Raw genomic sequence first — 56,167 nt, forward strand, 5'->3', positions numbered from 1 at the left:
AGTCGCTCGGCCAGTTGGTAGCGTTTACGCAAATCGGTGTCATGGGTCAGGAAGCGCTGGAGGGGTTCGAAATGCGGCTGGTCGATCAACTGTGCCGAACCGTTGAGGCCGAGCACGCCGATCTTGGCGCCGGGGAAGAACGACAGCGAAATGTTTTTCAGGATTTCCCGCTTCGGCGGAACAACTTTGCCCAGCCGATGCATGGTGAAGACGTATTGAGCCATGGAGAACCTTGGGTCAGTGACAGATGAATGATTGGAGCGCAGGCGAAGCCCGGCCAGACTGTGCGCGTCGTCCGCTTGATGGCGATCAATACGTGCGCGCTGAAAAAGTCTGATTCTAGGAGCTGGAACGCTCCCGCGTAACCGGCAAAGCTACCTGAATGACAGATGGCAGTCCAGCCGACAGGGGCTGGCACTTCGCCACAACTCAAGGCATGCTAGCCGCCCTCCGGGCGTCCGGCTTATAGTGCACGTCGCGCCAGTCCAGCCAAACCGCAGGATTACAGTGTGTCTAATGTCTCTCCGCCATCTTCTGTGAGCGCACCCCTCCCTGCGGCCGGGACGCCCCTGCGCGGAACCTTGAAAGGCGCACTGGCGACCCTGGTGCTGTTGCTGCTCGCATTGCTGTTCTGGCAGTTGCTCGATCAGTTGAGCGAAACCCAGAAAAACCAGCGCCAGCACACCATCGACTACACCGCCGACCTGGCGGCCCAAGTCAGCCTGAACATGGCGCTCAATGCGCAGATCGCGCTCAACCTGCTACCGATCGTCGAACAACCGCAAACCGCCGACGAACAACAGGCGTTGCTGCGCAAGCTGCAACAGTCGTTGCCGGAGCTGCGCAGCCTGGCGTTACTCAGCCCGTCCGGCAAAATCCTCAGCGACAGCGCCGATGACAGCACCGACGCCGATTACCTGAGCGAACTGGTGCGCCGCAGCCGCGCCCAGGCTCACTATTTCAGCAATGCCGATGACGGCTCGGTGGTGCATTTGCTGTTGCACCAAGCCAGCGGCAGCTCGCGTGGTTACTGGGCCTTGCGCCTGGCGCCAACGTTTTTCTCGGTGCTGACCAAACAAAATGAAACCGGTATCCGCCCGCTGTGGCTGGTGGAAAATCGCCTCAATCACCAGATCATCAGCCGCGATGACTCTCTGCCCTCCGCCTCGCTTTCGGTGCTGACGCCGGACGACATGGCCAACAGCGTGCTGACGGTGCCGCTCAGCAGCAGCGACTGGCAAATGCGCGGCCTGTTTGACCGCCAGCGCGTGATCGAACAATTGCTACCGGCATTCATCGGCAAATGCCTGTTGGGCCTGGCCTTCTCCATGTTGCCGTTCATCGCGCTGCTGAACATGCGCCGCCGTCAGCGCCAGTTGCATGAGGGGCGCCGCCGTTATCAGGATATTTTCGACGGCACTGGCGTCGCGCTGTGCGTGCTCGACATGTCTGGCCTGAAAAGCGCGTTCGACAAGGCGCAGTTGCATGACAGCGAACAACTGAAGATTTGGCTCGACACGCCGCAACAACGCCTGCATCTGTTGCAGGAATTGCGCATCACCGAAGTCAACCAGGTCGCGCTGCAATTGCTCAACGTCAATTCCTGCGACCAGGCCTGGCAGTTGCTGATCAATGGCTGCCCATTGGACGGCAGCGCCATCGGCACCCAGGTGCTCGCCGCCGTGCTCAATCAACAGAAACAGCTTGAGCTGGAAATCAAACTGCCGGACGCCAATGGCCGCGACCAGCATTTGTGGCTGGTGCTGCGCCTGCCGGAGGATCAGAACGACTATAAAGCGGTGATCCTGAGCATCAGCGACATCACCAGCCGCAAACTGATCGAGCTGTCGCTGCTGGAACGTGAAGGGTTCTGGTCCGACGTGGTGCGCACCGTGCCCGATCACCTGTACGTGCAGGACGTGATCAGCCAGCGGATGATTTTCAGCAACCACCATCTCGGCCAGACGCTCGGCTACAACCGCACCGAGCTGCACCAGATGGGTGAATATTTCTGGGAAATCCTGCTGCACCCCGAAGACGCCGATTTTTATCACCGTTCGCGCCAGGGCCAGCGCCAGGCCGGTTATCGGCAATTGCTGCAATGCCAATTGCGTTTCCGTCATCGTGATGGCAAATGGCGGCGTTTCGAGATTCGCGAACAGGCGCTGGCGCGGGACAAGGACGATCAGGTCACGCGGATCATCGGGGTGGCCAAGGACATCACCGATCAGATCGAAGCGAGCGAGTCGTTGCGCGACAGCGAGCAGCGTTACCGCATGCTCGCCGAAAGCATCAGCGACGTGATTTTCTCCACCGACAGCAAGATGTCGCTCAATTACGTGAGCCCTTCGGTGCAGGCCGTGCTGGGGTATGACTCGGACTGGATCTTCGAGAACGGCTGGCAATCGATCATTGCCAACCCGCAACAACTGACCGGCATCTACAGCCTGATGGATCGGGTCAGCAAAGCGCTGGATAAACCCGAACAACTGGAATTGTTGCGCAATCAGGTGCAAACACAGCTGTTCCTGTTCGATTGCCTGCGGGCCGACGGGCGCAAGATCCCGATCGAGCTGCGGCTGGTGCTGGTCTGGGACGAACACGACGCTTTCGAAGGCGTGCTGGGCGTGGGTCGCGACATCAGCCAGCAACGCCGTGCGGAGAAAGACCTGCGCATGGCCGCCACGGTATTCGAACACTCGACCTCGGCCATCCTTATTACCGACCCGGCCGGCTACATCGTCCAGGCCAACGAAGCCTTCAGCCGCGTCAGCGGTTATGCCGTCGAGCAAGTGCTCGACCAGTTGCCGAACATGCTGACCGTCGATGAGCAACAGGAAGCGCACCTGCGTTATGTGCTCAAGCAACTGCACCAGAACAACACCTGGGAAGGGGAAGTCTGGCTCAGGCGGCGTAATGGCGAGCATTACCCGGCGTGGGTCGGCATCACGGCGGTGCTCGACGACGAAGGCGACCTGGCCAGTTACGTGTGTTTCTTCAGCGACATCAGTGAGCGCAAGGCCAGCGAACAGCGGATTCACCGCCTCGCCTATTACGACGCCCTGACGCACCTGCCGAACCGCACGCTGTTCCAGGACCGTCTGCACACCGCGCTGCAATCGGCGGAACGGCAGAAGTCGTGGGTGGTGCTGATGTTCCTCGACCTCGACCGTTTCAAACCGATCAACGACTCCCTGGGCCACGCCGCCGGCGACCGCATGCTCAAGGAAATGGCCACGCGCCTGCTTGGCTGCGTCGATGACGACGACACCGTGGCGCGCATGGGCGGCGATGAGTTCACCTTGCTGCTGCAACCGAAGGTCAGCCGGGAAATCGCGCTGAACCGGGCGATTCATGTCGCGGAACAGATCCTCGCCAGCCTGGTCAAGCCGTTTGTGCTGGAGGGTCGCGAGTTCTTTGTCACGGCCAGTATCGGCATCGCGCTGAGCCCGCAGGACGGCAACGAACTCAGCCAGTTGATGAAGAACGCCGACACCGCCATGTACCACGCCAAGGAGCGCGGCAAAAACAACTTCCAGTTCTATCAGGCCGACATGAACGCCAGCGCGCTGGAGCGCCTGGAGCTGGAAAGCGACTTGCGCCATGCCCTGGAGCAAGACGAATTTGTGCTGTATTACCAGCCGCAGTTCAGCGGCGACGGCAAGCGCCTGACCGGCGCCGAAGCCTTACTGCGCTGGCGTCACCCGCGTCGCGGGCTGGTGCCGCCGGGGGATTTCATACCGGTGCTCGAAGAGCTCGGCCTGGTGGTGGATGTCGGCGACTGGGTGATCAGCGAAGCCTGTCGTCAGCTTAAGACCTGGCATCAGGCCAAGGTCCGGGTGCCAAAGGTTTCGGTGAACATCTCGGCGCGGCAGTTCTCCGATGGCCAGCTCGGCACGCGGATCGCGAACATTCTCAAGGAGACCGGTCTGCCACCGGCGTGCCTGGAGCTGGAACTGACCGAAAGTATCCTGATGCGCGAAGTCAGCGAGGCGATGCAGATTCTCGCCGGGCTGAAAAACCTCGGCCTGAGCATTGCGGTCGACGACTTCGGCACCGGTTATTCATCGCTCAACTACCTCAAGCAGTTCCCGATCGACGTGCTGAAAATCGACCGCACCTTCGTCGATGGCCTGCCGTCGGGCGAACAGGATGCGCAGATTGCCCGGGCAATCATCGCCATGGCCCACAGCCTGAACCTGGCGGTGATCGCCGAGGGCGTGGAAACCCATGAGCAACTCGACTTCCTGCGCGAGCACGGGTGTGACGAGGTTCAGGGGTATCTGTTCGGGCGGCCGATGCCGGCGAGCCGATTCGAGGCGCAGTTCAGCAATGATGCGTTGTTCGTGTTCGACTGAGTGCAATCACTGTGGCGAGGGGGGCTCGCCACAGGAGCAAGATCACCGCTAATCCCGACATGAAGCCCACTTGTCTGCGACATGATGTCCTTTCATATGCCATCTAAAACCCGTTGGGTTAGAATGCCCCCCTTTTCTGCCCCGATCCTTGAGGACCGCCATGTTCAGCCGTGATCTGACTATTGCCAAGTACGACGCCGATCTCTTTGCCGCCATGGAGCAAGAAGCTCAGCGCCAGGAAGAACACATCGAGCTGATCGCTTCGGAAAACTACACCAGCCCAGCGGTGATGGAAGCTCAAGGCTCGGTCCTGACCAACAAGTACGCCGAAGGCTACCCGGGCAAGCGCTACTACGGCGGTTGCGAGTTCGTCGACGTGGTCGAGCAGCTTGCAATCGACCGTGCCAAAGAACTGTTCGGCGCCGATTACGCCAACGTTCAGCCACACGCCGGTTCCCAAGCCAACAGCGCCGTTTACCTGGCCCTGCTGCAAGCGGGCGACACCATTCTGGGCATGAGCCTGGCCCACGGCGGTCACCTGACCCACGGTGCCAGCGTTTCGTCCTCCGGCAAGCTGTACAACGCCGTTCAGTACGGCATCGACGCCAACGGTCTGATCGACTACGACGAAGTCGAGCGTCTGGCGGTTGAGCACAAGCCGAAAATGATCGTCGCCGGTTTTTCTGCCTACTCGCAGATTCTGGACTTCCCGCGCTTTCGCGAAATCGCTGACAAGGTTGGCGCGTACCTGTTCGTCGATATGGCTCACGTGGCCGGTCTGGTCGCCGCTGGCGTCTACCCGAACCCGGTGCCATTCGCTGACGTCGTGACCACCACCACGCACAAGACCCTGCGCGGTCCACGTGGCGGCCTGATCCTGGCGCGCGCCAACGCCGACATCGAGAAGAAGCTGAACTCCGCCGTTTTCCCGGGCGCCCAGGGTGGCCCGCTGGAACACGTGATCGCCGCCAAGGCGATCTGCTTCAAGGAAGCGCGGCAGCCTGAGTTCAAGACTTACCAGCAACAAGTGGTGAAAAACGCGAAGGCAATGGCCGGCGTGTTCATCGAGCGCGGTTTCGACGTGGTCTCGGGCGGTACTGAAAACCACCTGTTCCTGCTGTCGCTGATCAAGCAGGAAATCTCCGGTAAAGATGCCGACGCCGCGTTGGGCAAGGCGTTCATCACCGTAAACAAGAACTCCGTGCCAAACGACCCACGCTCCCCGTTCGTCACCTCCGGCCTGCGCTTCGGCACCCCGGCGGTAACCACTCGCGGCTTCAAAGAGGCTGAGTGCAAAGAGCTGGCCGGCTGGATCTGCGACATCCTGGCGGACCTGAACAACGAAGCGGTGATCGACGCCGTTCGTGAGAAGGTCAAGGCCATTTGCAAAAAGCTGCCGGTATACGGCGCTTAATTGCACCGCTAAATCGCAGTGATAAAAAAACCGGTCAGTGATGGCCGGTTTTTTTTCGACTGCACATTACGGGGGGGGTTGATCGGTTTTGCGAGCGCTGGCAAGCCAATGTTCCTGGCGCTCTGGTTGGCCAAAATCGTATTGCCGGTTAAATCGCTATCGCGAGCAAGCTCGCTCCCACAGGGTTTGGGTTGTACACAACATTTGTGACCACCGAAGACCCACTGTGGGAGCGAGCTTGCTCGCGATGAGGACCGCCAGACCGATGAAGATACTTGCGTCTACTCCGCCGCCACCCGCGCAAACCCCGCGCGAATTTTCTCCTCCGGCAAATCATCGGCAATAAACACGATTACGCTTTCCCGCGCCTCGCCCTCTGCCCATTCCGTGTCCCAGTCAAAACCGTAGAGCTTCAACACGCCTTGAAACACCATCCGCCGCGGCTCGCCAGCAATGCTCAACACACCTTTGTAGCGCAGCAATTGCTTGCCGTGCTCTTCCAGCAGCTCATTCATGAACTCGCTGAGCTTGTCGATATCCAGCGGTTTGTCGGTGCGCAATACCAGGCTGGAGATGCGGTCGATGGACGGCGCCTTGCTCACGGGGCGCAAGCTGACGCCACCCCCCAGGTCGGCGTTGAGGTTGAAACCGCGCACATCCAGCAATTCGGCCAGGTCGATCTTGCCGTGGTCGACCAAGCGTATCGGGGCGCGGCGGTTGATGCGGGTCAGGCGGTCGCTCAAGGCGCTGAACGTCGCTTCATCCACCAGATCACGCTTGCTCACCAGCAAGCGGTCGGCAAAGCCGATTTGCGCCTGGGCGATGGTTTGGGTCAGGTGCGTGTCGGCGTGGGCCGCGTCCACCAAGGTGATGATGCCGTCGAGGATGTAGCGCTCGCGCAGTTCTTCGTCGATGAAGAAGGTTTGCGCGACGGGCGCCGGGTCGGCCAGGCCGGTGCATTCGATCACCAGGCGGTCGAAGGCGATTTCACCGCTGTCCAGGCGTTCGAGCAGCAGGTAGAGCGCTTTGGTCAGGTCGGTGTGGATCGTGCAGCAAACGCAGCCGTTGGACAGCGTCATCACTTGCACCGGCTCGTCGCCCAACAGTTGAGTGTCGATGCCGGCGTCACTGAATTCGTTCTCGATCACGGCGATTTTCAGGCCGTGTTCGGCTTTAAGCAGGTGGCGCAACAGCGTGGTTTTGCCCGCGCCGAGAAAGCCGCTGAGGATGGTGACCGGGATTGGAGAGGACAACTGGAGTCTCCTTGTGCTCGAAATTAAAAAACACCACATAACAAATGTGGGAGCGGGCTTGCTCGCGAAAGCGGTGAGTCAGTCAACAAACGAGTCGACTGACAGATCGCCAACGCGAGCAAGCTCGCTCCCACAGGGTAATGCGCTACCTCAGTGCCGACAGATCAACAGCACTTCGGCCCACCCTTGCCACCGTAACGAGCCTCCTGGCGTTCCCGGAAGAACATTTCGTAGGTCATCACCGGTTTGTCCGGGTGTTTGGTTTGCATATGCTCGACGTAGTTGTCGTAGTCGGGCATGCCGACCATCAGGCGCGCGGCCTGACCGAGGTATTTACCGAGGCGACTCAGGTCATTGAACATGCTTGCAATCCTCGATTACGCGTCTGGAACTGCCTGGAATGGCGCTTCTTTATCCGTACGGTCCTTGGTGCCCCAGGCGGCGATGCCGACCTTGAGCGCGTAGAACAGAATACTGAAGACCACGAACAGGAACAGCGCCGTCAGCGTTGCGTTGGTATAGGCGTTGAAGATCACGTGCTGCATTTGCGTGATGTCCTTGGCCGGGGCGAGGATCTGACCATTGGCCAGCGCATCGCTGTATTTTTTCGCCAGCGACAGGAAGCCGATCGCCGGGTTGGCGTCGAACAGCTTGATGAAGCCTGCGGTCACGGTGCAGATCAACAGCCAGACAGCGGGCAGCATGGTGACCCAGATGTAGCGCTGGCGCTTCATTTTGATCAGCACAACGGTCGCCAACATCAGCGCGATACCGGCCAGCATCTGGTTGGAGATACCGAACAACGGCCACAAGGTGTTGATGCCGCCCAGTGGATCGATCACGCCCTGATACAGCAAATACCCCCACATCGCCACGCAGCCGGCCGTTGCAATCAGGTTGGCGGTCCAGGACTCCGTGCGTTTCAGCGCCGGAACGAAGGAGCCGAGCAAGTCTTGCAGCATGAAGCGCCCGGCCCGCGTGCCTGCGTCGACCGCCGTCAGAATGAACAGCGCTTCGAACAGAATCGCGAAGTGATACCAGAACGCCATGGTGTTTTCACCCGGCAACACGCTGTGCAGGATCTGCGCGATACCGACCGCGAGGGTCGGCGCACCGCCGGCACGGGCCAGGATGGTGGTTTCACCAATGTCCTTGGCCACGGCAGTCAGCGCGTCCGGCGTAATCGCAAAACCCCAACTGCTGACGGTTTGGGCCACGGTGACCACGTCACCGCCGACGATTGCCGCCGGGCTGTTCATGGCGAAGTACACACCCGGCTCGATCACCGAAGCGGCAACCATGGCCATGATCGCCACGAAGGATTCCATCAGCATGCCGCCGTAGCCGATGTAACGGGCATGGCTTTCGTTAGCCAACAGTTTCGGCGTGGTGCCGGAGGAGATCAGCGCGTGGAAACCCGAGACCGCGCCACAGGCGATGGTGATGAACAGGAACGGGAACAGACCGCCCTTCCACACCGGGCCAGTACCGTCAATGAACTGGGTCAGTGCCGGCATTTTCAGCTCGGGCATGGTCACCAGAATGCCGATGGCCAGGGCGATGATGGTGCCGATTTTAAGGAAGGTCGACAGGTAGTCACGCGGCGCCAGAATCAGCCACACCGGCAACACCGCTGCGACAAATCCGTAACCGATCAGCATCCAGGTGATCTGAATGCCGGTGAAGGTAAAGGCTTTGGCCCAGACCGGATCAGCGGCAATCTGCCCGCCCAGCCAGATCGAACCGAGCAGCAACAGCACGCCGATGATAGAAATTTCACCGATACGGCCCGGGCGGATGTAGCGCATGTAAATGCCCATGAACATCGCAATCGGGATGGTCGCCATCACCGTGAAAATGCCCCACGGGCTCTCGGCCAACGCCTTCACGACGATCAACGCCAGTACGGCGAGGATGATGATCATGATCAGGAAGCAGCCAAACAGCGCGATGGTGCCAGGGATGCGGCCCATTTCTTCGCGGACCATGTCGCCCAGAGAGCGGCCATTACGGCGAGTCGACAGGAACAGGATCATGAAATCCTGAACCGCGCCGGCCAATACCACACCGGCAATCAGCCACAGCGTGCCGGGCAGGTAACCCATCTGCGCCGCCAATACCGGACCGACCAGCGGTCCCGCGCCAGCAATGGCCGCGAAGTGGTGACCGAACAGGATGTGTTTGTTGGTGGGGACGTAGTCCAGACCATCATTGTTGAGTACGGCGGGGGTGGCCCGTCGCGGGTCGAGTTGCATCACATTGTTGGCGATGAACAGACTGTAATAGCGGTAGGCAACCAGATAAATGGCCACCGCTGCGACCACAATCCACAAGGCGTTGATCGCCTCGCCTCGACGCAATGCCACTACGCCAAGGGCGCACGCTCCTACGATTGCCAGCAGCAGCCAGGGTAGATGGCGTAGCAGGCTATTATTATTTTTCATTTTTTTATTCCAGCCAGGGTGGACAAGAAAGACAGCCACCCCGAGTTTAGCTCGCTTGACGGCAAAGACCATACCCCGACATTGGTCTAGACACCTGCCTCGCTGGCAGGCTTTATTGATGCGGGTCTATAGTCAGCCAACATTGATGAGGATTGGGCCATGAGCGAGCACCCTGCCGATCGCCGCCGCTTCAAACGTATTGCATTCGATGCCAAAACCGAACTGAGCCAGGGGGAATACATCTGGCCGGTGAAACTGATCGACCTGTCGCTCAAGGGCTTGCTGATCGAGAAGCCCGAGCCGTGGCTAGGCAATCGCGAGCATCACTTTTGCGTCGATATTCATTTGACGGCTGACGTCGCGATCAAGATGGATGTGATGCTGACCCACGATGACCGTGGTCAGCTCGGGTTTGTCTGCAAACACATCAGCCTGGAGTCCATCGAGCGCTTGCGGCGGTTGATCGAGCTTAACCTGGGCGATCCAGAGGGACTGGAGCGCGAATTGGGCGCCCTGATCGAAATCTGAAGACCAGCACTAATCCAATGTGGGAGCGGGCTTGCTCGCGAAGGCGGTATGTCAGCCAACATCCACGCCAGCTGACATGCCGCCTTCGCGAGCAAGCCCGCTCCCACAGGGTTGGTGTTTATTCGAATAGTGCGTCGAGCGCCTGTTCCAGGCGGGTCACGGCGATGATCTGCAACCCCGGCGGCGCTTCCTTCGGCGCGTTGCCCTTGGGTACGATGGCGCGTTTGAAGCCGTGCTTGGCGGCCTCTTTCAAGCGTTCCTGCCCGCTCGGCACCGGACGCACTTCACCCGACAGCCCGACCTCGCCAAACACCAACAGGTCATGCGGCAACGGCCGGTTACGCAAACTGGACATCACGGCGGCCATCAACGCCAGGTCGGACGCGGTTTCCAACACCTTCACCCCGCCCACCACGTTCAGAAAAACGTCCTGGTCATGGGTCGGAATGCCGCCGTGACGGTGCAGCACCGCCAGCAGCATCGCCAGCCGATTCTGATCCAGCCCCAACGTGACTCGACGCGGGTTGGCCAAATGGCTGTCATCGACCAACGCCTGGACTTCCACCAGCATCGGCCGCGTGCCTTCCCACGTCGCCATCACCACACTGCCCGGGACTTCTTCCTGAGCACGGGTCAGAAAAATCGCTGACGGGTTGGAGACTTCTTTCAGGCCTCTGTCGGTCATGCCGAACACGCCGAGTTCGTTGACCGCGCCGAAACGGTTTTTCACCGCGCGCAGCAAACGCAACCGGCCATCGGACTCGCCCTCGAAATACAAAACCGTATCGACCATGTGCTCCAGCACTCGCGGACCGGCGAGCGCGCCTTCCTTGGTGACATGACCCACGAGAAAAATCGCCGTGCCGCTCTGCTTGGCGTAGCGCACCAGCAGTGCCGCACTCTCGCGAACCTGAGACACGCCGCCCGGTGCTGATTGCAGTTGCTCGGTGAAGATCGTCTGGATCGAGTCGATCACCATGACTTTGGGCTTTTCGACCCGAGCGGTCGCGATGATGGTTTCGATGCAGGTTTCGGTCATCACCCGCAGCTGATCCTGCGGCAAGCCGAGACGACGGGCGCGCATGGCCACTTGCTGCTGGGATTCTTCGCCTGTGACATACAACGCCGGCATGGTCTTGGCCAGGTTGCACAAGGTTTGCAACAGGATGGTCGATTTGCCGATGCCGGGATCGCCCCCGATCAGCACCACCGAGCCGTCGACCAGGCCGCCACCCAACACGCGATCCAGTTCGCTGGAAGAGGTGGAGAAGCGCGGGACTTCTTCGACACTGACTTCGGCCAGGGTTTTGATTTGCGCCGGCTGGCCGGTCCAGCCGGTGCGACCGCTGGGAGGTGCGGCACCGCCGCTCTCGACCATGGTTTCGGTCAGGGTGTTCCAGGCCCCGCACTCACCGCACTGGCCGGCCCACTTCGGGAAGGTTGAACCGCACTCGGTGCAGCCGTACATGCGCTTGGCCTTGGCCATCTGAACTCCCGGCAAAAACCGCGATGATAGCTCAGCTGGAGCGAATCAGCGCGACGCACGAGTGCGCAGGATATAACCGGCCTCGATAAAAGTGTCGGGGGAACAAGGTTTTGGAAGATGCCATTACAACTTTTCCGCTTTCCTGGAAAACGTTCGCCGAACATCGGTTCAACCATTTGTCCAACTTTGCGACGCACAATACCTGGCAAATCCGGATAACAGCCAATGGATCAACATCAAACTTGTACAGTTCCTGATTATTAAATTGCTGACCGTACAACTCCCACGGCGCAATGTCACCCTTATTGATATGAGCGATGAAGTCATTCGTCATATAGCTGCAGTCTTGATCGTAGACTTTGGCATCGACCTGCGGCTGAAGGATATTACTTCCCTGCGAACTTTCCCGGTGCAACTTCTGTTCGTGACATCACCGCCAGCATAAGTCACGGGAGTGAACGACGCGCTCCGCAGTCGCTGTCGGTCAACGCGCTGGAGTGTCTGGAGCAGTTGCACGTGTTGCCACGGCATCAAGCCATTCGTGCCGGCGGTTTATGAGTTTTGGTGATCGCCTGCCGCCGCGCCGTTGTCACGGATCAGCGTCGCGGCATTGACCGGTTTTTCTTCGAATATTCAGTCAGTTAGCGAGCCCGCCGTGCGAGCTGGAGGGCATTTTGTAAACTAATCGAGGCCAGATGTGTCGATAACAAAGGGCATTGTAAGTAGACGTTTCAAGCAAGAGCCATTTTGCTGATTTACACTGCGTTCACCAACCTCATCTGTAACAAGGAAATAACCTATGGGCGTGATAAGTGAGTTCAAGGCCTTCGCGGTCAAAGGGAATGTGGTCGACATGGCGGTCGGTATCATCATCGGCGCCGCGTTCGGCAAGATCGTGTCGTCGTTCGTCGGCGATGTGGTGATGCCGCCCATCGGCCTGCTGATCGGAGGCGTGGACTTCAGTGACCTGGCCATTACGCTCAAAGCCGCCGACGGTAACGTCCCTGCCGTGGTGCTTGCCTACGGTAAGTTCATCCAGAGCATGATCGACTTTGTGATCGTCGCTTTTGCGATCTTCATGGGCGTCAAAGCCATCAACCGCCTGAAGCGCGAAGAGGCCGTTGCGCCAACGCTACCACCGGTTCCGACGAAAGAAGAAGAGTTGCTGGGCGAGATCCGCGACTTGCTCAGGGCTCGGAACGACCGGCCCTGAGGGCTGGCCTGAACACAGATCGGCGCCTGTTGGCGCCGTTTTGTTTACCAGAACGTCTCCACTGCCACCTGGCCGGGCCGTCGGCTGAGGCTCAGGTTCATGTCGCGTTGTTTAAGCACCGCGCGCGTGTCATCAATCATCTGCGGGTTACCGCACAGCATCACCCGCGAGTGCTCAGCCGTCAGTGCCACGCCGGCCGCCCGCTCCAGTTCGCCGTTCTCTATAAGTGTGGTGATGCGGCCGTTTAGCGCACCGGGATGAATTTCGCGCGTTACGGTGGCGATGAACTGCAATTTGTGCGCGTATTCGGCCAGATAATCGCGTTCCACCAATCCGGCGATCAATGCCTGATACGCCAGCTCCCGCGCTTCGCGCACGCTGTAGACGAGGATGATGCGCTCAAATTTCTCCCACACCTCAAAGTCTTGCAGGATCGACAGAAACGGCGCTATCCCCGTGCCGGTGGCCAACAGCCAGAGATCACGGCCATCGATGAAGCGGTCCGGAGTCAGGTAGCCAAAGGCCTGGCGATCAACCAGCAGCGTATCGCCGACCGCAAGTTTACTCAGCTCGCTGGTGAACTCCCCGCCGGGCACGACAATGGAAAAGAATTCGAGAAACTCGTCGTGGGGCGAAGACACCATGGAATACGCGCGCCACACGGTGCTGCCGTCGTCACGAGTCACGCCCAGCCGGGCGAATTGCCCCGCGCGAAAACGAAACCCGGGATCCCGGGTGGCCCGCAGGGTAAACAGGTTGGGGGTCAACGACTGGACATCGAGCAAGGTTTGACGGGTGAATTTCTCGGCACTGACGGTCATGGGGCGCTCCCTTCAACAGATACCCCCAGTGTCCCGCAAACCCGCCGATAGAAACACCGGCGATTTGTAGTGCCTTTACTTCAATCTTCTGTTTAATTTTAAATGGTATGACTACTTATATTCGTCAGTCCGTTACTGCCAACAAGCAGCTCATATACGCTACTTAAACATGTCTTTGAATTACACCCAGCATATGAACCCTCTTATTTAACTGTTAAAAATTCAAGAATCTTTTATTCACTTTTCACTTATTTTCAAGAGCGAAAAATTCACGACGCATTCGTAGGAATAGTCCTACACTCGAACAGTGTCGAATCTCGGATCCAATGCCTGACATCATTTCTCCGCAGGGAGCTGCAACGATGGAAGTATGGAAAGAATCGCAGTTAAGCCAAATATCCAACGCGACCGATATACGTACAGCGTTTGAGACTTCGCTTAACCTTGTTCAAAAACTCGGCTTTAGCTTCTTTTGTTTTTCAATCACATCACCGCCAAGAGGGCCGCACTTTGGCAGAGTAAATCTCAACAACTACCCTATGGACTGGAACACGAACTATGAACAAAACCATTTCAGTGAAATAGATCCGCTACTGGCGCATTGCAATCAGTCAAGGTTTCCGATTCTTTGGGAGGACGCCGTCTTCACGAAGACACCTACGCTGCGGCAAGCGCAAAAAAAACTGGGGCTGATCCATGGCTGGTCGCAATCGTTTCACGACGACAGCGGGCTGTGCAGCATGTTGAGCCTGGTCAGGAGCAACCACCCGATCACGCCTTATGAACTGTATGAAAAGCTGGGCTACGCGACGTTCATCAGCCAGCGACTGCATGGGCTTGCCGCTCAAAAATCGCCCTCAAGACTGCCAAGTTCGTGCAAACCGCAGTTATCGACACGGGAAATCGAGGTGCTGAGGCTGTCAGCTGACGGCAAGACAGCGTACGAAATCTCCAGAATTCTGAGCCTCTCCGAACGCACCATCAACTTCCACGTCCACGGCGCGATCCAGAAACTGGGGGTGAACAACAAAATTGCAGCCGTGATCGCGGCGGCGAGAGCCTACATGATCTGAGCAACAGGTCCGACTATCTGTGCCGGTAAAAACCCGCGAGTAAAGCACACGAAAAAAACGTACCATTTGCGGCGCCTCCAGAGTGATGACGTGTAAAGCACACGACGCAGTACACTCGGACGGTACAGCCCGCAACAACGCTTCAGGCAGCGGGACACTCACCCGTTTGTCTACCCAGAGCTCCCCGTCTCATGCCGCTCCTTGAAACGCCTTTCGCCCAACTCGATTTGATCCGTCAGCCAGAACAGCAGAACGAACCGTTGCAAGCATTCGATGCAGCAGACGAGTACCTGCTCAATCATCTGGCCGAACAACAACCGGCGGCGGCGACCCGAGTGCTGGTGCTGAACGACAGCTTCGGCGCCTTGGCCGCCAGCCTGTCGGGCAAGGTTCAAGTGACCAGCAGCGGCGATTCGTTCCTGGGGTTTCAAGGCCTGGAAAAAAACCTGATCCGCAACGGCCAAGCCTTTGACGCCGTGCCGTTCGTGCCGGCTAACGAGCTGTTCACCGGCCCTTTCGACCGCGTATTGATTCGGGTGCCCAAAACCCTGGCCTTGCTGGAAGAGCAGCTGATTCGCCTGCAAGGCCAACTGGCACCCGGCGCACAAGTGATTGCGGCAGCGATGATCAAACACCTGCCCCGTGCGGCGGGCGAGCTACTGGAGCGCTACGTCGGTGCGGTGCAAGCCTCGTTGGCGGTGAAGAAGGCCCGGTTGCTGATCGCCACGCCTCAAGCCAGAACCCCGGCCGCATCGCCCTACCCGACCCGCTATCAACTCGACGAACCGGCAATCGAATTGCTGAACCACGCCAACGTGTTCTGCCGCGAAGGGCTCGACATCGGCACGCGCGCGTTTCTGCCGCACTTGCCGAAGAACCTTGGTACGGCCAGGGTCGCCGACCTCGGTTGCGGCAACGGTGTGCTGGCCATCGCCAGCGCGCTGCAAAACCCCGAGGCGCAGTACACGCTGGTGGACGAGTCGTTCATGGCCGTGCAATCGGCCATCGACAACTGGCATGCGGCGCTGGGTGAGCGGGAGGTGACGGTGCGGGCCGGCGACGGTCTGGCCGGCCAGGAAGCGCAATCACTCGACGTCGTGCTGTGCAATCCGCCGTTTCACCAGCAGCAGGTCGTCGGCGACTTTCTGGCCTGGCGCATGTTCCAGCAGGCGCGTGAAGCGCTGGTGGTCGGCGGCGCGTTGTACATCGTCGGCAACCGTCACCTGGGTTATCACAGCAAGCTCGCGCGCTTGTTCCGTGGCGTCGAGCAAGTGGCGGCCACGCCCAAGTTCGTGATTCTCAAAGCGCGCAAATAAGCCCAGGCAAAAAAAACCCTCCGTGACGGGAGGGTTGTCAATCCGTGCCGCGAGGCAACGGGATGGGGATCTCGGTGATTCAGTGCGTGCTCAGGCCAGCGGCATTCATGAACATGCGCATCAGGCTCGCGACGATAAACAACGCGCCGACGCTGCCGACCCAGATCAATGCCAGCCAGCCAAGTCGCTGCCACAGCGGTTTTTTCTCGGCCTGCTCAATGTCGTGCAGGGAAGGTTTGCCGGACATGCTTTCTTTCCTCTCTATCAGGTCGATGGCGTCTGTCTGACGCCATCGCGAGCAAGCTCGCGCCCACAGGTTGGTGTCGATGTGACTAGTGGTAACCATCTTCGTGGGTCACCTTGCCGCGGAACACGTAATAGCTCCAGAAGGTGTAGCCCAGGATGAACGGGATGATGAACAGCGTGCCGACCAGCATGAAGCCCTGGCTTTGCGGCGGTGCGGCCGCGTCCCAGATCGAGATCGACGGCGGCACGATGTTCGGCCACAGGCTGATGCCCAAGCCGCTGTAGCCAAGGAATATCAGCACCAGCGTCAACAGGAACGGCGTGTAGTGCGCATTGCGGGCCACGGCGCGGATCAGACCGTACATGGTCACCAGCACCAGGATCGGCACGGGCAGGAACCAGAACAGGTTCGGCAAGGTAAACCAGCGCGCCGCGATTTCGGCGTGGGCCAGCGGGGTCCAGATGCTGACGATCCCGATCACCGCCAATACCACGAAGGCCAATGGCCGTGCGAGGTCATGCATCTGTTCCTGCAACTTGCCTTCGGTCTTCATGATCAGCCAGGTGCAGCCGAGCAACGCATAAGCCACCACCAGCGCAAGACCGCAGAACAGGGTGAACGGGGTCAGCCAGTCCAGTGAGCCACCGGCAAACTGACGGTTGACCACCGGCAAGCCGTCGATGAACGCCCCGAGCGCCACCCCCTGAAAGAAGGTTGCGGCCACCGAGCCGCCGATGAACGCCTTGTCCCACAAGTGACGCTTGTCGTCCTTGGCCTTGAAGCGGAACTCGAACGCCACGCCGCGAAAGATCAGCCCGATCAGCATGAAGATCAGCGGCAGATACAACGCCGACAGCACCACCGAATACGCCAGCGGGAACGCGCCGAACAACGCCGCGCCGCCCAGTACCAGCCAGGTCTCGTTGCCGTCCCAGACCGGCGCGACAGTGTTCATCATCACGTCACGGTCAGATTTGCCGGGGATGAACGGGAAGAGAATCCCGATCCCCAGGTCGAACCCGTCCATGACCACGTACATCATGATGCCGAAGATGATGATCACGGCCCAGATCAGCGGAAGATCAATACCCATGACTCAAATCTCCTTGGTCAGGCTGGGGCGATGTTCAGTGTCGTCGTCGCCAGCCGCAGACAGCGGACGCGCCGGTGTGCGTTTCTGGCCTGGACCACCGTCGTTGGTTTCCTTGCCTTCGTCGATCTTCGGCCCTTTGCGCACCAGCCGCATCATGTAGCCGAGACCGGCACCGAACAGCGCGAAATAGACCACGACGAACATGATCAACGTGATGCTCATCTGCATGAAGCTGTGATTGGACGACGCATCCGCCGTGCGCATCAGCCCGTAGACCACCCACGGCTGACGGCCGATTTCGGTGGTAAACCAGCCGGCCAGAATCGCGATCAGCCCGGACGGCCCCATCCACAACGCCATGTACAGGAAAGGTCGCGAGGTGTAGAGCTTGTCGCTTTTACGCAGCCACAGGCTCCACAGCCCGGTGAAGATCATCAGGAAGCCCAGGCCGACCATGACCCGGAACGACCAGAACACGATGGTCGAATTCGGTCGGTCTTCGGGCGGGAAGTCCTTGAGCGCCGGCACTTGCTTGTCCAGCGAGTGCGTGAGGATCAGGCTGCCGAGGTAGGGAATCTCGACTGCGTACTTGGTTTTCTCGGCTTTCATGTCCGGCCAGCCGAACAGGATCAGCGGTGTCGGCTCGTCCCCGACGTTTTCCCAGTGACCTTCGATGGCGGCGATTTTCGCCGGTTGATGCTTGAGGGTGTTCAACCCGTGGAAGTCACCGATGACGGCCTGAATCGGCGCGACGATCAGCGCCATCCACATGGCCATCGACAGCATGGTGCGGATCGCCGGGTTGTCCTTGCCGCGCAGCAAATGCCAGGCCGCCGAGGAGCCGACGAAGAATGCCGTGGCCACGAATGCTGCCGTCGCCATGTGCATCAGGCGGTACGGGAACGACGGGTTGAAGATTACCGCCAGCCAGTCCACCGGAATCACTCGGCCATCGATGATTTCGAAGCCTTGGGGGGTCTGCATCCAGCTGTTGGACGCAAGGATCCAGAAGGTCGAGATCAACGTGCCGACAGCCACCATGACCGTGGCGAAAAAGTGCAGTTTGCGTCCAACCTTGTTCCAGCCAAACAGCATGACGCCGAGGAAACCGGCTTCAAGGAAGAAAGCCGTGAGCACTTCATAGGTCAGCAACGGCCCGGTGACGGCACCGGCGAAGTCCGAGAAGCGGCTCCAGTTGGTGCCGAACTGATAGGCCATGACCAGCCCGGAGACCACCCCCATGCCGAAGTTGACGGCAAAGATCTTCGACCAGAAGTGGTACAGATCGCGGTAAGTATCGTTATGGGTTTTCAGCCACAGCCCTTCGAGCACCGCCAGGTAACTCGCCAGGCCAATGGTGATGGCCGGGAACAGAATGTGGAACGAGATGGTGAACGCGAACTGGATTCGGGCGAGATCAAGCGCCTCCAAACCGAACATAAGTCTTCCTCTGTCAGTAATACCGGCTGAAGGCTTGCGGCCTGCACCCACTGCCCCCACGGATATGGAGTGTGGCGAATTTAAATTCGTTCTTTTTTTACAAACATCACAACGTAGGGAGTCTGGCCATCTGGCCGCCGGATCGATTCCACGAGGGTTTTGATCTGGATCAAGCATGAGTGAAAGAGTAGTCCGGTTTTTGACGATGGACGGTGTGGTCTTTTGCCGCGTGACAGGTTGTCTCATAGGTCGCGCAGTCATTCCCGACACAAATCCTGGGAAGCGGGCATGCGGTGGCTATGGATCTTGCTTGTGGCTAGGCGGCTTGCTTGTGTCTAGGGGGCTTGCTGTGGCTAGGGAGGCTTGCTGTGGCGAGGGGGCTTGCCCCCGTTCGGCTGCGCAGCAGTCGCAAACCCAGGCGATGCGATCTACCAGCAAGAATGAGCTGTCAGAATTTGGGGCCACTTCGCAGCCCAACGGGAGCAAGCCCCCTCACCACAGGAATCGGGCAGCGCTTTCGAGATCGGTGTCTAGCTAACTAAATTTTTTGTCAGCGCAACTTCTTGTTACAGCTTGGTGATAACCTCGGGGTTCCCTCGCTCAAGACCCGCCCCAGATGCCCAGCCAAGCACCGTTACTGTTACGTCATCACCGTCCTTTCATCGCGTTCTGGCTGGCTCGAGTATTCACCGCCAGCGGTTTTCAGATGCTTACCGTGGCCATCGGCTGGAACCTCTATCAACTGACCGGCAACGTGCTGGATCTGGGTCTGGTGGGCTTGGTCGAGTTCGCCCCGCGCTTGCTGTTCATGCTGCACACCGGGCATGTCGCCGACCGCTATGACCGGCGCAAGGTCGCGGCGATCTGTCAGTCGCTGCAAGCGTTGATTGCGTTGACGCTGGCGATTGGCAGCGCCACCGGCCACGTCACCCGGGAAATGATCTTCATCCTCGCGTTTGTGCTCGGCGCCTCGCGCTCATTCGAGATGCCGACCACCCAGGCGCTGCTGCCCAGCATCGTGCCACCCGCGCTGTTCCCGCGCGCCGTCGCCGCTGCGCAATCGGCGCAACAGTCCGCGACCATCGTTGCCCCGGCCCTCGGCGGTTTGCTGTACGCCTTTGGCAGCGTCTGGGTGTATGGACCGACGGTGATTCTGTACCTCATCGCCTGCTCGCTGATGCTCAACCTGCCCGCCCGACAAACGCCGCTGAACAAAGGCAAGGCGACGCTGGACTCGCTGTTGGCGGGGATCCGTTTCATTCGCAGCCGCCCGGACATCCTCGGCGCCATTTCGCTGGACCTGTTTGCCGTGCTGCTCGGCGGCGCAACGGCATTGCTGCCGGTGTTCGCCAAAGACATTCTGCTGACTGGGCCGTGGGGCCTGGGTTTGCTGCGATCAGCACCGGCGGTGGGCGCGTTGTTGATGTCGTTGTGGCTGGCGCGTTTCTCGGTGGATCGCCAGGTCGGCCGAGTGATGTTCACCGCTGTCGGTGTGTTCGGTGTCGCGACCATTGCCTTCGGCTTGTCGACGTCGTTCTGGTTTTCGCTGGCGGTGCTGGTGGTGCTGGGCGCGGCGGACATGATCAGCATGGTGATCCGCGCATCGTTCGTGCAACTGGAAACCCCGGATGAAATGCGTGGCCGGGTCAGCGCCGTGAACGGTTTGTTCATCGGCGCCTCGAACCAGTTGGGCGAGTTCGAATCCGGCCTCACCGCGCACTGGTTCGGCACCGTGCCGGCCGTGGTCATGGGCGGCATCGGCACGCTGGTGGTGACCGGGGTCTGGATCAAACTGTTCCCGACCCTGGCCAACCGCGACCGCATGCAGATGCCGGCGGAAGAAGCCAAGGTTTAAAGCAACTTATCGAGATTGATCGGGAAGTCCCGCACCCGCTTGCCGGTGGCGTGATAAATCGCATTGGCCACCGCCGCCGCCACGCCGACGATACCGATTTCGCCAACGCCTTTTGAGCCGAGGGCGTTGACGATCTCGTCGCGTTCTTCGACAAACAGCACGTCAATGTCGCCGATGTCGGCATTCACCGGGATTTGATATTCGGCCAGGCTGTGGTTCATGTGGCGGCCCAGCGCATGGTCGGTCAGCGTCTCTTCGTGCAGCGCCATCCCGATGCCCCACACCACGCCGCCGAGGATCTGGCTGCGGGCCATTTTCGGGTTGACCACGCGACCGGCGGCAATCGCGCTGACCACACGATTGACCTTCACCGTGCACAAATCCTCATCCACCAGCACTTCGACGAACACTGCCGAGTGCGTCGCGGTGGCGTAGGCTTCGCGTTTCTTGTCGGGCTCGGCGTCGACTTGAACTTCAATCGTGGCTTCACCGCTGTCTCGCGCCAGGTCGGCCAGTTTGATCCGCGCTTCACCGAATGAAAGCTGCCCGTCCTCGAACACCGCTTGCTCCGAGGTCACGCCACTGAAGGCGGGATTGGTTTGCCGGGCCACGGCGAGCAGCTTTTCTTTCAGCGCTTCACAGGCCTGCTGCACCGCCGTGCCGACCGACGACACCGTGAACGATCCGCCTTGCAATGGCGCGGTCGGCAACGAAGAGTCGCCGAGGACAAAGACGACGTCCTGCAGCGAAACGCCTGACGCCTGCGCGGCAATTTGCGTCATCACCGTGTAGGTCCCGGTGCCAATGTCAGTGGTCGCGCTGCTAACGGTGAGCTTGCCGTGCTGATCGAGCGAAGCCTTGGCGCTGGCCTTCATCTGCAAGGCCTCCCAGACACCGCCGGCCATGCCCCAACCGACCAATTGCCGGTCACGGCGCATGCTGCGCGGCTCGGGATTGCGCTTGTCCCAGCCAAAACGCTTGGCGCCCTGGGCATAACACGCGCGCAGCTCCTTGCTGGAATAAGGTTTGTCTTCGTTCTGATTGCGCTCGGAGTAGTTGATCAGCCGCAGTTGCACCGGATCGATCGCCAGCGCGCAGGCCATTTCGTCCATCGCGCATTCGAGGCCGATCAACCCCAACGCCGCGCCGGGCGCACGCATGTCCAGCGGCGTGAACACGTCCAGCGGCACCAGTTTGTACGTCAGTTGCACGTTGTCGCAGTGGTAGAGCATGCCGCTCCACTCCACGACATGTTCGGTGAAACTCTCGAACCGCGAGGTCTGGCCGATGGCTGTGTGGCCTATCGCGAGCAAGCGACCATTGGCCGCCGCCCCCAGCTGCAACCGCTGCAAAGTGCGGGGGCGATAGCCGAAAGTGAACATCTGTTGGCGGGTCAAGGTCACCCGCACCGAACGCTTGAGGTGCAGCGCCGCCATCACCGCCAACGGCAACTGGTATTGCGGACGCAAACCGGAACCGAATGCACCGCCGACATAAGCAGCGAAAATTCTGACCTGCTCTTTCTCCAGACCGAAAACCTTTTGCACGTAGGACTGACAATTCTGCGGGCCCTGGGTCTTGTCGTGGATGTGCAGGCTGCCGTCCGCCTGATACAGCACGGTGCTGGCGTGCGGCTCCATCGGATTATGGTGTTCGATCGGGGTGCTGTAGTTCAGGTCCAGGCTGATGGCTGCGCCAGCAAACTCGGCCTGAAAATTCCCACGAGGCTTGGGCACTTCGGCAGGCGCCGGATGAGCTTCGCCTTGCAGGCTCAGAAGATCGGTCTGATGCGGCGCGGTTTCGTATTCGATCCTTATCAGCGAACCGGCATGCCGCGCCAGTTCCAGGTTATCCGCGACTACCAGCGCCAGCGGCTGCCCGCTGTACAGCACATGATCGTTGTACAACGGGCGGAACGGCGAACCCTTGGCCGAGTCGGCGTCTTCGTAGTCCTTGTCGTAACTGGCGATCCTCGGCCGGTTGCTGTGATCGATCACGGCAATCACGCCGGGCAGCGCCAAGGCTTGCGACGCGTCGATGCCGATCACCCGCCCGCTGGCGATGTCGCTGGAAACGACGCTGCCGTGCAGCAAGCCTTCTTCGGGAAACTCCCCGGCATAACGGGCCTGGCCGGTGACTTTGAGGTGGCCGTCGACGCGATCCAGCGGTTGGCCCATCGGTTTGGTAAAGGTGTTCATCGGGCTTGCCCTCCCACCGCGGCATCGCTCAGGGCGCGGACGATGGCCCGACGCGCCAGTTTCACTTTGAAGGCGTTGTGTTCCAGCGGCTCTGCGTCTTGCACCAAGGCCTCCGCCGCGGTGGTGAAGGTTTCACGGCTGACTGCTTTGCCCACCAGCCAGTTTTCCACGGCTTTGTCGCGCCAGGGTTTGTGCGCGACGCCGCCGAGGGCCAGGCGCGCTTCGCGAATGATCGGGCCGGTCAGGTCCAGCGCGGCAGCGACCGACACCAGCGCAAAGGCATACGACGCGCGATCGCGGATTTTCAGGTAATGGCTGCAATCGGCGAAACCGGCGGCGGGCAACTCGATGGCGGTGATCAGTTCATCGTCGGCCAATTGGTTGTCGCGTTCCGGGGCATCGCCGGGCAGTCGGTGGAAATCAGCGAACTCGATGATTCTGACGCCGCCTCGACCTTGCACATGCACCACCGCGTCCAGGGCGGCGAGCGCGACACACATGTCGGACGGATGCGTGGCGACGCACTGCGCGCTCGCGCCGAAAATCGCATGAATGCGGTTCTGACCATCGCGGGCCGGGCAGCCGCTGCCGGGCTCGCGTTTGTTGCACGGCACGCTGGCGTCAAAGAAGTAATAGCAGCGCGTGCGCTGCAACAGGTTGCCGCCGGTGCTGGCCATGTTGCGCAATTGCGGCGAGGCGCCCGCCAGGATCGCCTGGGATAACAGCGGATAGCGCTGCTCGATCAGCGGATGCCAGGCCAGATCGGCATTGCTGACCAGTGCGCCGATCATCACGCCACCGCTGGCCGTGGCGCTGACTTCGCGCAACGGCAGCCCGGTGATGTCGATCAAGTGCTCGGGGCGGGTGAGGTTTTCCTTCATCAAATCCAGCAGATTCGTACCGCCAGCGATGAACCGCGACGACGGGCCGGCGAGATGAACCGCGTCGTGTACCGAATCAGGCTTGCTGTAGTGGAAAGGGTTCATTGGCCATCTCCTTGCCCGGCAGGTTGGCGGCAGGCAGGCAGTGCCTCTTCGATGGCATCGCGGATGTTGTTGTAGGCGCCGCAGCGGCAGAGATTGCCGCTCATCAGTTCCTGAATCTGCGCGGTGGTTTGCGCCCGTCCTTCGTTGGCCAGGCCGACCGCCGAGCAAATCTGCCCCGGCGTGCAGTAACCGCACTGAAAGGCATCGTGCTTGATGAACGCCTGTTGCATCGGATGCAGCGCGTCGCCGCTCGCCAAGCCTTCGATCGTGGTCAGTGCGGCACCATTGCACATCACTGCCAGCGTCAGGCATGCGTTGATCCGTTTGCCGTTGAGCAACACCGTGCACGCGCCGCACTGGCCGTGATCGCAGCCTTTTTTGGTGCCGATCAGGTCCAGTTGTTCGCGCAACAGATCCAGCAAAGTGATCCATGGCAAGACTTCAAGCTGACGCACTTGGCCGTTAAGGGTCAGGCGCAACGGGTGACGGACGAAGGCCGGCTGCGCCGCCTCGGAAAGGGTCGCGCTCATAAACACCTCACGGTTGGTCGTACATTCGCGGCGTTTTGGCAAACCGCCGTCATAAGGGGTACGACTTCGGGGCGGGGTGAGCGTTCAAGGGGATTGATGGGCGTAGAAAAGAGCTTGATTGATGCACGAAGCAGGATCGACTCTCGCGGGATGGCGACTGCATCCGTTGGAGGGAGAAATGGCCGAATACTGGTCGTTGAGCGTTTCAGGTAACTGGCGGGTAATTTTTCGTTTTACAGGTACCGATATCGAACTGGTCGATTATCTGGATTACCACTGACAGGAGGCAGGACATGCCTATGCACAACCCGCCACACCCTGGCGAAACACTATTGATGGATGTAGTGCCCGAGCTTGGCATCAGCGTCACCGCGTTAGCCCGACACCTGGGATTTGCACGTCCACACCTTTCGCGAGTGTTGCATGGCCATGCGCCGGTAAGCCCTGACTTGGCTGTTCGCCTGGAGCGAGCCGGAATCGGCAAGGCGCGAATCTGGCTTGGGGCCCAGACTGATTACGATCTGTGGCAGGCAGAGCGACGTGAGCAACCGGTCATCGAACCCATCGCCCTGCACACCTGACACTTTTCAGACCATCAACTCCCCCGCCACGGCCGTTCGCGTGGCTTTGCCGCAGAGGTGTTCCACCAGGGTCAATGCAAATTCCAATGCCCCGCCGGAACCCTGCGCCGTAATGCAGTTGCCGTCGACCACCACGGGTTGGTCGACAAAATTGCAGCCCGAGAGTTGATGGCTGACGGTGGGCAGGCAGGTCATGCGCCGCTGACGCAAAACCCCAAAGGCTTGCAGCGCCAAGGCGGGTGCTTCGGCGATGCCGGCGAACAGCCGACCGGCGGCCGCCTGATCCTTGATCAATTGTTGCAGGGGATGATGGGCCGCGAGATGTTGCGAGCCCACCGCGCCGCCGGGCAATGCGATCAGGTCGAACGGCTGGGCCAGCAGGTCCACCAGCATCGCGTCGGCAGTCAACCGGGTACCGCGCGCGCAGGTGAGCATGCGTCGCCCCTCGATGCTCGCCACCACCACTTCTATTTGAGCGCGGCGCAGCACGTCGATCAGGGTCACGGTTTGCAGGTCATCGATGCCCTCGGCAAGGGTAATCAGCGCTCTAAAGGTCATGGGTGAGGTCCACAGAATGATCTATAAAGCGTAGTCAGCTTTCCTGACCCTTGTTCGAGCGCAGGCGTTACTTGATGTAAAGCTGGGTCGACATCTTGTCGCCCGGTGCATTGATCGAGGTGTTGCTGAACGTGAAGATGCCGTCCTGCTTGCCCGCCAGATTGAAGATGTACAGGTAGCCGACGGTTTTCGCCCCTGGCGTGCACTCGGTCAGGTTGCCGGTTTGAAAGGCGCAGACCGGCGTGCGAGTGCCGTTCACTTCAAAACCATCCAGCGCAACATTCGGGTTACCGCTGCCGTAGCCAACTTCCAGCACATAGACCTTGATGTTCGGGCCGCTGTGGTCGCAACGCGTCTCGGTCTGGCCTTCGGCAATGTTTTCAAAGCCGCAGGCCGGCGATTCAACCTTGACCACTTTCAACTGGCTCAACCGGGGCGCCATCGCCGCCGAGGCGGTTTGCGCCCCCAGCAGCAACGCCACCGCGATACCGAAAGCCACAACCCCATGCTTATTAATGCAAGACATAACGCGCCCCCAAAAAACCAGCGCGCAGTATGGCCCACTTCGCTCTGGCGCAAAACATCGACGACGATCGCAGCCATAAGCAGCCACAACTCCACGCTGCTGGTATGATGCGCGGCTTTTTCCGACCCACAGAAAATTCCCGGGCGCCTTCAGTGGTCTGTGCTTTGCTGTTGAGGTCGATACATTCACGGCGCCGGGCGCGCCACGGGGAGCAGACATGCTGGAAAGGCTGTTTCAACTCAAGGCACACAACACCAACGTGCGCACCGAGATTCTGGCGGGCGTCACGACCTTCTTGGCCATGGCCTACATTCTGTTCGTCAACCCGAGCATCCTCGGCGAGACCGGCATGGACAAGGGTGCGGTGTTTGTCGCGACCTGTCTGGCAGCGGCCATCGGCTCCACGGTCATGGGCCTGATCGCCAACTACCCGATCGCACTCGCGCCGGGCATGGGCTTGAACGCCTTCTTCACCTACACCGTGGTCCTGCACATGGGCCACACCTGGCAAGTGGCGCTGGGTGCGGTGTTCATCTCGGCGGTGCTGTTCTTCATGCTGTCGATCTTTCGCATCCGCGAATGGATCATCAACAGCATCCCGCTGCCCTTGCGCTCGGCGATTGCAGCCGGTATCGGCCTGTTCCTGGCACTGATCGCCCTGCATAACGCCGGCATCGTGGTCAGCAACCCGGCGACCATGGTCGGCCTCGGTGATCTGAAGCAACCGGCACCGATCCTCGCGACCCTCGGTTTTGCCCTGATCGTGGCCCTTGAAGCGCTGAAAGTGCGCGGTGCGGTACTGATCGGCATTCTTGCGGTGACCATTATTTCCATCGTCATGGGCTTCACGCCGTTTGGCGGCGTGATGTCGATGCCGCCGTCGCTGGCCCCGACCTTCCTGCAACTGGACATCAAAGGCGCACTGGACATCGGTCTGGTCAGCGTCATCTTCGCCTTCCTGTTCGTCGATCTGTTCGACAACTCCGGCACCCTGATCGGCGTCGCCAAGCGCGCCGGCCTGATGGGCAAGGACGGCCATATGCCGAAAATGGGTCGCGCGCTGATCGCCGACAGCACCGCAGCCATGGCCGGTTCGCTGCTGGGCACCTCGACCACCACCAGTTACATCGAATCCGCAGCCGGCGTCAGTGCCGGTGGCCGTACCGGCTTGACCGCTGTCGTGGTGGCGATTCTGTTCCTGCTGGCACTGTTCTTTTCGCCATTGGCCGCCAGCGTTCCGGCATTCGCTACCGCACCGGCGCTGCTGTTCGTCGCCGTGTTGATGACTTCCGGCCTGGCCGAAATAGACTGGGACGACATCACCGTTGCCGCGCCGGTCGTGGTCACCGCGCTGGCAATGCCCTTCACCTATTCCATCGCCAACGGTATCGCTTTCGGCTTCATCGCCTGGACCGTGATCAAGTTGCTGTCGGGCCGCGCTCGCGAGCTCAACCCGGCGCTGGTGATTCTGTCGATTCTGTTCGTGATCAAGCTGGGTTGGTTCAACGCATGACTTTTGATTCCCAGGCCTACGCCGTTCAGCTCGAAGAAAAGGTCACGCGCCTGCGTGACCTGCTGGCCCCGTTCGATGCGCCCGAGCCGGTGGTGTTTGACTCGCCGCTGAAAAACTTCCGCCTGCGCGCCGAGTTCCGCCTATGGCGCGAAGCCGGCGAGCGTCATTACGCGATGTTTTCCCAGGAAGACAAACGCACGCCGATCCTGATCGAAGAGTTCCCGATTGCCAGCCTGCGCATCAATGAGTTGATGCCGCAGCTCAAGGCGGCATGGAAGGCGAGCGCGGCGCTGAGCCACAAACTGTTCCAGGTGGAGTTCCTGACCACCCTGGCCGGCGACGCGATGATCACCCTGTGCTATCACCGCCCGCTGGACGAACACTGGCACTCCGCCGCCTCGACACTGGCCGCCGAGCTGAATGTCAGCATCATTGGTCGCTCCAAGGGTAAGCGCGAAGTCATCGGCCGCGATTACGTGGTCGAACAACTGGACGTCGGCGGCCGCACCTTCAGTTACCGCCAGCCGGAAGGCGCGTTCACCCAGCCCAACGGCACGGTCAACCAGAAAATGCTCAACTGGGCCTTCGACGCCCTCGGTGATCGTCCGGACGATTTGCTGGAGTTGTATTGCGGCAATGGCAACTTCACGCTGCCGCTCGCGACCCGCGTGCGCAAAGTGCTGGCCACCGAAATCAGCAAGACGTCCGTCAACGCGGCGCTGAGCAACCTCAGCGAAAACGCGGTGGATAACGTCACGCTGGTACGCCTGTCCGCCGAAGAGCTGACCGAAGCGTTGAACGAAGTCCGCCCCTTCCGCCGCCTGCACGGTATCGACCTCAAGAGCTACGAGTTCGGTAGCGTCTTCGTCGACCCGCCGCGCGCCGGCATGGACCCGGACACCTGCGAGCTGACCCGGCGCTTTGACAACATCCTCTATATCTCCTGCAACCCGCAAACCCTGGCGGCCAACATCGCCCAGTTGCATGACACGCATCGCATCACCCAGTGCGCGATGTTCGACCAGTTTCCGTGGACCCATCACATGGAATCCGGGGTGTTGTTGACGCGGCGTTGATTGCCGTTGCCCGATGCAAATCAGCCGTCTTGATGACGGCTTTTTTGTGCGTTCAATCGGTGACTTCAGCCTTGCGCGGACGCCCGCCCTTACGGCCATTGGCCCGTGCTGCCTCGGATTTGGCAGCGCTGCTTTGGCGCCCGTTACGCGAGGCGATGACCGAGGCGGCCATGTCCATCAACGGTTTGCTCGCCGAAATCATCCCGGCAATGGACACGTGCAGATCCTTGCCCTCATGGCACAGGGCAGTCCCGGAAAAACCGACTTCCAGGTTTGCGAAATCATCGACATCAAAATCATCGAATTCCGCATAGTGCCGCACGGGCAACAACACGCCACTTCCATCAACGAAACTGACCGCCAGACATGGGTCGACGAAAGTCACCGAAGTCGCCTGCAACCCGACTTTGTGGCGTAGCTGCCCACGCTGGATGGCTTCATCGAGCACTGCTTCGGTCACCGGCCGATCAACCAACATTCTTGCCTGTATCTTTTTCATAGCTGGATCTCCACGCCCTCCGGAATGCCTATAAGCGCCAGCAGGGTCTTGTTTGTCTCGGGCTCATAAAAAGCCGAATGAATCATGCAAGCCGTGCTGGCGACTCTTTTCACCACCACGACTTCACTGGTTTGCCAGTCCCAGATCTGATGATCGAGGCAGACCGTGTGCAGCTTGTCCCACCAGATGGCCCGGGCGCGACGCAAATGAGCGGGTTGTCTGAGTGCGTGACGTAGTCCTTCCAGCACTGCCACAGGAGGCCGTCTTGAATGAGGAACAACATCCCACAGCTCGACACTGTTGTGCCAAAAGCTGAATTTGAAGCGTGCGCTCCAGGTCCCGGCGTCCACATGTGCGTGCGGCGGACAGTGCTCATCGCGCAACAGGATCACCATTGAAAATCCCTTGTAGCTGAACAATTTCATACTAACCCATCCGTTAGGTTATTGAGTTCGAAGACTCATCATTCCTTGAGTAATCCGATAACTGGCGCAGATTTGCATTCAGTCATTCCGGCTTGAGCCTAGCGTTCCAACCTGCTACGAGCACTTCGATCAGGGACGAAAAATAGTAAGCAATGCTTTCGGCAATTTGATAAACACGCATTACCCCCTCCATTCGATCCCCGGTGTAATCAATCATGCAGCGCGTATTCGACGACCTTCAGCTCGGCAGCATCGAACTGTTTTGCCTGGCCGCCGAGGCTGGCAGTTTTACCGCTGCGGCGTTGGTGGCGGGCGTGACGCCGGCCGCTGTCAGCCGTTCGGTGTCGCGCATGGAGGAGCGCCTCGGTGTGCGGCTGTTTGCGCGCACCACTCGCAGCGTCAAGTTGACGGGGAGCGGCCGGCGTTATTACGAAGAATGTCGCAAGGCGCTGGCGCAACTGGTCGAGGCTCAGCGTGAAGTCATGGGCCAGCAGCAGGAACCGTCCGGCACCCTGCGGATCAGCATTCCGACGACCTATGCGCACCACCGGATCCTGCCGTTGCTGCCGGCGTTTCGTGCGCGTTTTCCAGACGTGAAGGTCGAGTCGCACATCAGCAATCGCAACATCGATTTCGTTGGCGAAGGCTACGACATGGCCATTCGCGTGCGGGCGATTGCGGATTCAGGCCTGATCGCCCGCCACCTTGAAGACGCCGCGCTGGTGATGATTGCCAGTCCCGATTACCTGAAGCGCGCCGGCGTTCCGCAGACGCTGGATGACCTCGCGCACCACGAATGCATCCAGTACGAACTGCCCAGCAGCGGTCGGCGGATTGCCTGGTTGTTCAATGACAACGGCACGCCGCGCGAGATTCTGGCCGAGGGCAACTTGAGTTGTTCCGATGATGTGCTGGGCGGTGTGACCCTGGCCAGGCACGGCGCGGGGCTGTTTCAGACGTACCGGTTTATCGTCGAAAGCGAACTGGCCAGTGGAGCGTTGGTGGAAGTGCTGCAACCTTACGGCGGACGCTCGCGGCCGTTCACGTTGCTGTATCCGCAAAGCCGACATGTGCCGCTAAAACTGCGGGCGTTCATCGATTTTCTGGTTGAACATCTGCCGCGATAAACCATCAGGATTGTTCGATCAACCCCAGCCACAAATCAGGCCTGCAAATAGCGCAACACCGCCTCGCAAATCATCTCGCGGTGCCGCTGCTTGACGCTTTCATCCGGCAGGTCGATCTGAAAGATCTCGCCGAAGGTATGGCGGTTCGACACGCGATAGAAACAGAACGAACTGATCAGCAAATGCACATCCAGCGGCACCAGCCCGGCGCGGAACAAACCGTCTTCGGCGCCGCGACGCAGGATCTCGCCGAGTGAATCCAGAATGGTGTTGTTCATCGCCTTGATCGCGTCGGAGCGCTTCACGTATTCAGCGTTATGGATGTTTTCGATGCTGACGATGCGCACGAAATCGGCATTGCGATCATGGTGATCGAATGTGAACTCCACCAGCCGTCGAATCGCCTCCAGCGGTGCCAGTTCAGCCAGATGCAGGCGGTTTTCGGTGCTGCGGATGTCACCGTAGAGTTTTTCCAGCACCTCGACGTACAGCTGCTCTTTACTGCCGAAGTAGTAATAGATCATGCGTTTGGAGGTGTGGATGCGCTCGGCGATGGCATCGACACGTGCACCGGAAAGGCCCTGCTGGACGAACTCGACAATCGCCTCTTGAAGAATGTTCTCGCGGGTCTTTTCCGGGTTGTTCTTGCGGCTCTTGCGCGGTTCGACAAGCGGTTCGTCGGACGCTGCGGAGCGTTTTGAAATTATCGTCATTGCGGGCTCACGGCCATCACTGCACAGGGGGGCGATTATGAGCCGCACCGCACAGTGAAGGAAGCCGCGCGGCGGCGGTTTGGCCTGGCGTTTACGAATTCCCTACAACTTGGCCTGACGAACGGCCCGGCTGCGGGATCTGGCCATGGCGCCGCGCAAGATTCCCGCCCTCACAGACTGAAACGGCGTCTCACTGTGGGAGCGGGCTTGCTCGCGAAGAGGGTATGTCAGTCAACATCATCGCTGCCTGACATACCCTCTTCGCGAGCAAGCCCGCTCCCACAGGTGTTTAACGGCGGCTCTGCTGCCACGCCGCCGCCAGCCCGCTGCAGCAAATCACCGCGATCCCGACCACCGTGGTCAAAGTCGGCGTGTGGGCAAACAGCAGCCAGCCCAGCAACCCTGCAAACACAATCTGGCAATACCCGAACGGCGCCAGCAACGCGGGGGCGGCGTAGCGGAATGCCTGGGTCAAAAACAAGTGCGCGGTCATCCCGCACGCGCCGAGCGCCACCATCATCAAGCCATGACCAATGCTCGGCGTTTGCCAGAAGAACGGCACCAGCGCGCTCATCACCAGGGTGTTGCACAACCCGGCGAAGAAGTTGCTGGTGGTCGGGCTGTCGATGTTGCTGAGTTTGCGGGTGAGCAATTGATAGAAGCAGAAAAACAGCGCCGAACAGAGCGGCAGCAGTACCGCAGGCGTGAACAAGTCACCGCCGGGATGCACGATGATCAACACCCCGACAAACCCGCAAATCACCGCGATCCACTGACCACGGGTGACGTGTTCACCCAGCAGCGGCACCGACAGCGCAGTGACCAGCACCGGCGCAAGAAAGTTGACCGCCGTGGCTTCGGCGAGCGGGATGTACTGCAAGCCGGTGGTGAAAAACAGACTGGTGCCCAGCAAACACAGCGCCCTTATCAATTGCAGCAATGGCCGCTTGGTACGCAGGACGCGCAACCCGGATTGCGGCAGAAAAATCCCGGCCATCAATAAGGTGTGCACCATATAACGCGCCCACACCACCATGATGATCGGGTAGAACCCCGAAAGGTATTTCGACAACGCGTCATGACTGGAGAACAGGAAGGTGGCAACGACGATCAGCAAAATCCCTTTGAAGGGCTGGTTTACGCCCGAGAGTGGTGTGCTGATGGTCATGGGTTTCCCTTGTGGACTGCGAATTTCACCAATTTAGAATCCGGTTCCAGATTCATGAACACGTATCGGCTTAATGTGTTCGAACAGCGCCCACCTTTTACCTTGTGGGCGTGCGGCCAATTAACTGAACAACTCTGAAGCAAGGCTTGCCGCTGACAACTCCACAGTGAACTTGAGCAACAACGGCGCCAGTTCATGCAGGCGTGCGCCCGGCAGCCGCGCACTTGGCCCGGCAATGCTCAATACGCCAATCACTCGCCCGTCACGCGGCTGGCGCACCACGGCGGCAATGGCCGAGGTGCCCACCGCCGAACTCTCCTCGACACAGGCGTAGCCCTGATCCCGCGCCAGACGCAGCCGTTCCAGCAATTCAATGGTTGAGCGCGGTGCGTTCGGCCCCAAATCTTTCGGCCGGTCGCCCCCTTGCCGCTCCACCAGCGACAACGCTTGCGCATCGCTCATGCACGCCAGCCACGCGTGGCCCGATGCGGTATAGAACAGCGGCGCATCACGGCCCATGTCAGGGTCGTATCGCAACCCCGAACGGGCGCCCTGGGATTTGGCGATCCAGACCTGCCGCTCACCTTCGATCACGCCCAGGCGCACCAGTTCGCCCGTCTCGCTGGCCAGGCGATCGAGCACCGGCTGCACAATGTCCGCGCCGCTGCCCGCCAAATAACGAAAGCCCAGCGCCACCAGTTTGGTCGACAAGTGATAGCGCAAGTTCTCTGGGTTCTGCCGTACGTAGCCCAGCCGAATCAGTTCGGCGAGCAACCGATGCGTTGCGCTTTTGGGGATGTCGAGCTGCGCCGCCAGCGTCTGCATCGGCACGCCGCGAGGTTCACTGGTGAGGCTTTCCAGCACGTTGAAAACACGTTCGATCTGACTGCCGGCCATTGGAGGTTCCGTACACAATTTGCATGATTCTAGAAGACGCAGCGAGTAACGCAAAATCTGGAACCCGCAGCCAACATCGCCGTCACTCGCCCATGGCAATAAAAACCCGGCGCCTGACGGAATTCACTGGGTGATCCACGTTCCTACACTGCACTGTTCCCGACAACGTTCACGGCTACCCCGTGAAAAGCCGGACGACCGGACTGGCGCCGCTCCCACACACCAGCAACACTCATGCCCACGGACAATCAGAGGATTCCCACATGCTATGGAAAAAAGGCCGACGCAGCGACAACGTGGTCGATGCCCGTGGTGATGATGTCGGCAGTGGCGGTGGCGGGATGCGTTTCGGTGGCGGCAAGGGCCTGAGCCTGACCGCGATCATTCTGATCGTCGGGATCGGCTGGATCACCGGCCAGGACCCGATGCAGATCCTCGGGCAACTCACCGGGCAGATGAGCGAGCAATCGGCACCGGCCACCAATCAGACCCGCAAGGCGCCACCAGCCAATGACGAAGGCGCCGAATTCGTGCGCTCGATCCTCGGCGACACCGAAGACACTTGGGGCCAGATTTTCCAGCAGGCCGGTCGGCAGTATAAAAATCCGACGCTGGTGCTATTCAGCAATCGGGTCAATTCAGCCTGCGGACTGGCGACGTCGGCAACGGGGCCGTTTTATTGCCCGGCGGACCAGAAGGTTTACCTCGACATGGCGTTCTTCCAGGAAATGTCGCAGCGCTTTTCCGCCGCCGGTGATTTCGCTCAGGCCTACGTGATCGCTCACGAAGTCGGACACCATGTGCAGACCTTGCTCGGCGTGTCCGCAAAAATGCAGGCGGCCCGCGCGCAAGGTCGGCAGATGGAAGGCGACGGCGGTTTGTTGGTGCGTCAGGAATTACAGGCCGATTGCCTGGCCGGGGTCTGGGCCAACAATGCGCAGAAGCGCCTGAACTGGCTGGAACCGGGGGACATCGAGGAAGCCTTGAACGCCGCCAACGCCATTGGCGACGACCGTTTGCAGCAACAGGGTCAGGGCCGCGTGGTGCCGGACTCGTTTACCCATGGCACGTCAGCGCAAAGGGTGCGCTGGTTCAAAACCGGATTTGCGCAAGGCCAGGTCGGCCAGTGCGATACCTTTGCGGCGAAAAACCTGTAAATGAATAAGTGGCTGTTAGCGTTGTTGTTCACCTGCGCAAGTACCCTGGCCGCCGAGCATGGGGTCAAGGAAATCAGCCCCGGTCGGCTGTTGTTGAAAGAAGGCGAGATGGCGGTGGGCATCGGCCCGGCGCCAGCGAAAATCGAGCGTGTGCTGATCATCATTCATGGTCGGCTGCGCAATGCCGAAACCTACCGCCAAAGCGCCGAGCGCGCGGCAGACCAGGCCGGACAAAGCGCGAACACGCTGGTGATCGCCCCGCAATTCCTTAACCAAGATGACGTCGCGCGGCACCCCGTGGCCGACACCGTGTTGCGCTGGCAGGGCAATGACTGGATGGCCGGCAGCGCCTCCACCGCGCCATTTGCCCTGAGTTCCTACGGTGCGCTTGACCAGATCGTCGCCCGTTTCGCCGACCGTCAGCAGTTTCCGGACCTGAAAGAAGTGGTGATTGCCGGGCACTCCGGCGGCGCGCAAGTGGTTCAGCGTTATGCGTTGTTGAGCCAGGATCAGCCGGCACTTGAAGCGGCCGGGGTCAAGGTGCGTTACGTGGTCGCCAACCCTTCGTCATACGCCTATTTCGATGAACGCCGGCCCGTGGCGTTTAATCACGCGACGTGCCCCGGTTTCAATCGGTGGAAGTATGGGCTGGTGGATTTGCCGGTCTATGCCAGTGGTCAGACGGCACCGCAGCTTGAAAGTCGCTACGTCAAACGCGACGTGACGTATCTGCTCGGTCAGCTGGACATCGATCCACAGCACCCGGCGCTGGACAAGGGTTGCGAGGCTGAAGCCCAAGGCGCTTATCGCTTGATTCGCGGACATAATTTTTTCGATTACCTGCTGCGCCGCAACCCTAAAGGGGTGAATCAGCGGCTGGTCGAAGTGCCGGGGGTCGGGCATAACGGGGATGGGATGTTTACGTCGCCGCAGGGGCAGAAGGTGTTGTTTGGGCAGTGAGCCTTGTGTTGCCTGGCAGGGCCTCTTCGCGAGCAAGCCCGCTCCCACAGGAGATTTGTGAACGACACAGACTCCCTGTGGGAGCGGGCTTGCTCGCGAATAGGCCATCAAGCCGACAACATCTCCCGCAACACCACGCAATCCGCCGCATGCCAATCCGTCAGCTCAGGCCAAGGATTATCCGGCAGATTCACCAACACCGTCCGCGCCCCCGCCGCCCGGCCGCAATCCAGATCAAACCGGTAATCACCGACCATCACCAACTCACTGGCCGGCACGTTCCAGGCTTCGGCCAGTTTCAGCAAACCACCGGGATGCGGCTTGGGCGGCGCTTCATCGCGGCCCAGCACATCCTCCGCCGCAAAGCAGTCCGCCAGGCCGATGGCCTCCAGCGTAACGTGCGCCAACTCGCGGGCGTTGCGCGTGAGGATGCCCAACCGATAGCCGCGCCCGGCCAGCTCTCGCACCAGCTCGACCGCGCCCGGCGCCGGTTTCGAACCGAGCGCCAGATCCCGTTCGTGCTCCAGCAACCACGCATGTTTCGCCGCGGCTTCAGCGGCGGGCAGCGCCGCGAGGTGGGTCAGGATGTCGTCTTCGGCCGGGATCGCCAGCGCCACGCGAATCGCCGCGAAGTCATGCACCGCCACCGTCAGGGTGCCGTCCATGTCGAACACCCAATGCCGCACCTCGGCCAGGCTCATGCCCAATCCTTGCGATGCCGAATCAGCCCTTCCTGCGTGACCGAGGCCACCAGTTGTCCGGCGCGGTTGAACACGCTGCCACGGGTAAAACCGCGGGAATTGCCGGCCCAAGGGCTGTCCATCGCGTACAGCAACCAGTCATCGGCACGCAGGTCCGCGTGGAACCACAAGGCGTGATCGAGGCTGGCGACTTGCATGTCTTTCTGCCAGACCGATTTGCCGTGCGGCTGCATCGAGGTGGTCAGCAAACCGAAGTCCGAGGCGTAGGCCAGCAAGTATTTGTGCAGCGCTGGCGAGTCCGCCAAGGCACCGTCGGCGCGAAACCAGACGTACTTGACCGGGTCGGACGGCTGCGGGTTGTAGGGATCTTTCTCGGTGACCGGTCGGAACTCGATCGGCTTGGGGCACAGAAATTTTTCGCGCATGTGCTCGGGAATCAGGTGCGCGCGCTGCTGGGTCAGTTCCAGCTCCGACGGCAGGTTTTCCGGGCCCACCACCGTGGGCATTTCGGCTTGGTGCTCGAAGCCTTTCTCGTCGTACTGGAACGAGGCGCTGCACGTGAAAATCGGGTGGCCCTTCTGGATCGCCGTCACCCGGCGCGTGCTGAAACTGCCGCCGTCGCGCACCCGATCCACCTGATACACCACGGGCAGCGCGGAGTCGCCAGGACGCAGGAAATAACCGTGCATCGAATGCACATGCCGTGCTTCTTCAACGGTCTGGCTGGCCGCCGACAGCGACTGACCGATCACCTGACCACCAAACAACTGACGAAAGCCCAGGTCCTGGCTGCGGCCACGGAACAGGTTTTCTTCGATCGGCTCCAGGGTCAGCAAATCGACCAGATCATCCAACACTTGGCTCATTCAGACTCTCCTCACACACAGCTTGCCGCGCAGGCTTGGCTGCGACGGTCGATTCAGTTAATGGCGGCCATTGTAAACGTCCGCGCCGGCTTATCCATGCAAGGTTTGCAGCCATTGTTCACGGGTGATGCGGTACAGGACATGGTGGCGCAAGGGATGATCGACGGCGAGTTTGGGGTGCTCGAAGTCATCGGCTGAATCATGCTGCATGCCAATCGCTTGCATGACTTTCTCGGAAGGCGTGTTGGATTGCGTGGTGAACGCCACGAGTTCTTTCAGCGCCAAGCGGTCAAACCCGCAGCGCAGCGCGGTCCACGCCGCTTCGCTGGCGTAACCCAGCCCCCAATGCTCGCGGGCCAGGCGCCAGCCGATCTCGATGGCCGGGGTGAAAGGCGCGTCGAAACCGACGACGCCGAGCCCGGTAAACCCGATGAAGGCGCCGCTGTCTTTACGCTCCAGCGCCCAGAGGCCAAAACCATGCTCGGCAAAATGCCCGCGAATCCGCCCGATCAGCGAGGCACTCTCCAGGCGGCTCAAGGGCGCCGGGAAATAACGCATCACCTGCGGATCGGCGCACATGGCGGCAAATTCCGGCAAATCCTCGTCTCGCCACTGCCGCAACAGCAGTCGCGCGCTCTCGAGTTGCAGTATCGGCTCCATGTTCCCCTCCGTTTCCAAGCCGCAAGTCTACATCGCTGGTAGGATCCGTCCTTCATTCACCGCTGAAATCACGCATGCCGCTGCCACTGATTTACCACGAAGACTACAGCCCCGAGTTCCCGGCGGATCACCGCTTCCCCATGGACAAGTTTCGCCTGCTGCGCGATCACCTGGTGGAGAGCGGACTGACCCGGGACGCCGACCTGCTGCGCCCGCAGCTCTGCCCTGCGGAGATTCTCGGCCTCGCGCATGACGCTGCCTATATCGAACGCTACATGAGCGGCGAGTTGTCCCGCGAAGACCAGCGGCGCCTCGGCCTGCCGTGGAGCGAAGCGCTGGCCCGGCGCACCGTGCGGGCGGTCGGCGGTTCGTTGCTGGCGGCAGAACAGGCGCTGGAACACGGGCTGGCCTGTCACTTGGCCGGCGGCACGCACCACGCGCATTACGACTACCCGGCGGGTTTCTGCATCTTCAATGACCTGGCGGTGATCAGCCATTTCCTGCTGGAAAGCGGTCGTGTGAACCGGGTGCTGATCTTCGATTGCGACGTCCATCAGGGCGATGGAACGGCGCGGATTCTGCACAACACCCCGGACGCGGTGACCGTTTCCCTGCACTGCGAAAAGAACTTTCCTGCACGCAAAGCCGAAAGTGACTGGGACATCCCGCTGCCAAAAGGCATGGGCGACGCCGATTACCTGAAAGTGGTGGACGACGCGCTGAATTATTTGCTGCCGCTCTACCAACCGGACCTGGTGCTGTATGACGCCGGGGTCGATGTGCACAAAGATGACGCCCTCGGTTACCTCAAGCTGACCGACGCCGGCGTGGCCGCTCGCGATGAAAGCGTGATGCGCCATTGCCTGGGGCGAGATATTCCGGTGGTCGGGGTGATTGGCGGCGGCTACAGCAAGGATCGCCAGGCGTTGGCGCGGCGCCATGGAATCCTTCATCACAGCGCGCAACGGGTGTGGACGTCATCAGGTTGTCATTGAGGTGTGAGTCTTTACCCACAATGCCTGTGGAACGGCCTGTGGATAACCTGAGTGAAAGGGCCTACAGGCCATGCGGCGCATAGCCTACACATCGATGGTTGTTTTTTAACCACCGCCTGAAGCCATCCCACCTTGATCCGTGCTGGTAGAATGCGCGGCTTATTCCGCCATACCGCAGCGCACGCCATGACCCAGCCCTCGACTTCCTTGCCCTCGCACGTCGCCATCATCGGCGGCGGCCCCGCCGGTTTGATGGCGGCCGAAGTGTTGAGTCGGGCCGGCGTCAACGTCGACCTGTACGACGGCATGCCTTCGGTAGGGCGCAAATTCCTGCTGGCCGGCGTCGGCGGCATGAACATCACCCATTCCGAAGCCTACCCGGCGTTCCTCTCGCGCTACGCCGAACGCGCCCCGCAGATTGCACCGCTGCTGCGCGCATTTGGCGCTGACGCACTGTGCCAGTGGATTCATGACCTGGGCATCGAAACCTTTGTCGGCAGCTCCGGCCGGGTATTTCCGACCGACATGAAAGCCGCGCCGCTGCTACGCGCCTGGCTCAAACGCCTGCGCGATGCCGGCGTGGTGATCCACACACGCCACCGTTGGCTCGGCTGGAACGCCGACGGCAGCCTGAAGGTCTCGAGCCCCGACGGTGAAAAAAGCCTGGCGCCCGACGCCACCCTGCTGGCCCTCGGCGGCGGCAGTTGGTCGCGCCTCGGCTCGGATGGCGCGTGGATGCTGCCACTGGAGCAACGCGGTGTCGGACTGATGCCGCTGCAACCGAGCAATTGCGGCTTCGAGGTGCAGGCCTGGAGCGATCTGATGGTGAGCAAATTCGCCGGCAGCCCGCTGAAAAACATCGCCATCGGCCTCAATGACGACGTGCCACGGCTTGGCGAATGTGTGATCACGGCGACCGGGATTGAAGGCAGTTTGATCTACGCCCTGTCGGCGCCGATCCGCGAAGCGATCAACCAGCAGGGTTCGGCCACTGTCCACCTCGACCTGTTACCGGGCAGACCTGTGGATAAAGTTCTGGCCGCGTTGAACAAACCCCGTGGCTCGCGTTCGATGGCCAAACATTTGCACAGTCAACTCGGGATCGATGGCGTGAAAGCGGCGCTGCTGCGCGAACTCACACCGGCCGAATGCTTCGCCGATGCAGCGCTGCTGGCCAAAGCGATCAAGGCGCTGCCGCTGACGCTGCGCAAAACCCGGCCACTGGACGAAGCCATCAGCAGCGCCGGTGGCGTGCGGTTCGAGTCGATGGATGAGCGCTTGATGCTTAAGCAACTTCCCGGCGTGTTTTGCGCGGGGGAAATGCTCGATTGGGAAGCGCCGACAGGCGGCTATCTGCTGACCGCGTGTTTCGCCAGTGGGCGGGCGGCGGGGTTGGGGATGGTGGAGTGGTTGAAGCGCCAGGGTTAAGACCGAGGCGCGTCCTTCGCGAGCAAGCCCGCTCCCACAGGGGATTTGCGTCGTTCACAAATCTCCTGTGGGAGCGGGCTTGCTCGCGAAGGCGGTTTAACCGACGACACAAATCATCAAGGTTTTTTCTTGCGCGGCCCCGTGTTGAACACCGGCACTTTACGCACAGGCTTGATCGAAGGCTCCACCGCGGAAGCATCGCCACTCTCGACCCATTTACCGAGGTTGCGTTTACCGCCACCGGAGACCTTCGGCTTCTTCGGTTTTTTCGGTTTCTTCACCACTTGGCCACTGGCATCGGTGTCCGGCACCCGGTGCTCAGGTTCGAAATCGTGTTCCATCTGCCGCGGCAAGGTCTGACGGGTCAACGTCTCGATGGCCGACAGCAAATTCACTTCATCGGCGCAGACCAGCGAAATAGCCTGCCCGGTCGCGCCCGCACGACCGGTGCGACCGATGCGGTGGATGTAGTCTTCCGCCACGATTGGCAGGTCGAAGTTGACCACCAACGGCAAGTCTTCGATGTCCAGACCACGGGCCGCGACGTCGGTGGCGACCAGGATCTGCACTTCACTGGCCTTGAAACGGTCCAGTGCGCGCTGACGGGTGGCTTGCGGTTTGTCGCCGTGAATGCCGTCGGCGTTGACGCCCAGGCCCTGGAGTTTTTCCACCAGCGCGTCGACACCATTGCGGGTCTTGGCGAACACCAGCACCTGCTTCCATTTGCCCTTGCGCAGCAAATGAATGAACAGCTCCGGCTTGCGCTTCTTGTCGACCACCACCACCCATTGCTTGACGGTACTGGCCGCGACGTTGCGCGGGCTGACTTCGATGCTCAGCGGATCGTTGAGCATTTGCCCGGCCAGCAACCGGATCGCGTCGGAGAACGTGGCAGAAAACAACAGCGTCTGACGTTGCTTCGGCAGCACCCGGTAAATATTCCCCAGCTCTTCGGAGAACCCCAGATCGAGCATGCGATCGGCTTCGTCCAGAATCAGCGTTTGCAGCTGATTGAACTTGAGGGCCTTCTGGCGATACAGGTCGAGCAGACGCCCCGGCGTCGCCACCAGCACGTCGACACCCTTGCGCAGCTTCATCATTTGCGGGTTGATGCTGACGCCGCCGTACACCGCGTAAGTGCTCAACGGCAGGTTTTCGGCGTACTGGCGCACGGCTTCGTGAACCTGTTCGGCCAGCTCGCGGGTCGGCACCAGAATCAGCGCGCGCACCGAGTTGGAGGCAACTTTCGGCCCTTCCATGGCCAGCAACTGCAGCAGCGGCAGCGCGAAACCGGCGGTCTTGCCAGTGCCGGTCTGGGCGGCGGCCATCAGGTCGCGACCGGCCAGCACCGCCGGAATGGCTTGCGCCTGAACCGGCGTCGGGGTCTGGTAGCCGAGCGTCTCAAGAGAGCGCAGCAAGGGTTCGATCAGGCCAAGGGAGGCGAAAGTCATGGGATTACCGTAGGAAAAATCAGGAGCGGGCATGCAATGGCGCGCAGTTTACCCTAATTCACACGGGATTCTGTCGGCGCGGCTACAGCAGGCCGAACCGGCGGCCGCCGCCATTGCGGCAAACCGATCAACACCACGGCGCTGATGATCACCAGCATCGCCAGTCCTTCCTCGATCCCGATGGTCTCGCCGACAAACACAATGCCCAGCAACACCGCCACCGCCGGGTTGACGTAGGCATAACTGGTGGCGGCGGCCGGGCGCACGTTTTTCAACAGGTACATGTAAGCGTTGAAAGCGATGATCGAACCGAAGAACACCAGGTAAGCCAGCGCAACCCAGCCTTCGACCGGTGGCAGGTGTTCCATGTGTTCGCCGCTCAGCGCACTGCCGATCAGCAACGCTACGCCGCCCACCAGCATTTCCACGGCACTGGCCATTGCGCCTTGAGGCAGCGGCAAATGTTTGCTCCAGACCGAACCGAACGCCCAGACCGCCGCCGCGAACACCAGCAACGCCGCGCCCAACGGACTCGATTGCAGGTTGGAGCCGAGGTTGAGTATGGCGATACCGATCAGCCCCAGCACAATCCCGGCCCATTCGAGGCGGGTATTGCGTGCGCCCCAGAAATAGCCGCAGAGCAAGGTAAACAACGGCACCGTCGCCACCGCCAGCGCCGCCACCCCGGACGCAACGCCCGTGTGTTCGGCCACGCTCACTGCACCGTTACCGAGGCAGAGCAGCAAAATCCCGATGATCCCCGCCGCTTTCCACTGCGCCCACGTCGGCGCCGGCGCCCCGCGCCAGCGCAGGAAGGCGTACATCAAGCTCCCGGCAATCACGAAGCGAATACCGGCGAGCAACAACGGCGGCCAGTAGTCGACGCCGATGCGAATCACCAGGTAAGTCGAGCCCCAGATCACGTACACGGCGAAAAAAGCAGCGATCAACGGCAAGGGGAAGCGACGTAAGCCAGGCATGGGGCAGCTCGTAAGCAAGACAAGGAGATTGGATATTTTAGAAAGGCCAGGCAGCAAAAATAAGTTACAAAACCTGTTTATCGCACCGGTACACTTTTCAACGCACGGATAGCAATACCGTTGGAGCTGCTGAAAAGAAAACCAATCTAACTGCCGCCGCAGACCCAAATGTGGGAGCGGGCTTGCTCGCGAAGGGGTCAGCCCATCCAATATCACCGGGCCTGACACAGCGCTCTCGCGAGCAAGCCCGCTCCCACAGGGGATTTATGGGGTGTCAGTCAGAGGATTGGTTGGTATCAGTCAGAACCCGCGATGGCGCTTCAGGTGTTCGTTGATCTTCGCCGCCGGCACTTTTTGCAGGCTGACCAGCAGGTCATGGGACAACTCGCGCAACCCGTGCTGCTGGCGCAGTTGCGCAGCCAAGTGCGTCGTCAGGTTCGCCGCCATCTCGGCATCCGCCATCGCCCGGTGAGCCTTGCCGGTGTTGGGCAAACTGGCAAACGTGGTGAGCGTCCCCAGTTTGTGATTCGGCGCGGCCGGCATCAGCCGCCGGGCCAATAGCAGCGAGCAGGCAAAGTTCTGCAACCGCGTACGCTTGATCCGCCCCAGTTCAAAATCCCAGAACTTCTGGTCAAACGCGGCGTTGTGCGCCAGCAGCGGCGTGATGCCGACGAATTCGTTGACTTCGTTCATCACCTGCTCGGCCGACGGCGCCGTGCGCAGCATCGCGTTGCTGATGCCGGTGAGTTGTTCGATGAACGCCGGGACGCGTACGCCGGCGTTCATCAGGCTTTGGTAACGGTCGACGATGCGCCCCTGTTCAAGGATCACCACGGCGATTTCCGTGGCCCGGCAGCTGCTGCTCGGGGAGATCCCGGTGGTTTCAAAGTCGATAACGGCTATGCGTTCCAAACCTGTTTCTACTCCGTATAAATCAATTCTTGAGCAGCAACGCGCCTTCAATCGGCACGTAGCGGCTGGCGGCGCGGATCAGCGAGTTAGCCGTCAGGCCCGGCACGCCATACGCCACCGCTTGCACCCCGTGTTTGCTGATGATGCGTTCCAGCAACATGTCGAAATCACCGTCGCCGGAAGCCAGCACCACTTCGTCGACGTGATCGGCGGCGTCCATGATGTCGAGGGTGATGCCCACGTCCCAGTCGCCCTTGGCCGAGCCGTCGCTGCGCTGGATGTAGGGCTTGAGCTTCACGGTGAAGCCGAGGTTGCGCAGGATCTGCTGGAATTGCTGCTGTTTGCTGTCGCCACGGTCGATGGCGTAGGCGTAGGCCTCGACGATCTCGCCCTGTTTGCTGATGTCAGCCCACAACGCTGCGTAATTGAAGTGGCAACCATAAGCCTGACGCACGGTGTAATAGAGGTTTTGAACATCGGCGAACACTGCAATTTTCTTCACCGCGATTCCTCATTGCGCACAGGCGCGCAGGCTGGATCAGGCACCAGGCCCGAAAAGTCGCCCAGTATGCCAGCCTCAAGGATTGTTCCGCGAATAATCAGCCCGGAGCGCCTGGGCGCTCCGGACGAATGGCGTATCAGACGAAGGAGTCGTCATCACCGCCAAAGAACGATGAACTGTCATCGTTGTAATCAGCGTCGGCGTAGCCGCCCTGATCATTGGAGGAGTTATCAGCCACGCGCTGATCGTCGTTCCAGCCTTGGTCGCCGCTTTGATCGTTGACCTGTGCCGGCTCGTCCTTGATGACTTCGACGATTTCCTGAGGCTGCTGGTTGCTGTGGAACAGGCTGCTGATGCCTTGCGCCAGCATCACGCCACCGGCCACACCGGCGGCGGTCTTCAGCGCGCCGCCAAGGAAGCCGCTACCGATTGGCGCCTGCTGTTGAGGAGAGTAGTTCTGCTGCGGGGCGCCGTAATTCTGCGGCGCGGCACCGAAGTTCTGCTGTGGCGGCTGCGAATTGCCCGACGGCCGCCCCGGTTCACGCCAGCCGCCACCGGCCGGCGCGGCGCTCTGGACGGGCTGCGGATCGCGGGAGCCGCCGCCGAAGATGCTCGACAAAAAGCCGCCGCTGGCCGATGCCGCGGCGGGTGCCTGAGCCTTGGCCGATTGCAGTTCGGCCTGCAATTGCTGGATTTGCTGCGCCTGTTGCTTGTTCTGCTCGTCGAGGCTCTTGATGGCCGCCTCTTGCACCAGAATCGCCTGGGTCATGAAATAGCCGGCCGCGGGCTGGCGTGTCAGGTGTTCCTTGATCCGCGCCTCGGCCTGGGCGTCGCGCGGGGATGAATCCGTTTCGGCCTGTTGCAGCCGGGAAAACAGTCCATCGATCAGGGTTTGTTCTTCGCTGTTCATGGCGACCTCGTAGATTGCCGGAGAAATCGTGATCCTTCTCCATTGAGGATAAGGTGCCTGACCTTAATGGAGGCTGAAGCAAGTTGTTTCAATGCCCTTTCCCGAACGTTTACGTTTGCGCCTCCCCGCACTTCATCGGTTAAAGTGGGCCACTGCGTTCAACCTGCGATACCGACTGATGAATCCGTTCGATGTACTGCGTGACTCCCTGTATTTCTTCAAACGCAACCTGGGCCAGATCGTGCAGCTGTGTCTGCCACTGGTGGTCCTTGAGGCATTGCTGCAACAAGTGGTCGACCATACCGCCGGTCCCGAGGGCTTTCCCGGTTACAGCGTGATTGTCGGCCTGCTGGTGTATCCGCTGTACACCGCCGCGCTGATCCTGTTTCTCGATGCCCGCAGCCGTGGCGAATCACCGCGCACCCGCGATCTGCTGGCGACGGCCGCCACGATGTGGCCGCGTTTCGCCCTGCTGACCGCGCTCAACACGCTGCTGATTTTGCTTGGTCTGTCGCTGTATTTCCTGCCAGGTATCTGGCTGATGGTGACCCTGGCCTTCGCCGAGTACCTGCTGGTGCTGCGCGGCATGGCGCCGCTGGCCGCGATGAAAGAAAGCCTGCGCCTGACTCGCGGCCATTTCCTGCGGATTCTGGTGTGCATTCTGTGTGTGATGGGCCCGTTGTGGCTGCTCAAGGGCGCGACGTTCACGGCGTATCCCGATCCGAACCCGGTCATCTCGTTGCTGATCGACAGCGCCCACAGTTTCCTGCAACTGTTCACCAGCGTGGTGCTGTTCCGCTTGTTCATGCTGATTGGCGATGCGCCCGAAAAAATCGACGGCCCACGCTGAACGCAAGCCCCGCCATTGGCAAGCCCGCTCCCACAGGTTTTTCGCCAACGATTGTGTTGGGGCTAATCCTTGGGATTAAGCCCGACGCTCGGTTATGCTCAGGACCTTCTTCTGTAACGCCAAAAGCCCATGACCCGTTTTCTGCGCTACACCCTGCTGGGCCTGCTGAGTGCCATCGGCCTGATTGCCCTGCTGATCTATACCCTGACCTGGCGCCCCGGTGCCAAGGAAGTGGTGCCGGTCAGTTGCAATGCTCAAGCGCCGACACTGGTGCCCGGCCAGGCGCTGAAAGTGATGACGTGGAACGTCCAGTTCCTGGCGGGCAAACGCTACGTGTTCTGGGATGACCTGGCGCATGGCGACGACGAGAACCCGACCCCCGAAGACATGGCGTTCAGCCTCGACGAAGTGGCGCGGGTGATTCGCGACGAAAACCCGGACATCGTGCTGTTGCAGGAACTGGATGACGGCGCCAAGGCCAGCGACTACCAGGACCAGGTCAAGTTGCTGCAAGAACGGGTCGCCGACCTCTATCCGTGCAGCGCCCACGCCTTCGACTGGAAAGCCGAGTTCGTGCCGGACCCGCACATCTTCGGCAGCGTCGGCCGGCAACTGGCAACGCTCAGCCATTACCAGATCGAACACGCCGAACGCCTGCAATTACCGATCGCGCCGGCCAACATCGTCAGCCGCCAGTTCAAACCGAAAAACGCGCTGCTGGTCACGTATCTGCCGTTGAGTGACGGCGGTCAGATGGCGGTGCTCAACACCCACCTCGACCGGGTCACCCAGCCCGACGACACGTTGCAAGCGCAAGTGACGGCGGTGGCCAACGTGCTCGACAAGTACGAAAGCCGTGGCACGCAATGGATGATCGGTGGCGATTTCAACCTGTTGCCGCTGGGCCAATACCAACGTTTGCCCGAAGAGCAACGCACGCCCTACACCGTCGACAGCGCATTGCATGTGTTGTGGGACAAGTACCCGATGATCCCGACCAACAACGAAGCCAGCGGTGTCGACCGGGCGCACTGGCTGACCCATTACCCGAATGACCCGGGCTTGAACGGCCCGGATCGCACAGTCGATTACATCTTCTACAGCCCGCGCATCAAACGGGTCGAGGCGATGGTGCGGCAGGACGACACCCTGCGCATCTCCGACCACCTGCCAGTGATCGCCCGGTTCCTGCTACCCGCCAACTGACAATCCAAAACCTGTGGGCTTGCTCCCACAGGTTTTGTGCAAGGCTTGCAGCAGGTTCAATGCGCCTCTTCCAGCTCATCATGCAACAGCCCGAAGATCTGGCGTTTCATGTCGATAAACGAGCGTTCCATGACCATGTCCAGGGTCCGTGGGCGGTTGATCGGCACGTCCAGAATCTGCTTGATCCGCCCAGGCCGGGCGCCCATCACGTACACGCGGTCGCCCAGCAGAATCGCCTCGTCGATATCGTGCGTGACGAACAGCACGGTCTTCTTGCTGTTGCCCCAGACCCGCAACAACAGCTGCTGCATTTGCAGACGCGTCTGGCTGTCGAGGGCGCCAAACGGTTCGTCCATCAACAGGATTTGCGGGTCATTGGCCAACGCCCGGGCAATCGCCACGCGCTGCATCATCCCGCCCGACAGCTGCTTGGCATAGTTGTCGGCGAAGCCTGTCAGGCCCACTTCATTGACGTAGTAATCGACGATTTCCTTGCGTTGCGCCGCCGCCATGCCACGGCGTTTCAGGCCGAACTCGACGTTCTGGCGCACGGTCAGCCACGGAAACAGCGTGTAGCTCTGGAACACCATGCCACGGTCCGCGCCCGGTCCTTGCACCTGTTGGCCGCCGACGTAAATCTCGCCTTCGGTGGGTTCGTTCAGCCCGGCGGTGAGGTACAGCAAACTCGATTTGCCACAACCCGACGGCCCGACCAGCACGGCAAACTGCTGGTCCGGCACCTCGAATGAAACCTGCTCCAGCGCGGTAAACACGCCACCGTCGGGCTTCTGATAACGCAGGCTGACCTTGTCCACTTGCAGCCGTGGCGCCGCGTCCACCGGGGCGGCCGTTGGGGTAACGAAACGGGGATTTACGGCGCTTACTGAGCCCATGCGGCGATCCTCAGGCGAAGGAAACGGAACAGTTGATCGGTGATCAGCCCCAGCAGGCCGATGATCGCGATCGCGAGAAAAATCACATCCACCTGAAAGCCGCGCATGGCTTTGAGGCTCAAGTAACCCAGGCCGCTCGACGCCGCGACCAGCTCGGCGACCACCAGGTACGTCCAGGCCCAGCCCATGGTCACGCGCAAGGTGTCGAGCACGCCCGGCAACGACGCCGGGGCGATCACATGCAGCACCGCGTCGCGACGGGTCGAACCCAAGGTGTAGGACGCGTTGATCAAATCCTTGGAGATGCCCTTGGACACGTCCGCGATCATCACCAGTTGCTGGAAAAACACGCCGAAGATAATCACCGAGACCCGCTGCTCCAGCCCGATGCCGATCCACAGAATGAACAGCGGCACGAACGAGGTCACCGGCAAGTAACGGATGAAGTTGACCATCGGCTCGAGGAACGCCTGGACGATCCGGAAGCTGCCCATCAGCAACCCCAGCGGCACCGCCACCAGCGACGACACAATAAAACCGATCATCACCACTTCCAGACTGGCCCACACATGCAGGCCGAGGGTGCCGTCGCGGCTCAGGCGCACGGCGGCCTCGACCACCGCGCCCGGGGTCGGCAGGAACATGCCCGGCACCACGCCGCCGTAAGACAACCCGGCCCACAGGCCGATCAACAACACCCAGGCCAGGCCGCTCGCGCTCCAGATCACCTGCACCGGCAGGCCGGTCTTGGGCGTGACGCAGCGGCTCAGCCATGAATTGCGCTTGAACATGCAAACCTCCTACAGCGGGCTGACGAAACGGTTGTCGATCAGGTCGTCATTGCTGACGTTGTAGGGTTTGCCCTGCAATTCGCTGGCGGTTTCATTGGCCAGTTTGATCAGCGGTGCGCTGTCGCCCGGTTTGCCCGGCGAGCCGAGGAGTTTTTCGCTCATGGCCTGATCGTAAAAGCGCACGCCTTGGGCGGCGGCAGCCAGTTCCTTCGGATCGGCCAGGTAACCGCCGACGCCTTTGGCCATGATTTTGTAGGCTTCTTCCGGATGCTCCCGGGTGTACTTCACGGCTTTGTAGAGGCCGGCGACCAACGCCTTGACGTCTTCCGGCTGCTTGTCGATGACCGAGCAATTGAGCGCGACCACGTCGACGATCACCCCCGGCGTGCTGCTGCTGTCGATCAGCACCTTGCCTTGCTGCTTGTCACGGACCATCGACAAGTGCGGCTCCCACGTCACGGCGGCGGGCACGCGACCGGCGATGAACGCGGTGGCGGCGTCGTCGGCGGTCATGTTCTGCACGGTGATGTCGCTCATGGTCATGCCGTGTTTTTTCAGCAGATAGGACAGCCAGAACTGCGAGGTCGACCCTTCGTTCACCGCCACCGCTTTGCCTTTCAGCTCTTGCAGACTCATGACGTCCTTGCCCACCAGCACGCCGTCGCCACCGTGGCTGTCATCCAGCGCGGCCACGGCCTTGAAGCAGAATTGCGGACGGTATTTCAGCACTTCGTCGATGGTCGACGCCGAACCCGACAGTTCGCCTGACGCTTGCGCGGCCATGTACATCGAGGCTTCTTCGACGACGGGCAACTGGACGGTCAAACCGTTTTCCTTGAAGTAGCCCAGGTCTTGAGCGAGGTAGAGCGTGCCGTAACCGACCCACGTGGTGTGGCCGATGGACAGGGTGCCGGCCTGGGCGCTGGTGGCGACCGTGGCGGCGATGGCGGTGATCGCCAGTGGATGGGCGATGCGGGAAAGCAAGGACTTGATCATGAAGCACTCCCAAAGCTGTTGATTTAGTTTTGTCATGGGCAGTACGGCCAGCGGGCCGATAGAAGCGCTGCTACCTGCGGTCTCTGCTGGACGTTTGGGTGAGCAGCGTTCGGCTGACTGGCGAGGTCGATGTTGGCCCAAGGTCGGGAGAAGGAAAATCAGGAAATATGTGCTTGGGAGTGATGAAAAAACTGGGTAGCGTGCGCCGGAAAAGGGCGGTGTTGGCGGGGGTGCACAGAGGTTGTGCAAAAGGTTGGCGTTGTAGTGAATCGGCCATGGCATTCACGAGCAAGCCCGCTCCCACAGGGGATCTGTGTCGACCCCATTACCGAAGTAGACACAATTCCAATGTGGGAGCGGGCTTGCTCGCGAAGAGGCCCGAAAGAACGCTACAAGATCAAAGCCGACCGTATTCCTGCGCCGTCCGATCCACCGCTTTCAAGGTCTTGCCAACCAGTTCATCAATCTCCTCGCGATTGGCAATCAACGCCGGGGCCATGATCATCCGCCCCAGCGTCGAACGGATAATCACCCCCTCTTCAAACCCAATCGTGCGGCAGCGCCAGGCGATGTCGTTCTCGTTGGCAAAGCGCTTGCGGCTGGTTTTATCCTCGGCAAACTGCAACGCCGCGACCATGCCCACGCCCTGAATATCGCCCACCAACGGGTGACTGCCGAACACCTCGCGCAAGCACTGCTGCAAGTACGGCCCGATGTCGTCCCTGACCCGCGTCACCACGCCTTCATCGCGCAGGGCCTTGAGATTCGCGATGGCCACCGCGGCCGCCACCGGGTGCCCGGAATAGGTCAGGCCGTGGGCAAACACCCCGCCCTGCTCCACCAATACCTGGGCCATTTTCTTCGACAAGATTAGCCCCCCCATCGGGATGTAACCGGAGGTCAGGCCCTTGGCGATCGACAGCGTATCCGGCTCGAAACCGAAGTGTTCGTGGGCGAACCATTCACCCGTGCGCCCGAAGCCGCCGATCACTTCATCGGCGCACAGCAGCACGTCGTATTTACGGCAGATCCGCTGAATTTCCGGCCAGTAGCTTTCCGGCGGAAAGATCATCCCGCCCGCGCCCTGGAACGGTTCGGCGATGAACCCGGCGACCTTGTCGGCGCCCAGCTCAAGAATCTTTGCTTCCAGTTGCTGCGCCGCCCGCAGGCCGAATTCGGTCGGGGTCAGGTGGCCCTCGTGGGCAAAGAAGTACGGCTCGTCGATATGTTCGATGTCGGGGATCATGCCGCCCATTTCGTGCATGAATTTCATGCCGCCAAGCGCCGTCGCCGCCAGCGTCGAACCGTGGTAACCGTTCCAGCGGCCGATCATGATTTTCTTCTCGGGCTTGCCGAGCACCTGCCAGTAACGGCGCACCGTACGGATCAGCACCTCGTTGGCTTCAGAGCCGGAGTTGGTGTAGATCGCGTGGCTGTAGTGCCCCGGCAACAGGCTGAACAGCAGCTCTGACAGCTCGATGACCTGCGGGTGGGTGGTGTGGAAAAACATGTTGTAGTACGGCAATTGCTCAAGCTGTCGGGTCGCGGCGGCGGCCAGGTCCTTGCGGCCATAACCGAGGTTGGTGCACCACAGCCCGGACATGCCATCGAGATAACGCCGACCATCGTTGTCCCACAGGTGCAGACGCTCGCCACGCACCATCACCCGCGGGCCTTCGTCGTTGAGTGCTTTCTGATCGACGAATGCGTGGATATGGTGCGCGGCGTCGGCGGCCTGGTAGTCGCGGGTTTCACGTGGGGTGGTCATCGCCAGTTCTCCGTTTTGTTATGAGCGGCTGTTATCAGCGCAGTTGAAACCAGGTGGTCTTCAACTGGGTGTATTTATCGAATGAGTGCAGCGACAGGTCGCGGCCGAAACCGGACTGCTTGCCGCCACCGAACGGCACGGTCACGTCGAGCGCATCGACGCAATTGACCGACACCGTGCCGGCTCGCAATTGCCGGGCCACGCGGTGCGCGCGATTGAGGTCGTCGGTCCACAGCGAGGCGGCCAGACCGTAAACGCTGTCGTTGGCCAGCTGCAAGGCGTGTTCCTCGTCATCGAATGCGGTGACCGCCAATACCGGGCCGAACACTTCGTCGCGAAACAGCGGCATGTCCGGGCTCACGCCAGTGAAAATCGTTGGCTGAACAAAATTGTCGGAGCCGTTGAATAACGACTGCCGGCCACCACAGACCTTGGTCGCCCCCTGACGCTCGGCTTGCTGGATACATTGCATGATGCGCGCGGTCTGGCGGCTGTCGACAATCGCCCCGGCGCGGCTCGACGGGTCCAGCGGATCGCCCGGCAACCAGCGCTCGGCCTGGGCCTTGAGGCGCTCGACGAATTCGTCGTGGATCGAACGCTGCACCAGTAACCGCGAGTTGGCCGAGCACACTTCGCCCTGATTGAAGAAGATGCCGAACGCGGCTTTCTCGGCGGCCAGGTCCAGGTCCTGACAATCGGCGAACACCAGGTTGGCACTCTTGCCGCCGCACTCCAGCCACACCTGTTTCAGGTTCGATTGCGCGGAATATTGCATGAAGTATTTGCCGACTTCGGTGGACCCGGTGAACACCAGGCAATCGACGTCCGGGTGCAAGCCCAGCGCTTTGCCGGTCTGTTCGCCCAGGCCCGGCAACACGTTCAGGACGCCGGCCGGCAACCCGGCTTCCAGCGCCAGTTCCGCCAGCCGCAATGCGGAAAACGGTGATTGCTCGGCCGGTTTGAGAATCACCGAATTGCCAGCGGCCAGGGCGGGCGCGAGTTTCCAGGCGGCCATGTCCAGCGGGAAGTTCCACGGCACCACGGCGGCGACCACGCCGAGCGCTTCGCGCGTGATGGTTGCCAGCACGTCTTGCGCGCTCGGGGCGATCTGGTCGTAGAGTTTGTCGAGGCTTTCGGCGTACCAGCGAAACACTCCGGCGGCGCCCGGCACGTCGATGTTGTAGGCGTCCATCACCGGTTTGCCCATGTTCAGCGAGTCGAGCAGCGCCAGTTCTTCGCGGTTGTCCATGATCAGCTCCGCCAGTCGCAGCAGCACGTGCTTGCGCTCAGCGGGCGAACGCGCCGACCAGGTGCCGGCGTCGAATACCTGCCGTGCATTGCTGACGGCGGCGTTCACTTCTTCATCGCCGCACGCGGTCACGTTGGCCAGGCACGCGCCGGTGGCCGGGTTGATCGCGGCGAAGGTCTGGCCCGACTGCGCCGAACGCAACTTGCCGCCGATGACCGCCTGGTCGGGGAACCGCAGCGCGGCGGCCTTGTTTTGCCAATCGCTAAGCTCGAACACGTTCAGTCGCTCCATGGGCTTTCTGGTGGATTGGAGGGTGGCTCAGGCCGGTGTCGAGGAAAAATAGTAAAAATGTCTTCGCAGACCATGAAAAAACTGGGTAGCCGAACTCCCCGGTTGCGCGGTATGTGGTTATTGTTCAGGCGCAACAACACCGTCGCCAGAACGGACGCAGTCGGCGCGCAAATTGCCTGGATGACGAGTCCATCCACCCCGAGGTTTGCCGTGGCCGCCTACAACTTGCGTCAACTGAAATACTTCATCACCACCGTCGAATGCGGCAGCGTCGCCGAGGCCTCGCGCAAGCTGTACATCGCTCAACCGGCGATCTCCACCGCGATCAAAGGCCTGGAAGACAGCTTCGGCGTGCAACTGTTGATTCGCCATCACGCCCAAGGCGTGTCCTTGACCCCCAGTGGTGCGCGGTTCTATCGCAAGGCTCAGGAACTGCTGCGCATGGCCAGGGAGTTTGAACAGAACGCCTTGGCTGATAACGACATCGTGTCCGGGCAAATCGATATCGGCTGCTTTGAAACCGTCGCGCCGCTGTATTTGCCGCAGCTGATCGCCGGGTTTTCGGCGTTGTATCCGGGGGTGAAAATCCGTATCCGCGACGGCGAACAGCAAGAGCTGGTGCAAGGCCTGACCTCGGGCACTTTCGACCTGGCGATCCTGTATGAACACGACCTCGACGCCACCATCGAAACCGAGCCCTTGATGCCGGCGCAACGGCCCTACGCGCTGTTGCCGGCGGACCATCGCTTTGCCCAGCTCAAGCAAGTGTCGCTGCGCGACCTGTGCCTGGAGCCGATGATTCTGCTGGACGTGCAACCGAGCCGGACCTATTTCGTCAGCCTGTTCGAAGAGCTGAACCTGTCGCCGAACATCGCCTTCAGTTCACCCTCGATCGAGATGGTGCGGGGCATGGTCGGGCAAGGCTTCGGCTTCTCGATCCTGGTCACGCGGCCCCATTCGGAATGCACCTACGACGGCAAGAAAGTGGTGTGCGTGGACATCGTCGAGGACGTTACCGGATCAGGGTTGGTGGCAGCGTGGCTCAAACGCGGGCAATTGACCAAACCGGCGCAGTTGTTTGCCGACTATTGTCGGGAGCAGCTAACGGAGAAGGCTGCGACTGGCACCTGATTCTTGTGAGCCTTGTGGTGAGGGGGATTGCACCTGATTTTTGTGAACCCCTGTGGTGAGGGGGTTGCACCTGATTTTTGTGAACCCCTGTGGCGAGGGGGCTTGCCCCCGTTCGGCTGCGCAGCAGTCGCAAAACCTGGAATGTTTTGTATCTGGCACTGCTCGGTTGCAGATTTTGGGGCGGCTTCGCCACCCAACGGGGGCAAGCCCCCTCGCCACAGGCAAGCACCTCTGCCACAGGTAACCCCCCTCACCAGATGCAAGCCCCCTGCCATGGGCAAGCCACTTACCATAGGCAAGCCCCTTATCACGGGGTTTTGCGTTTGGAGTTACTTGCGGGGCTTGATCCGCGCAGTGGCTTCGGCCACCAAGGGATCATCCGGCCAGTAATGCTTGGGATACCGCCCCTTCAAATCCTTCTTCACCTCGGCGTAAGTACTGCGCCAGAAGTTCGCCAGGTCCTGCGTCACTTGCACTGGCCGGCGTGCCGGGGACAGCAGGTGCAACTTGACCACTTGCCGGCCGCCAGCGATACGCGGGGTTTCGGCCAAGCCGAACAGTTCTTGCAAGCGCACCGCCAGAATCGGCGGGTGCTCGCTGTAATCCAGGCGAATCGACGAACCCGAGGGCACGCTCAGGTGATGCGGCGCCTGCTCGTCCAGCCGTTGCGGCAGCGGCCATGGCAACTGGTTATGCACAATGCTCGACAGGTCCAGATTGGCAAAGTGACTGAGCCGCGAGACTTTGCCCAGATACGGCATCAACCACTGTTCAAGATTTTTCAGCAACGCAGCGTCGCTGACATCCGGCCATTCACTCTGGTCCTTGCTGGCCAGATCCAGCTGTCGCAACAAAGCCACTCGCGCCTGCCACTGGCGCAGCTCCGGCGTCCACGGCAACAGCTCCAGCCCTTTGCGCCGCACCAGGTTTACCAGCGCCTGACTGCGCGCGGTTTCATCCAGACCGGTCAGCGGTTCGCGGCTGAGGATCAACTCCCCGACCTTGCGCTGACGCTCGGCGCGCAACACGCCTTCGCGCTCGTCCCAATCCAGTTGATCGACCACACGCACTTGCTCGGCGAGTACCGAATCGAACAACGACGGATCGAAATCCGCCGCCAGGTAAATGCGTTCTTCACGCTGGCCCTGGCGACTGCCGAGATCGGCAATCACCAGCCACGGTTGCTTCATCAAACTGTCGGCCTCGGCGAACAACGCCGCACGACCGTTGGCCAGGCGATATTCCGCGCCACCGGCACGCCGCTGCTGGGCCACGCGGTCGGGGTAAGCCAGCGCCAGCAAGGCGCCGAGCCAGCGCGGATGCTGCGGGTCGCCGACCGGTTCCGACGCCTTGCCGCGCAGGTAACCGCGATATTGCCGCGCCAGTTGCCGGGCGCGTTGCACGCCGCCCTGGGCACCGCGCGCAGCACGTTCTTCGCCGGACAACAGCACCAATCGGCTGTGCAGATCCGCCCCGGCGCCGCGCAAAATATCCCGTTCGCCGAGCAATGCCGCGACGTCACAGGCCATGTCCGCCAAACCGAGCGCCTGCCCGCGCAACAACAAATGCGCGATGCGCGGATGCGCCGGCAGTTCGGCCATCGCCTGGCCGTGACGCGTCAGTGCGTCGCCGTCCAAGGCGCCCAGACGATCCAGCAAGTCCTGGGCCTGTGCATAAGCGGCGGCGGGCGGGATATCCAGCCAGACCAACTGCGTCGGCATCACGCCCCAGCGCCCGAGTTGCAGGGCCAGACCGGCCAGGTCCGCCGAGAGTATTTCCGCACTGGCATACGCCGCCAGTTGCTCGTGCTGATCCTGCGACCACAAGCGATAACACACGCCCGGTTCCAGTCGGCCAGCCCGGCCCGCGCGCTGCGTGGCGCTGGCCCTGGAAATACGCTGAGTGTCGAGGCGGGTCATGCCGCTGCCCGGATCGAAACGCGGCACCCGCGCCAACCCGGCGTCAATCACCACGCGCACGCCATCGATGGTCAGGCTGGTCTCGGCAATGTTGGTGGCCAGCACCACTTTGCGTTTGCCCGCCGGCGCCGGATCAATCGCCGCGCGTTGCGCATTGAGGTCCAGTTCCCCGTGCAGCGGGCAGAGCAACACCTGTGTGGTAGCGCCCAGCGC

General features: G+C 60.8%; 52 protein-coding genes and 1 pseudogene (1 of these 53 cut by a window edge). 19 read left to right on the forward strand and 34 right to left on the reverse strand.

Features of this window, described 5'->3' with window-relative positions:
* Positions 1–224 (reverse strand): hypothetical protein (locus ACQKP4_RS07235; protein ID WP_427631744.1); only part of this gene is annotated, 224 nt, incomplete at its 3' end.
* Between the two features lie 285 nt (positions 225–509).
* Here ACQKP4_RS07235 and ACQKP4_RS07240 point away from each other — a divergent pair.
* Together ACQKP4_RS07240 and glyA are read left to right on the forward strand one after the other, a co-directional pair.
* Positions 510–4,358: a sensor domain-containing protein gene (locus tag ACQKP4_RS07240; RefSeq protein ID WP_427631746.1), complete on the forward strand. Its 3,849-nt coding sequence runs from the start codon at positions 510–512 to the stop codon at positions 4,356–4,358.
* Between the two features lie 160 nt (positions 4,359–4,518).
* Positions 4,519–5,772, forward strand: coding sequence for a serine hydroxymethyltransferase (gene glyA, locus ACQKP4_RS07245; RefSeq protein ID WP_427631748.1), 1,254 nt, complete (start codon positions 4,519–4,521; stop codon positions 5,770–5,772).
* 281 nt (positions 5,773–6,053) lie between these two features.
* Here glyA and yjiA read toward each other — a convergent pair whose 3' ends face one another.
* The 3 genes from yjiA to ACQKP4_RS07260 all read right to left on the reverse strand — a co-directional run bounded on the left by yjiA (position 6,054) and on the right by ACQKP4_RS07260 (position 9,469).
* Complete coding sequence (gene yjiA, locus ACQKP4_RS07250) at positions 6,054–7,025, reverse strand: GTPase (protein WP_427631750.1); 972 nt, start codon at positions 7,023–7,025, stop codon at positions 6,054–6,056.
* Between the two features lie 164 nt (positions 7,026–7,189).
* Positions 7,190–7,387 carry a YbdD/YjiX family protein gene (locus tag ACQKP4_RS07255; protein ID WP_008154232.1) on the reverse strand — a complete coding sequence of 66 codons (198 nt, stop codon included), beginning with the start codon at positions 7,385–7,387 and terminating at the stop codon, positions 7,190–7,192.
* A gap of 15 nt (positions 7,388–7,402) precedes the next feature.
* A complete protein-coding gene (locus tag ACQKP4_RS07260; protein ID WP_427631752.1) occupies positions 7,403–9,469 on the reverse strand; it encodes a carbon starvation CstA family protein in 2,067 nt (688 codons plus the stop codon).
* Positions 9,470–9,628: 159 nt separating this feature from the next.
* Between ACQKP4_RS07260 and ACQKP4_RS07265 the strand changes: the two genes are divergently transcribed.
* Entirely contained in the window at positions 9,629–9,997 is a 369-nt protein-coding gene (locus ACQKP4_RS07265) for a PilZ domain-containing protein (RefSeq protein WP_427631754.1), read from the forward strand.
* Positions 9,998–10,115: 118 nt separating this feature from the next.
* Here ACQKP4_RS07265 and radA read toward each other — a convergent pair whose 3' ends face one another.
* Together radA and ACQKP4_RS07275 are read right to left on the reverse strand one after the other, a co-directional pair.
* Positions 10,116–11,483: a DNA repair protein RadA gene (gene radA / locus ACQKP4_RS07270; protein ID WP_427631755.1), complete on the reverse strand. Its 1,368-nt coding sequence runs from the start codon at positions 11,481–11,483 to the stop codon at positions 10,116–10,118.
* 31 nt (positions 11,484–11,514) lie between these two features.
* A complete protein-coding gene (locus tag ACQKP4_RS07275; protein WP_427631757.1) occupies positions 11,515–11,898 on the reverse strand; it encodes a catalase in 384 nt (127 codons plus the stop codon).
* Between the two features lie 384 nt (positions 11,899–12,282).
* Here ACQKP4_RS07275 and mscL point away from each other — a divergent pair, with 384 nt between their 5' ends.
* Complete coding sequence (gene mscL, locus ACQKP4_RS07280; RefSeq protein ID WP_427631759.1) at positions 12,283–12,696, forward strand: large-conductance mechanosensitive channel protein MscL; 414 nt, start codon at positions 12,283–12,285, stop codon at positions 12,694–12,696.
* Between the two features lie 44 nt (positions 12,697–12,740).
* Here the strand turns inward: mscL and ACQKP4_RS07285 are convergent, their stop codons facing one another.
* Positions 12,741–13,517 (reverse strand): ferredoxin--NADP reductase, encoded by a 777-nt coding sequence (locus ACQKP4_RS07285; RefSeq protein ID WP_427631761.1) that lies wholly within the window; start codon positions 13,515–13,517, stop codon positions 12,741–12,743.
* Positions 13,518–13,879: 362 nt separating this feature from the next.
* On the opposite strand from ACQKP4_RS07285, the gene ACQKP4_RS07290 reads away from it, so the two are divergent.
* Both ACQKP4_RS07290 and ACQKP4_RS07295 read left to right on the forward strand, forming a co-directional pair.
* Positions 13,880–14,590 carry an autoinducer binding domain-containing protein gene (locus tag ACQKP4_RS07290; protein WP_427631865.1) on the forward strand — a complete coding sequence of 237 codons (711 nt, stop codon included), beginning with the start codon at positions 13,880–13,882 and terminating at the stop codon, positions 14,588–14,590.
* Between the two features lie 191 nt (positions 14,591–14,781).
* A complete protein-coding gene (locus ACQKP4_RS07295; protein WP_427631762.1) occupies positions 14,782–15,906 on the forward strand; it encodes a methyltransferase in 1,125 nt (374 codons plus the stop codon).
* A gap of 79 nt (positions 15,907–15,985) precedes the next feature.
* Here ACQKP4_RS07295 and ACQKP4_RS07300 read toward each other — a convergent pair whose 3' ends face one another.
* The 3 genes from ACQKP4_RS07300 to ACQKP4_RS07310 all read right to left on the reverse strand — a co-directional run bounded on the left by ACQKP4_RS07300 (position 15,986) and on the right by ACQKP4_RS07310 (position 18,686).
* A complete protein-coding gene (locus ACQKP4_RS07300; RefSeq protein WP_427631764.1) occupies positions 15,986–16,153 on the reverse strand; it encodes a DUF2474 domain-containing protein in 168 nt (55 codons plus the stop codon).
* 85 nt (positions 16,154–16,238) lie between these two features.
* Entirely contained in the window at positions 16,239–17,246 is a 1,008-nt protein-coding gene (gene cydB, locus ACQKP4_RS07305) for a cytochrome d ubiquinol oxidase subunit II (RefSeq protein ID WP_427631765.1), read from the reverse strand.
* Between the two features lie 3 nt (positions 17,247–17,249).
* A complete protein-coding gene (locus ACQKP4_RS07310) occupies positions 17,250–18,686 on the reverse strand; it encodes a cytochrome ubiquinol oxidase subunit I (protein WP_427631766.1) in 1,437 nt (478 codons plus the stop codon).
* Positions 18,687–19,302: 616 nt separating this feature from the next.
* On the opposite strand from ACQKP4_RS07310, the gene ACQKP4_RS07315 reads away from it, so the two are divergent.
* A complete protein-coding gene (locus ACQKP4_RS07315) occupies positions 19,303–20,541 on the forward strand; it encodes an MFS transporter (protein ID WP_427631768.1) in 1,239 nt (412 codons plus the stop codon).
* Here the strand turns inward: ACQKP4_RS07315 and ACQKP4_RS07320 are convergent.
* From ACQKP4_RS07320 to ACQKP4_RS07330, 3 genes are read right to left on the reverse strand one after another with little or no spacing between them, the layout of a single operon-like run.
* Entirely contained in the window at positions 20,538–22,739 is a 2,202-nt protein-coding gene (locus tag ACQKP4_RS07320) for a xanthine dehydrogenase family protein molybdopterin-binding subunit (RefSeq protein ID WP_427631770.1), read from the reverse strand. The two genes, ACQKP4_RS07315 and ACQKP4_RS07320, sit on opposite strands and share 4 nt — an antisense overlap.
* A complete protein-coding gene (locus ACQKP4_RS07325; RefSeq protein ID WP_427631772.1) occupies positions 22,736–23,725 on the reverse strand; it encodes an FAD binding domain-containing protein in 990 nt (329 codons plus the stop codon). Before ACQKP4_RS07325 ends, ACQKP4_RS07320 begins: the two co-directional genes overlap by 4 nt.
* Positions 23,722–24,255 carry a (2Fe-2S)-binding protein gene (locus ACQKP4_RS07330; RefSeq protein WP_427631774.1) on the reverse strand — a complete coding sequence of 178 codons (534 nt, stop codon included), beginning with the start codon at positions 24,253–24,255 and terminating at the stop codon, positions 23,722–23,724. The genes ACQKP4_RS07325 and ACQKP4_RS07330 overlap by 4 nt, the downstream gene beginning before the upstream one ends.
* A gap of 142 nt (positions 24,256–24,397) precedes the next feature.
* Here ACQKP4_RS07330 and ACQKP4_RS07335 point away from each other — a divergent pair.
* Both ACQKP4_RS07335 and ACQKP4_RS07340 read left to right on the forward strand, forming a co-directional pair.
* Positions 24,398–24,535 (forward strand): annotated as a pseudogene (locus ACQKP4_RS07335) (type II toxin-antitoxin system RelE/ParE family toxin); the annotation flags it as partial.
* 13 nt (positions 24,536–24,548) lie between these two features.
* The gene (locus ACQKP4_RS07340) at positions 24,549–24,836 is read left to right on the forward strand and encodes a HigA family addiction module antitoxin (protein WP_427631776.1); all 288 of its coding nucleotides are present in this window, start codon (positions 24,549–24,551) and stop codon (positions 24,834–24,836) included.
* Between the two features lie 6 nt (positions 24,837–24,842).
* On the opposite strand, the gene ACQKP4_RS07345 is transcribed toward ACQKP4_RS07340, so the two are convergent.
* The gene (locus tag ACQKP4_RS07345) at positions 24,843–25,394 is read right to left on the reverse strand and encodes a DJ-1 family glyoxalase III (RefSeq protein ID WP_427631778.1); all 552 of its coding nucleotides are present in this window, start codon (positions 25,392–25,394) and stop codon (positions 24,843–24,845) included.
* 67 nt (positions 25,395–25,461) lie between these two features.
* Positions 25,462–25,920 (reverse strand): DUF4879 domain-containing protein, encoded by a 459-nt coding sequence (locus tag ACQKP4_RS07350; protein ID WP_427631780.1) that lies wholly within the window; start codon positions 25,918–25,920, stop codon positions 25,462–25,464.
* A 217-nt stretch (positions 25,921–26,137) separates the two neighbouring features.
* Here ACQKP4_RS07350 and ACQKP4_RS07355 point away from each other — a divergent pair, with 217 nt between their 5' ends.
* Together ACQKP4_RS07355 and trmA are read left to right on the forward strand one after the other, a co-directional pair.
* Positions 26,138–27,433 carry an NCS2 family permease gene (locus ACQKP4_RS07355; RefSeq protein ID WP_427631782.1) on the forward strand — a complete coding sequence of 432 codons (1,296 nt, stop codon included), beginning with the start codon at positions 26,138–26,140 and terminating at the stop codon, positions 27,431–27,433.
* Positions 27,430–28,509, forward strand: a complete 1,080-nt coding sequence (gene trmA, locus ACQKP4_RS07360; protein ID WP_427631783.1) for a tRNA (uridine(54)-C5)-methyltransferase TrmA — start codon at positions 27,430–27,432, stop codon at positions 28,507–28,509. Before ACQKP4_RS07355 ends, trmA begins: the two co-directional genes overlap by 4 nt.
* A gap of 52 nt (positions 28,510–28,561) precedes the next feature.
* Here the strand turns inward: trmA and ACQKP4_RS07365 are convergent, their stop codons facing one another.
* Both ACQKP4_RS07365 and ACQKP4_RS07370 read right to left on the reverse strand, forming a co-directional pair.
* Entirely contained in the window at positions 28,562–29,008 is a 447-nt protein-coding gene (locus tag ACQKP4_RS07365) for a DUF2442 domain-containing protein (protein ID WP_427631785.1), read from the reverse strand.
* Positions 29,005–29,433 (reverse strand): DUF4160 domain-containing protein, encoded by a 429-nt coding sequence (locus tag ACQKP4_RS07370; RefSeq protein WP_427631786.1) that lies wholly within the window; start codon positions 29,431–29,433, stop codon positions 29,005–29,007. The genes ACQKP4_RS07365 and ACQKP4_RS07370 overlap by 4 nt, the downstream gene beginning before the upstream one ends.
* Before the next feature lie 215 nt (positions 29,434–29,648).
* On the opposite strand from ACQKP4_RS07370, the gene ACQKP4_RS07375 reads away from it, so the two are divergent.
* Complete coding sequence (locus tag ACQKP4_RS07375) at positions 29,649–30,560, forward strand: LysR family transcriptional regulator (RefSeq protein ID WP_427631788.1); 912 nt, start codon at positions 29,649–29,651, stop codon at positions 30,558–30,560.
* 35 nt (positions 30,561–30,595) lie between these two features.
* Here ACQKP4_RS07375 and ACQKP4_RS07380 read toward each other — a convergent pair whose 3' ends face one another.
* The 3 genes from ACQKP4_RS07380 to ACQKP4_RS07390 all read right to left on the reverse strand — a co-directional run bounded on the left by ACQKP4_RS07380 (position 30,596) and on the right by ACQKP4_RS07390 (position 33,338).
* Positions 30,596–31,273 carry a TetR family transcriptional regulator gene (locus ACQKP4_RS07380; RefSeq protein ID WP_427631790.1) on the reverse strand — a complete coding sequence of 226 codons (678 nt, stop codon included), beginning with the start codon at positions 31,271–31,273 and terminating at the stop codon, positions 30,596–30,598.
* A gap of 289 nt (positions 31,274–31,562) precedes the next feature.
* The gene (locus ACQKP4_RS07385; protein WP_427631792.1) at positions 31,563–32,441 is read right to left on the reverse strand and encodes a DMT family transporter; all 879 of its coding nucleotides are present in this window, start codon (positions 32,439–32,441) and stop codon (positions 31,563–31,565) included.
* A gap of 120 nt (positions 32,442–32,561) precedes the next feature.
* Positions 32,562–33,338, reverse strand: a complete 777-nt coding sequence (locus tag ACQKP4_RS07390) for an IclR family transcriptional regulator (protein ID WP_427631794.1) — start codon at positions 33,336–33,338, stop codon at positions 32,562–32,564.
* A gap of 263 nt (positions 33,339–33,601) precedes the next feature.
* Here ACQKP4_RS07390 and ypfJ point away from each other — a divergent pair, with 263 nt between their 5' ends.
* Both ypfJ and ACQKP4_RS07400 read left to right on the forward strand, forming a co-directional pair.
* Positions 33,602–34,495: a KPN_02809 family neutral zinc metallopeptidase gene (gene ypfJ / locus ACQKP4_RS07395; RefSeq protein ID WP_427631795.1), complete on the forward strand. Its 894-nt coding sequence runs from the start codon at positions 33,602–33,604 to the stop codon at positions 34,493–34,495.
* Complete coding sequence (locus ACQKP4_RS07400; protein WP_427631797.1) at positions 34,496–35,455, forward strand: alpha/beta hydrolase; 960 nt, start codon at positions 34,496–34,498, stop codon at positions 35,453–35,455.
* Between the two features lie 107 nt (positions 35,456–35,562).
* Here ACQKP4_RS07400 and ACQKP4_RS07405 read toward each other — a convergent pair whose 3' ends face one another.
* The 3 genes from ACQKP4_RS07405 to ACQKP4_RS07415 all read right to left on the reverse strand — a co-directional run bounded on the left by ACQKP4_RS07405 (position 35,563) and on the right by ACQKP4_RS07415 (position 37,682).
* A complete protein-coding gene (locus ACQKP4_RS07405) occupies positions 35,563–36,156 on the reverse strand; it encodes an HAD family hydrolase (RefSeq protein WP_427631799.1) in 594 nt (197 codons plus the stop codon).
* Positions 36,153–37,022: an acyl-CoA thioesterase II gene (gene tesB / locus ACQKP4_RS07410; protein ID WP_427631801.1), complete on the reverse strand. Its 870-nt coding sequence runs from the start codon at positions 37,020–37,022 to the stop codon at positions 36,153–36,155. The genes ACQKP4_RS07405 and tesB overlap by 4 nt, the downstream gene beginning before the upstream one ends.
* 90 nt (positions 37,023–37,112) lie before the next feature.
* Entirely contained in the window at positions 37,113–37,682 is a 570-nt protein-coding gene (locus ACQKP4_RS07415) for a GNAT family N-acetyltransferase (protein ID WP_427631803.1), read from the reverse strand.
* Positions 37,683–37,756: 74 nt separating this feature from the next.
* Between ACQKP4_RS07415 and ACQKP4_RS07420 the strand changes: the two genes are divergently transcribed.
* Positions 37,757–38,677 (forward strand): histone deacetylase family protein, encoded by a 921-nt coding sequence (locus tag ACQKP4_RS07420; RefSeq protein WP_427631805.1) that lies wholly within the window; start codon positions 37,757–37,759, stop codon positions 38,675–38,677.
* 186 nt (positions 38,678–38,863) lie between these two features.
* Positions 38,864–40,105 (forward strand): TIGR03862 family flavoprotein, encoded by a 1,242-nt coding sequence (locus ACQKP4_RS07425; RefSeq protein ID WP_427631806.1) that lies wholly within the window; start codon positions 38,864–38,866, stop codon positions 40,103–40,105.
* Between the two features lie 116 nt (positions 40,106–40,221).
* Here ACQKP4_RS07425 and ACQKP4_RS07430 read toward each other — a convergent pair whose 3' ends face one another.
* The 5 genes from ACQKP4_RS07430 to ACQKP4_RS07450 form a co-directional block, all read right to left on the reverse strand.
* Entirely contained in the window at positions 40,222–41,556 is a 1,335-nt protein-coding gene (locus ACQKP4_RS07430; protein ID WP_427631807.1) for a DEAD/DEAH box helicase, read from the reverse strand.
* 53 nt (positions 41,557–41,609) lie between these two features.
* Positions 41,610–42,536, reverse strand: coding sequence for a drug/metabolite exporter YedA (gene yedA / locus ACQKP4_RS07435; RefSeq protein ID WP_427631809.1), 927 nt, complete (start codon positions 42,534–42,536; stop codon positions 41,610–41,612).
* A 300-nt stretch (positions 42,537–42,836) separates the two neighbouring features.
* On the reverse strand, positions 42,837–43,448 hold the full coding sequence (locus ACQKP4_RS07440; protein WP_427631811.1) for a 3'-5' exonuclease: 612 nt from the start codon (positions 43,446–43,448) through the stop codon (positions 42,837–42,839).
* A gap of 22 nt (positions 43,449–43,470) precedes the next feature.
* A complete protein-coding gene (locus ACQKP4_RS07445; protein WP_007946629.1) occupies positions 43,471–43,950 on the reverse strand; it encodes an NYN domain-containing protein in 480 nt (159 codons plus the stop codon).
* A 136-nt stretch (positions 43,951–44,086) separates the two neighbouring features.
* Positions 44,087–44,860 carry a DUF2076 domain-containing protein gene (locus ACQKP4_RS07450; protein ID WP_427631813.1) on the reverse strand — a complete coding sequence of 258 codons (774 nt, stop codon included), beginning with the start codon at positions 44,858–44,860 and terminating at the stop codon, positions 44,087–44,089.
* Positions 44,861–45,038: 178 nt separating this feature from the next.
* Here ACQKP4_RS07450 and ACQKP4_RS07455 point away from each other — a divergent pair, with 178 nt between their 5' ends.
* The gene (locus ACQKP4_RS07455) at positions 45,039–45,710 is read left to right on the forward strand and encodes a YciC family protein (RefSeq protein ID WP_427631815.1); all 672 of its coding nucleotides are present in this window, start codon (positions 45,039–45,041) and stop codon (positions 45,708–45,710) included.
* Positions 45,711–45,839: 129 nt separating this feature from the next.
* Positions 45,840–46,916 (forward strand): endonuclease/exonuclease/phosphatase family protein, encoded by a 1,077-nt coding sequence (locus ACQKP4_RS07460; RefSeq protein WP_427631817.1) that lies wholly within the window; start codon positions 45,840–45,842, stop codon positions 46,914–46,916.
* 56 nt (positions 46,917–46,972) lie between these two features.
* Here ACQKP4_RS07460 and ACQKP4_RS07465 read toward each other — a convergent pair whose 3' ends face one another.
* From ACQKP4_RS07465 to ACQKP4_RS07485, 5 genes are all read right to left on the reverse strand, one after another.
* Positions 46,973–47,809 carry an ABC transporter ATP-binding protein gene (locus tag ACQKP4_RS07465; RefSeq protein ID WP_427631818.1) on the reverse strand — a complete coding sequence of 279 codons (837 nt, stop codon included), beginning with the start codon at positions 47,807–47,809 and terminating at the stop codon, positions 46,973–46,975.
* Entirely contained in the window at positions 47,797–48,600 is an 804-nt protein-coding gene (locus ACQKP4_RS07470; RefSeq protein WP_427631820.1) for an ABC transporter permease, read from the reverse strand. Before ACQKP4_RS07470 ends, ACQKP4_RS07465 begins: the two co-directional genes overlap by 13 nt.
* Before the next feature lie 9 nt (positions 48,601–48,609).
* Complete coding sequence (locus ACQKP4_RS07475) at positions 48,610–49,596, reverse strand: ABC transporter substrate-binding protein (RefSeq protein ID WP_427631821.1); 987 nt, start codon at positions 49,594–49,596, stop codon at positions 48,610–48,612.
* Between the two features lie 397 nt (positions 49,597–49,993).
* Positions 49,994–51,364 carry an aspartate aminotransferase family protein gene (locus ACQKP4_RS07480; protein ID WP_427631823.1) on the reverse strand — a complete coding sequence of 457 codons (1,371 nt, stop codon included), beginning with the start codon at positions 51,362–51,364 and terminating at the stop codon, positions 49,994–49,996.
* Between the two features lie 34 nt (positions 51,365–51,398).
* Positions 51,399–52,889, reverse strand: coding sequence for an aldehyde dehydrogenase (locus tag ACQKP4_RS07485; protein WP_427631867.1), 1,491 nt, complete (start codon positions 52,887–52,889; stop codon positions 51,399–51,401).
* A 225-nt stretch (positions 52,890–53,114) separates the two neighbouring features.
* Between ACQKP4_RS07485 and ACQKP4_RS07490 the strand changes: the two genes are divergently transcribed.
* Positions 53,115–54,035 (forward strand): LysR substrate-binding domain-containing protein, encoded by a 921-nt coding sequence (locus tag ACQKP4_RS07490; protein ID WP_427631825.1) that lies wholly within the window; start codon positions 53,115–53,117, stop codon positions 54,033–54,035.
* 329 nt (positions 54,036–54,364) lie between these two features.
* On the opposite strand, the gene hrpB is transcribed toward ACQKP4_RS07490, so the two are convergent.
* Positions 54,365–56,167 carry the 3' portion of an ATP-dependent helicase HrpB gene (hrpB, locus tag ACQKP4_RS07495; RefSeq protein WP_427631827.1) on the reverse strand. Its footprint extends 714 nt past the window's final position, so only the last 1,803 of its 2,517 coding nucleotides appear in the window; its start codon lies beyond the right edge, outside the window — the gene reads right to left on this strand; it ends in the stop codon at positions 54,365–54,367.

It is taken from the genome of Pseudomonas sp. NPDC086278 (assembly GCF_050280905.1).
Lineage (GTDB): Bacteria > Pseudomonadota > Gammaproteobacteria > Pseudomonadales > Pseudomonadaceae > Aquipseudomonas.

Excerpts from the sequence above, each read along its gene's own strand:
- glyA (WP_427631748.1), top strand. The coding sequence starts at position 4,519 with ATGTTCAGCCGTGATCTGACTATTGCCAAGTACGACGCCGATCTCTTT.
- ACQKP4_RS07255 (WP_008154232.1), bottom strand. The coding sequence starts at position 7,387 with ATGTTCAATGACCTGAGTCGCCTCGGTAAATACCTCGGTCAGGCCGCG.
- ACQKP4_RS07260 (WP_427631752.1), bottom strand. The coding sequence starts at position 9,469 with ATGAAAAATAATAATAGCCTGCTACGCCATCTACCCTGGCTGCTGCTG.
- ACQKP4_RS07265 (WP_427631754.1), top strand. The coding sequence starts at position 9,629 with ATGAGCGAGCACCCTGCCGATCGCCGCCGCTTCAAACGTATTGCATTC.
- radA (WP_427631755.1), bottom strand. The coding sequence starts at position 11,483 with ATGGCCAAGGCCAAGCGCATGTACGGCTGCACCGAGTGCGGTTCAACC.
- mscL (WP_427631759.1), top strand. The coding sequence starts at position 12,283 with ATGGGCGTGATAAGTGAGTTCAAGGCCTTCGCGGTCAAAGGGAATGTG.
- ACQKP4_RS07285 (WP_427631761.1), bottom strand. The coding sequence starts at position 13,517 with ATGACCGTCAGTGCCGAGAAATTCACCCGTCAAACCTTGCTCGATGTC.
- ACQKP4_RS07290 (WP_427631865.1), top strand. The coding sequence starts at position 13,880 with ATGGAAGTATGGAAAGAATCGCAGTTAAGCCAAATATCCAACGCGACC.
- ACQKP4_RS07295 (WP_427631762.1), top strand. The coding sequence starts at position 14,782 with ATGCCGCTCCTTGAAACGCCTTTCGCCCAACTCGATTTGATCCGTCAG.
- ACQKP4_RS07300 (WP_427631764.1), bottom strand. The coding sequence starts at position 16,153 with ATGTCCGGCAAACCTTCCCTGCACGACATTGAGCAGGCCGAGAAAAAA.
- cydB (WP_427631765.1), bottom strand. The coding sequence starts at position 17,246 with ATGGGTATTGATCTTCCGCTGATCTGGGCCGTGATCATCATCTTCGGC.
- ACQKP4_RS07310 (WP_427631766.1), bottom strand. The coding sequence starts at position 18,686 with ATGTTCGGTTTGGAGGCGCTTGATCTCGCCCGAATCCAGTTCGCGTTC.
- ACQKP4_RS07315 (WP_427631768.1), top strand. The coding sequence starts at position 19,303 with ATGCCCAGCCAAGCACCGTTACTGTTACGTCATCACCGTCCTTTCATC.
- ACQKP4_RS07320 (WP_427631770.1), bottom strand. The coding sequence starts at position 22,739 with ATGAACACCTTTACCAAACCGATGGGCCAACCGCTGGATCGCGTCGAC.
- ACQKP4_RS07325 (WP_427631772.1), bottom strand. The coding sequence starts at position 23,725 with ATGAACCCTTTCCACTACAGCAAGCCTGATTCGGTACACGACGCGGTT.
- ACQKP4_RS07330 (WP_427631774.1), bottom strand. The coding sequence starts at position 24,255 with ATGAGCGCGACCCTTTCCGAGGCGGCGCAGCCGGCCTTCGTCCGTCAC.
- ACQKP4_RS07340 (WP_427631776.1), top strand. The coding sequence starts at position 24,549 with ATGCCTATGCACAACCCGCCACACCCTGGCGAAACACTATTGATGGAT.
- ACQKP4_RS07345 (WP_427631778.1), bottom strand. The coding sequence starts at position 25,394 with ATGACCTTTAGAGCGCTGATTACCCTTGCCGAGGGCATCGATGACCTG.
- ACQKP4_RS07350 (WP_427631780.1), bottom strand. The coding sequence starts at position 25,920 with ATGTCTTGCATTAATAAGCATGGGGTTGTGGCTTTCGGTATCGCGGTG.
- ACQKP4_RS07355 (WP_427631782.1), top strand. The coding sequence starts at position 26,138 with ATGCTGGAAAGGCTGTTTCAACTCAAGGCACACAACACCAACGTGCGC.
- trmA (WP_427631783.1), top strand. The coding sequence starts at position 27,430 with ATGACTTTTGATTCCCAGGCCTACGCCGTTCAGCTCGAAGAAAAGGTC.
- ACQKP4_RS07365 (WP_427631785.1), bottom strand. The coding sequence starts at position 29,008 with ATGAAAAAGATACAGGCAAGAATGTTGGTTGATCGGCCGGTGACCGAA.
- ACQKP4_RS07370 (WP_427631786.1), bottom strand. The coding sequence starts at position 29,433 with ATGAAATTGTTCAGCTACAAGGGATTTTCAATGGTGATCCTGTTGCGC.
- ACQKP4_RS07375 (WP_427631788.1), top strand. The coding sequence starts at position 29,649 with ATGCAGCGCGTATTCGACGACCTTCAGCTCGGCAGCATCGAACTGTTT.
- ACQKP4_RS07380 (WP_427631790.1), bottom strand. The coding sequence starts at position 31,273 with ATGACGATAATTTCAAAACGCTCCGCAGCGTCCGACGAACCGCTTGTC.
- ACQKP4_RS07385 (WP_427631792.1), bottom strand. The coding sequence starts at position 32,441 with ATGACCATCAGCACACCACTCTCGGGCGTAAACCAGCCCTTCAAAGGG.
- ACQKP4_RS07390 (WP_427631794.1), bottom strand. The coding sequence starts at position 33,338 with ATGGCCGGCAGTCAGATCGAACGTGTTTTCAACGTGCTGGAAAGCCTC.
- ypfJ (WP_427631795.1), top strand. The coding sequence starts at position 33,602 with ATGCTATGGAAAAAAGGCCGACGCAGCGACAACGTGGTCGATGCCCGT.
- ACQKP4_RS07400 (WP_427631797.1), top strand. The coding sequence starts at position 34,496 with ATGAATAAGTGGCTGTTAGCGTTGTTGTTCACCTGCGCAAGTACCCTG.
- ACQKP4_RS07405 (WP_427631799.1), bottom strand. The coding sequence starts at position 36,156 with ATGAGCCTGGCCGAGGTGCGGCATTGGGTGTTCGACATGGACGGCACC.
- tesB (WP_427631801.1), bottom strand. The coding sequence starts at position 37,022 with ATGAGCCAAGTGTTGGATGATCTGGTCGATTTGCTGACCCTGGAGCCG.
- ACQKP4_RS07415 (WP_427631803.1), bottom strand. The coding sequence starts at position 37,682 with ATGGAGCCGATACTGCAACTCGAGAGCGCGCGACTGCTGTTGCGGCAG.
- ACQKP4_RS07420 (WP_427631805.1), top strand. The coding sequence starts at position 37,757 with ATGCCGCTGCCACTGATTTACCACGAAGACTACAGCCCCGAGTTCCCG.
- ACQKP4_RS07425 (WP_427631806.1), top strand. The coding sequence starts at position 38,864 with ATGACCCAGCCCTCGACTTCCTTGCCCTCGCACGTCGCCATCATCGGC.
- ACQKP4_RS07430 (WP_427631807.1), bottom strand. The coding sequence starts at position 41,556 with ATGACTTTCGCCTCCCTTGGCCTGATCGAACCCTTGCTGCGCTCTCTT.
- yedA (WP_427631809.1), bottom strand. The coding sequence starts at position 42,536 with ATGCCTGGCTTACGTCGCTTCCCCTTGCCGTTGATCGCTGCTTTTTTC.
- ACQKP4_RS07450 (WP_427631813.1), bottom strand. The coding sequence starts at position 44,860 with ATGAACAGCGAAGAACAAACCCTGATCGATGGACTGTTTTCCCGGCTG.
- ACQKP4_RS07455 (WP_427631815.1), top strand. The coding sequence starts at position 45,039 with ATGAATCCGTTCGATGTACTGCGTGACTCCCTGTATTTCTTCAAACGC.
- ACQKP4_RS07460 (WP_427631817.1), top strand. The coding sequence starts at position 45,840 with ATGACCCGTTTTCTGCGCTACACCCTGCTGGGCCTGCTGAGTGCCATC.
- ACQKP4_RS07465 (WP_427631818.1), bottom strand. The coding sequence starts at position 47,809 with ATGGGCTCAGTAAGCGCCGTAAATCCCCGTTTCGTTACCCCAACGGCC.
- ACQKP4_RS07470 (WP_427631820.1), bottom strand. The coding sequence starts at position 48,600 with ATGTTCAAGCGCAATTCATGGCTGAGCCGCTGCGTCACGCCCAAGACC.
- ACQKP4_RS07475 (WP_427631821.1), bottom strand. The coding sequence starts at position 49,596 with ATGATCAAGTCCTTGCTTTCCCGCATCGCCCATCCACTGGCGATCACC.
- ACQKP4_RS07480 (WP_427631823.1), bottom strand. The coding sequence starts at position 51,364 with ATGACCACCCCACGTGAAACCCGCGACTACCAGGCCGCCGACGCCGCG.